53 protein-coding genes (1 of these 53 running past the window's edge) are annotated in these 57,671 nt (G+C 56.2%); 29 read left to right on the plus strand and 24 right to left on the minus strand.

The features are described 5' to 3' along the window. The first annotated feature begins 46 nt into the window (after positions 1–46). Positions 47–1,636 (plus strand): TerC family protein, encoded by a 1,590-nt coding sequence (locus EV681_RS18565; protein WP_128394657.1) that lies wholly within the window; start codon positions 47–49, stop codon positions 1,634–1,636. Between the two features lie 279 nt (positions 1,637–1,915). On the opposite strand, the gene EV681_RS18570 is transcribed toward EV681_RS18565, so the two are convergent. Further along, on the minus strand, positions 1,916–2,113 hold the full coding sequence (locus EV681_RS18570) for a hypothetical protein (protein WP_128394656.1): 198 nt from the start codon (positions 2,111–2,113) through the stop codon (positions 1,916–1,918). A gap of 288 nt (positions 2,114–2,401) precedes the next feature. Here EV681_RS18570 and EV681_RS18575 point away from each other — a divergent pair, with 288 nt between their 5' ends. The 8 genes from EV681_RS18575 to ftsB all read left to right on the plus strand — a co-directional run bounded on the left by EV681_RS18575 (position 2,402) and on the right by ftsB (position 10,817). Beyond that, positions 2,402–2,800 carry a hypothetical protein gene (locus EV681_RS18575; protein WP_128394655.1) on the plus strand — a complete coding sequence of 133 codons (399 nt, stop codon included), beginning with the start codon at positions 2,402–2,404 and terminating at the stop codon, positions 2,798–2,800. Positions 2,801–2,857: 57 nt separating this feature from the next. Further along, positions 2,858–3,247 (plus strand): cupin domain-containing protein, encoded by a 390-nt coding sequence (locus EV681_RS18580; RefSeq protein WP_014751249.1) that lies wholly within the window; start codon positions 2,858–2,860, stop codon positions 3,245–3,247. A 9-nt stretch (positions 3,248–3,256) separates the two neighbouring features. After that, a complete protein-coding gene (locus EV681_RS18585) occupies positions 3,257–4,129 on the plus strand; it encodes an NAD-dependent protein deacetylase (RefSeq protein WP_130304826.1) in 873 nt (290 codons plus the stop codon). A gap of 333 nt (positions 4,130–4,462) precedes the next feature. Beyond that, positions 4,463–6,115, plus strand: a complete 1,653-nt coding sequence (locus EV681_RS18590) for a CTP synthase (RefSeq protein ID WP_128394653.1) — start codon at positions 4,463–4,465, stop codon at positions 6,113–6,115. Positions 6,116–6,125: 10 nt separating this feature from the next. Next, the gene (gene kdsA, locus EV681_RS18595) at positions 6,126–6,983 is read left to right on the plus strand and encodes a 3-deoxy-8-phosphooctulonate synthase (protein WP_128394652.1); all 858 of its coding nucleotides are present in this window, start codon (positions 6,126–6,128) and stop codon (positions 6,981–6,983) included. A 127-nt stretch (positions 6,984–7,110) separates the two neighbouring features. Further along, on the plus strand, positions 7,111–8,760 hold the full coding sequence (locus tag EV681_RS18600) for an MDR family MFS transporter (protein WP_130304827.1): 1,650 nt from the start codon (positions 7,111–7,113) through the stop codon (positions 8,758–8,760). Positions 8,761–9,038: 278 nt separating this feature from the next. Beyond that, entirely contained in the window at positions 9,039–10,325 is a 1,287-nt protein-coding gene (gene eno, locus EV681_RS18605) for a phosphopyruvate hydratase (protein ID WP_014751242.1), read from the plus strand. 30 nt (positions 10,326–10,355) lie between these two features. Then, the gene (gene ftsB / locus EV681_RS18610) at positions 10,356–10,817 is read left to right on the plus strand and encodes a cell division protein FtsB (RefSeq protein WP_128394649.1); all 462 of its coding nucleotides are present in this window, start codon (positions 10,356–10,358) and stop codon (positions 10,815–10,817) included. Between the two features lie 204 nt (positions 10,818–11,021). Here the strand turns inward: ftsB and EV681_RS18615 are convergent, their stop codons facing one another. The 13 genes from EV681_RS18615 to EV681_RS18675 form a co-directional block, all read right to left on the minus strand. After that, positions 11,022–11,975, minus strand: a complete 954-nt coding sequence (locus EV681_RS18615) for a TadE/TadG family type IV pilus assembly protein (RefSeq protein ID WP_130304828.1) — start codon at positions 11,973–11,975, stop codon at positions 11,022–11,024. Positions 11,976–12,320: 345 nt separating this feature from the next. Continuing rightward, a complete protein-coding gene (gene hslO, locus EV681_RS18620; protein ID WP_128394647.1) occupies positions 12,321–13,244 on the minus strand; it encodes an Hsp33 family molecular chaperone HslO in 924 nt (307 codons plus the stop codon). A gap of 23 nt (positions 13,245–13,267) precedes the next feature. Beyond that, positions 13,268–13,789 (minus strand): gamma carbonic anhydrase family protein, encoded by a 522-nt coding sequence (locus tag EV681_RS18625; protein ID WP_130304829.1) that lies wholly within the window; start codon positions 13,787–13,789, stop codon positions 13,268–13,270. A 20-nt stretch (positions 13,790–13,809) separates the two neighbouring features. Beyond that, positions 13,810–15,261, minus strand: a complete 1,452-nt coding sequence (locus EV681_RS18630) for an AMP-binding protein (protein ID WP_207227104.1) — start codon at positions 15,259–15,261, stop codon at positions 13,810–13,812. Then, positions 15,258–15,791, minus strand: a complete 534-nt coding sequence (locus tag EV681_RS18635) for an RDD family protein (RefSeq protein ID WP_128394645.1) — start codon at positions 15,789–15,791, stop codon at positions 15,258–15,260. The genes EV681_RS18630 and EV681_RS18635 overlap by 4 nt, the downstream gene beginning before the upstream one ends. 11 nt (positions 15,792–15,802) lie before the next feature. Further along, positions 15,803–17,374, minus strand: coding sequence for a THUMP domain-containing class I SAM-dependent RNA methyltransferase (locus EV681_RS18640; RefSeq protein WP_130304830.1), 1,572 nt, complete (start codon positions 17,372–17,374; stop codon positions 15,803–15,805). An 11-nt stretch (positions 17,375–17,385) separates the two neighbouring features. Further along, positions 17,386–17,805: a CopD family protein gene (locus EV681_RS18645; protein WP_014751234.1), complete on the minus strand. Its 420-nt coding sequence runs from the start codon at positions 17,803–17,805 to the stop codon at positions 17,386–17,388. A 7-nt stretch (positions 17,806–17,812) separates the two neighbouring features. Further along, positions 17,813–19,093, minus strand: coding sequence for a glutamate-5-semialdehyde dehydrogenase (locus tag EV681_RS18650; RefSeq protein ID WP_130304831.1), 1,281 nt, complete (start codon positions 19,091–19,093; stop codon positions 17,813–17,815). Positions 19,094–19,100: 7 nt separating this feature from the next. Then, positions 19,101–20,162: a DNA polymerase III subunit delta gene (gene holA / locus EV681_RS18655; RefSeq protein WP_128394641.1), complete on the minus strand. Its 1,062-nt coding sequence runs from the start codon at positions 20,160–20,162 to the stop codon at positions 19,101–19,103. Between the two features lie 5 nt (positions 20,163–20,167). Continuing rightward, on the minus strand, positions 20,168–20,737 hold the full coding sequence (locus EV681_RS18660; RefSeq protein ID WP_128394640.1) for an LPS-assembly lipoprotein LptE: 570 nt from the start codon (positions 20,735–20,737) through the stop codon (positions 20,168–20,170). Between the two features lie 18 nt (positions 20,738–20,755). Continuing rightward, positions 20,756–23,413 carry a leucine--tRNA ligase gene (leuS, locus tag EV681_RS18665; RefSeq protein ID WP_130304869.1) on the minus strand — a complete coding sequence of 886 codons (2,658 nt, stop codon included), beginning with the start codon at positions 23,411–23,413 and terminating at the stop codon, positions 20,756–20,758. A gap of 149 nt (positions 23,414–23,562) precedes the next feature. Continuing rightward, positions 23,563–24,264: a helix-turn-helix transcriptional regulator gene (locus tag EV681_RS18670; protein WP_128394639.1), complete on the minus strand. Its 702-nt coding sequence runs from the start codon at positions 24,262–24,264 to the stop codon at positions 23,563–23,565. 291 nt (positions 24,265–24,555) lie between these two features. Further along, positions 24,556–24,909, minus strand: a complete 354-nt coding sequence (locus EV681_RS18675; RefSeq protein ID WP_165393119.1) for a hypothetical protein — start codon at positions 24,907–24,909, stop codon at positions 24,556–24,558. 239 nt (positions 24,910–25,148) lie between these two features. Here EV681_RS18675 and EV681_RS18680 point away from each other — a divergent pair, with 239 nt between their 5' ends. Continuing rightward, positions 25,149–25,406, plus strand: a complete 258-nt coding sequence (locus EV681_RS18680) for a hypothetical protein (RefSeq protein WP_128394637.1) — start codon at positions 25,149–25,151, stop codon at positions 25,404–25,406. A gap of 45 nt (positions 25,407–25,451) precedes the next feature. On the opposite strand, the gene EV681_RS18685 is transcribed toward EV681_RS18680, so the two are convergent. Next, positions 25,452–26,120 (minus strand): LOG family protein, encoded by a 669-nt coding sequence (locus EV681_RS18685; RefSeq protein ID WP_014751228.1) that lies wholly within the window; start codon positions 26,118–26,120, stop codon positions 25,452–25,454. Between EV681_RS18685 and polA the strand changes: the two genes are divergently transcribed. Next, on the plus strand, positions 26,119–28,836 hold the full coding sequence (gene polA, locus EV681_RS18690; RefSeq protein ID WP_130304832.1) for a DNA polymerase I: 2,718 nt from the start codon (positions 26,119–26,121) through the stop codon (positions 28,834–28,836). The two genes, EV681_RS18685 and polA, sit on opposite strands and share 2 nt — an antisense overlap. 284 nt (positions 28,837–29,120) lie before the next feature. Beyond that, positions 29,121–29,759: a LysE family translocator gene (locus EV681_RS18695; RefSeq protein WP_130304833.1), complete on the plus strand. Its 639-nt coding sequence runs from the start codon at positions 29,121–29,123 to the stop codon at positions 29,757–29,759. Between the two features lie 128 nt (positions 29,760–29,887). On the opposite strand, the gene htpX is transcribed toward EV681_RS18695, so the two are convergent. After that, entirely contained in the window at positions 29,888–30,772 is an 885-nt protein-coding gene (gene htpX / locus EV681_RS18700; RefSeq protein ID WP_128394634.1) for a protease HtpX, read from the minus strand. 184 nt (positions 30,773–30,956) lie between these two features. Between htpX and EV681_RS18705 the strand changes: the two genes are divergently transcribed. Then, positions 30,957–31,841: a DMT family transporter gene (locus tag EV681_RS18705; RefSeq protein WP_165393120.1), complete on the plus strand. Its 885-nt coding sequence runs from the start codon at positions 30,957–30,959 to the stop codon at positions 31,839–31,841. 249 nt (positions 31,842–32,090) lie between these two features. On the opposite strand, the gene EV681_RS18710 is transcribed toward EV681_RS18705, so the two are convergent. Next, on the minus strand, positions 32,091–33,230 hold the full coding sequence (locus EV681_RS18710; protein WP_128394632.1) for an aromatic ring-hydroxylating oxygenase subunit alpha: 1,140 nt from the start codon (positions 33,228–33,230) through the stop codon (positions 32,091–32,093). A gap of 261 nt (positions 33,231–33,491) precedes the next feature. Between EV681_RS18710 and xseB the strand changes: the two genes are divergently transcribed. From xseB to dnaB, 9 genes are all read left to right on the plus strand, one after another. Next, entirely contained in the window at positions 33,492–33,746 is a 255-nt protein-coding gene (gene xseB / locus EV681_RS18715; RefSeq protein ID WP_128394631.1) for an exodeoxyribonuclease VII small subunit, read from the plus strand. Beyond that, on the plus strand, positions 33,743–34,657 hold the full coding sequence (locus tag EV681_RS18720; RefSeq protein WP_130304834.1) for a polyprenyl synthetase family protein: 915 nt from the start codon (positions 33,743–33,745) through the stop codon (positions 34,655–34,657). Before xseB ends, EV681_RS18720 begins: the two co-directional genes overlap by 4 nt. Positions 34,658–34,735: 78 nt before the next feature. Then, complete coding sequence (gene dxs, locus EV681_RS18725) at positions 34,736–36,604, plus strand: 1-deoxy-D-xylulose-5-phosphate synthase (RefSeq protein WP_130304835.1); 1,869 nt, start codon at positions 34,736–34,738, stop codon at positions 36,602–36,604. Between the two features lie 15 nt (positions 36,605–36,619). After that, complete coding sequence (gene folE2 / locus EV681_RS18730) at positions 36,620–37,417, plus strand: GTP cyclohydrolase FolE2 (RefSeq protein WP_128394628.1); 798 nt, start codon at positions 36,620–36,622, stop codon at positions 37,415–37,417. 394 nt (positions 37,418–37,811) lie between these two features. After that, positions 37,812–38,192 carry a 30S ribosomal protein S6 gene (rpsF, locus tag EV681_RS18735; protein ID WP_128394627.1) on the plus strand — a complete coding sequence of 127 codons (381 nt, stop codon included), beginning with the start codon at positions 37,812–37,814 and terminating at the stop codon, positions 38,190–38,192. A gap of 24 nt (positions 38,193–38,216) precedes the next feature. Beyond that, positions 38,217–38,555 (plus strand): primosomal replication protein N, encoded by a 339-nt coding sequence (gene priB, locus EV681_RS18740; RefSeq protein WP_128394626.1) that lies wholly within the window; start codon positions 38,217–38,219, stop codon positions 38,553–38,555. A gap of 69 nt (positions 38,556–38,624) precedes the next feature. Next, complete coding sequence (rpsR, locus tag EV681_RS18745) at positions 38,625–38,900, plus strand: 30S ribosomal protein S18 (RefSeq protein ID WP_128394625.1); 276 nt, start codon at positions 38,625–38,627, stop codon at positions 38,898–38,900. A gap of 14 nt (positions 38,901–38,914) precedes the next feature. Continuing rightward, a complete protein-coding gene (rplI, locus tag EV681_RS18750; protein ID WP_128394624.1) occupies positions 38,915–39,370 on the plus strand; it encodes a 50S ribosomal protein L9 in 456 nt (151 codons plus the stop codon). Between the two features lie 196 nt (positions 39,371–39,566). Then, positions 39,567–40,949: a replicative DNA helicase gene (dnaB, locus tag EV681_RS18755; RefSeq protein ID WP_128394623.1), complete on the plus strand. Its 1,383-nt coding sequence runs from the start codon at positions 39,567–39,569 to the stop codon at positions 40,947–40,949. Between the two features lie 98 nt (positions 40,950–41,047). Here dnaB and EV681_RS18760 read toward each other — a convergent pair whose 3' ends face one another. The 4 genes from EV681_RS18760 to EV681_RS18775 form a co-directional block, all read right to left on the minus strand. After that, positions 41,048–42,079 carry a bile acid:sodium symporter family protein gene (locus tag EV681_RS18760; protein WP_130304836.1) on the minus strand — a complete coding sequence of 344 codons (1,032 nt, stop codon included), beginning with the start codon at positions 42,077–42,079 and terminating at the stop codon, positions 41,048–41,050. 369 nt (positions 42,080–42,448) lie between these two features. Beyond that, the gene (locus tag EV681_RS18765) at positions 42,449–44,272 is read right to left on the minus strand and encodes a PhoH family protein (protein ID WP_207227105.1); all 1,824 of its coding nucleotides are present in this window, start codon (positions 44,270–44,272) and stop codon (positions 42,449–42,451) included. Between the two features lie 77 nt (positions 44,273–44,349). Continuing rightward, entirely contained in the window at positions 44,350–44,835 is a 486-nt protein-coding gene (locus EV681_RS18770) for a peroxiredoxin (protein ID WP_128394621.1), read from the minus strand. A 1-nt stretch (position 44,836) separates the two neighbouring features. After that, positions 44,837–45,280, minus strand: a complete 444-nt coding sequence (locus EV681_RS18775) for an Mth938-like domain-containing protein (protein ID WP_128394620.1) — start codon at positions 45,278–45,280, stop codon at positions 44,837–44,839. A gap of 297 nt (positions 45,281–45,577) precedes the next feature. On the opposite strand from EV681_RS18775, the gene alaC reads away from it, so the two are divergent. From alaC to EV681_RS18795, 4 genes are all read left to right on the plus strand, one after another. Next, positions 45,578–46,768, plus strand: a complete 1,191-nt coding sequence (gene alaC, locus EV681_RS18780; RefSeq protein ID WP_128394619.1) for an alanine transaminase — start codon at positions 45,578–45,580, stop codon at positions 46,766–46,768. Further along, positions 46,765–48,069 carry a homoserine dehydrogenase gene (locus tag EV681_RS18785; RefSeq protein ID WP_130304837.1) on the plus strand — a complete coding sequence of 435 codons (1,305 nt, stop codon included), beginning with the start codon at positions 46,765–46,767 and terminating at the stop codon, positions 48,067–48,069. The genes alaC and EV681_RS18785 overlap by 4 nt, the downstream gene beginning before the upstream one ends. A gap of 78 nt (positions 48,070–48,147) precedes the next feature. Next, positions 48,148–49,581: a threonine synthase gene (thrC, locus tag EV681_RS18790; RefSeq protein ID WP_130304838.1), complete on the plus strand. Its 1,434-nt coding sequence runs from the start codon at positions 48,148–48,150 to the stop codon at positions 49,579–49,581. Positions 49,582–49,990: 409 nt separating this feature from the next. Next, a complete protein-coding gene (locus EV681_RS18795) occupies positions 49,991–51,220 on the plus strand; it encodes an NnrS family protein (RefSeq protein WP_130304839.1) in 1,230 nt (409 codons plus the stop codon). Between the two features lie 126 nt (positions 51,221–51,346). Here the strand turns inward: EV681_RS18795 and EV681_RS18800 are convergent, their stop codons facing one another. Genes EV681_RS18800 through hpnC form a run of 3 tightly spaced genes read right to left on the minus strand, consistent with a single transcriptional unit; the run spans position 51,347 to position 54,645 of the window. Then, complete coding sequence (locus tag EV681_RS18800; RefSeq protein WP_130304840.1) at positions 51,347–52,945, minus strand: hydroxysqualene dehydroxylase; 1,599 nt, start codon at positions 52,943–52,945, stop codon at positions 51,347–51,349. Continuing rightward, a complete protein-coding gene (hpnD, locus tag EV681_RS18805; RefSeq protein WP_128394614.1) occupies positions 52,929–53,810 on the minus strand; it encodes a presqualene diphosphate synthase HpnD in 882 nt (293 codons plus the stop codon). Before hpnD ends, EV681_RS18800 begins: the two co-directional genes overlap by 17 nt. Then, a complete protein-coding gene (hpnC, locus tag EV681_RS18810) occupies positions 53,800–54,645 on the minus strand; it encodes a squalene synthase HpnC (RefSeq protein WP_128394613.1) in 846 nt (281 codons plus the stop codon). The genes hpnD and hpnC overlap by 11 nt, the downstream gene beginning before the upstream one ends. 84 nt (positions 54,646–54,729) lie before the next feature. On the opposite strand from hpnC, the gene alr reads away from it, so the two are divergent. From alr to radA, 3 genes are all read left to right on the plus strand, one after another. Continuing rightward, complete coding sequence (gene alr / locus EV681_RS18815; RefSeq protein ID WP_130304841.1) at positions 54,730–55,905, plus strand: alanine racemase; 1,176 nt, start codon at positions 54,730–54,732, stop codon at positions 55,903–55,905. After that, positions 55,895–56,602, plus strand: a complete 708-nt coding sequence (locus EV681_RS18820) for an SDR family oxidoreductase (protein ID WP_130304842.1) — start codon at positions 55,895–55,897, stop codon at positions 56,600–56,602. Before alr ends, EV681_RS18820 begins: the two co-directional genes overlap by 11 nt. Before the next feature lie 277 nt (positions 56,603–56,879). Next, positions 56,880–57,671: the 5' portion of a DNA repair protein RadA gene (gene radA, locus EV681_RS18825; RefSeq protein WP_130304843.1), read on the plus strand. Its footprint extends 570 nt past the window's final position; the window shows 792 of its 1,362 coding nt (coding positions 1–792); the start codon lies at positions 56,880–56,882; its stop codon lies off the right edge, out of view.

Below are 57,671 nucleotides of genomic sequence, written 5' to 3' on the forward strand. Positions count from 1 at the left end.
TGCGGCGCGTTCGCGTTTCTCTTTCTTTTGCTCGTAGGAATCTAAAATGATTTTTGATTGGATGGCTGACCCAACTGCCTGGCTCGGCCTTGCCACGTTGATTGTGCTCGAAATTGTATTGGGCATCGACAACTTGGTATTTATCGCCATATTGGCCGACAAGCTGCCACCACATCAACGGAATAAGGCGCGATTGATAGGCTTGGCTTTGGCCATGCTGATGCGTCTGGGTCTTTTGGCCAGCATTGCCTGGGTTGTAACTTTGACGGCGCCATTATTTACAGTGTTTGGGTCTGAAATTTCAGGGCGCGATTTGATTTTAATACTCGGTGGTATGTTTCTACTTTTCAAAGGCACCATGGAATTACATGAGCGCGTTGAAGGCAGTGCGCATGCAGAGACATCGGGGAAGGTTCAGCATGCTATCTTTTGGCAGGTCATCTTGCAGATCGTGGTACTTGATGCGGTTTTTTCACTGGATTCAGTCATAACCGCGGTCGGCATGGTGCAGGATCTGAGCATTATGATGATTGCAGTCGTCATCGCGATGGCCGTTATGATGATGGCTAGCCGAACGCTAATGGCTTTTGTAAGTCGTCATCCCACTGTCGTGATTCTGTGTCTGGGCCTGCTGCTCATGATTGGCTTCAGTCTGGTTGCCGAAGGTCTGGGTTTTCATGTTCCCAAAGGCTACTTATATGCCGCGATCGGGTTTTCAATATTGATTGAATTTTTCAACCAACTGTCGCGTCGTAATCGGGTCAGAGGCTCCCATGCATTGGGTCGACGCGAACGCACAGCTCAAACTGTACTTCAGTTGCTGCGTGCTGGAAAGAATCCCAAAGGTGTTGAGAACCACACTGAAGACAATGTCGCTTTTATTGACGGTATGGATAATGAATCGGTATTCGCACCGGAAGAAAGCAATATGATTGAGCGAGTCCTGGCGATTGGTGCGCGTGATGTACGCTCAATCATGATTCCTCGTGGAAAAATGGTTTGGCTGGATATCAGGGATACGACTCGGGAGGTAACTGAAAAATTTGCCTCAGGACACGCACGGCTGCCTTTGTGTGATGGAGACGCTGGCAATGTTATTGGCATAATACATTTTAAAGATTTATTGACCCAATTCTCGGTTCCTGGCGGATTGGATTTAGTGGCGTTAGCTCGAAAACCTCACTATGTGATTGAAACGATGCCTGCGTTGAAAGTGCTGGAGGTGCTTCGAGATTCACGCGAACATTTGTTAATCGTAGTGGATGAGCGAGGCGTATGCGAAGGCCTGCTTACACCGTTAGATTTACTGACGGCAATCGGCGGGGAACTTCCCGAGCACGCGGATACTGCGTCAAAGGCAATCGAGCTGCCTGATGGTTCGTGGCTGCTCGATCCAAGTATGCGAATCGAAGATGCTAGTCGCACACTTGGAGAGCCAAGTTTGACGTTTGATCGCACAGACGCCACGTTGACTGGATGCCTGCTTCGAATAGCTGGTCGCATTCCCGATGTTGGGGAAATCATTGAATGGCAGGAATGGCGTTTTGAGATAATACGTAGAGACGGTCACCGTTTGGGGCAAGTCCTTGCATCTAGAAAGCCAGAGCTAAGCGTCGAACCGGACCTGTTTGAGTAATGAGTGAATAGGTGCTGTGGGACATGCCGCTAAGTGTGGTTGATGTAATCGCGTCAATACTCTGTCTGTTGATCTCGGATAATCATTGAAGATTTTGTGTTACAGCAAATAACTCCGTGTTTGAAGCGGTAGATCGGGCCAGTTGGGCGCGATTCATGGTGTACGCTTTTCATGCTTTGTCTGATTTCTGTGGGAGAGTAGGGTTTCCAAATCAAGAAAGGGCGATGTCAGGCCGAATAGGTTGCGGCCTGACATCGCCCCGGTATCGTGGCCAACCCGCTAGCGGCGATTGCTTTTGCCGTCATGGATTTGGCTTTCTATCTGATCCAGCCATTTTTCATGAGCGAACCCGTCTGCTCGATACCATTGCCTGTATCCTTTGTCCGTTACGTTCGACTTTAACCAATGGTCAAACTCCGGCCCCTCTTTTTTTGACAGATCTACACTGCGTTTACGTCTGCGAAGTGGCATGTTCATACGTGCTCCTTATTCGAGTTGTTAACGAAGTAGCACTGAAAATGTAACACGTTCTGCATGATTGGGTGTTACGAAATACATCATAGCGGTTGCCGGCCTTGACAGGCCAGAGGCATTTGACGACATAAAAAGCTGCGGCTACGGTCTTTGAGCCAAAGCAAAAAATTGTGGGATAATCTGCTTATTAAACTGGGTATGAGCGGGATGCAAAATGCAGCACGGTATGGCAGAAATTGTCTGCGGTGTATTATATTTGCGATCGTTCCGCCCCCTGTTCAGGAGTGAATAATGAAGAGAATGCGATGGCTGTTGCTGGGATGCCTGATCAGTGCAGGGCTGGTGGCGTGCAGCGTCCCCACTAAAACCGACCTGATGGGAAATGCCGATTATTTTGATCCGGTTTTTCTCAATAAAAGCCTGATCAAGGACAAAACCACGGTGACCCAGGCCATCCAGGTTTTTGGCGAACCCGATCGCATGACCCGCAATTCCAATAACGAGACCACCCTGAAGTATGCGCGCAAGTCATCCGGCAGCATGGCCGGCAATATGGTTGGCGCTGTGCCGGTTGTCGGGCCCATGGTGGATTCGGCCGGCAGGCTGCTTAGCCCCGGCAGAGCTGATGTGGGCAAGCAGGTGTTGGAAATTAAATTTGTCAATGATGTGTTTCAATCCTGGGAAATGTAAATCCCGGGCCGATAGGCGTCCGTCTTGCGGACCCGTTCACTTTATGGAGTAAGTCGTATGAAAGGTTTTGTCGATGATATCGAAGAATTGACCGTGAACAATGATCTTTATCGCAAGGTGCTTTACACCGGGAAAAACCTGCAACTGGTCCTGATGACGCTGCAGCCCGGTGAAGAAATTGGGGAAGAGGTTCATGAGGGCCATGATCAGTTCTTTCGCATCGAAGAAGGCAAGGGCAAGGTCGTGATTGACGGACAGACACATGCCATCGAAGATGACGACGCGGTAATTGTTCCTGCCGGTGCCCGTCACAATGTGATCAACAGCGGCGATCAGCCCCTGCGTCTGTACACGATTTACGGCCCGCCTGAGCATCGTGATGGGGTAGTGCATGCCACCAAGCAGGATGAGCAGGAAGAGCATTTTGATGGCAAGACCACGGAGTAGGCCGGTTCTATGACAGCGCCGGTTATCGCCGATCTGCAGGCCTTTGTGCAGCAGCACGCGGGCTTGTTGGTAATTACCGGCGCCGGTTGCAGCACCGATTCAGGCATTCCGGCCTATCGTGATACCGAAGGTGCATGGATGCGCCCGCCGCCCATGACGTTTCAGCAATTCATGGGCACACAGGCGGCGCGCCAGCGCTATTGGGCGCGCAGTATGGTGGGTTGGTCAATGTTTTCCGGCGGCAAGCCGAATGCGGCGCATCAGGCCTTGCAATCGCTTGAGTCCAAAGGCTATACAGGTCTGCTGGTGACGCAGAATGTCGACGGCCTGCATCGGCAGGCTGGTCAGTCCCGGCTGCTGGAGTTGCATGGATCCCTGGCAAACGTGGTCTGTATGGATTGCAACAGCAAGCTTGACCGCGTAGATTATCAGCAGCAACTGCTCATTGAGAACCCCGCCTGGGCGGATATGACGGCTGTCATGGCGCCGGATGGCGATGTGGATCTAGAGGCAGATTTTTCTTGCTTCCGCATCCCGGCTTGTGGCCGCTGCGGCGGCATTCTGAAGCCGGATGTGGTGTTCTTCGGCGAAGCAGTCCCGCGCCTGCGCGTCGATGCGGTCTATCAGGCCCTGGAGCAGGCCAGCGCCGTCCTGGTTGTGGGCTCCTCGCTGATGGTGTATTCGGGCTATCGTTTTGTGCGCGACGCCGTCAGACAGGGCAAGCCGGTGGCGGCCGTCACGCTGGGAAAAACACGCGCCGATGCCGTACTTGCGCTGAAACTGAATACCGCTTGCGGTCCGCTGCTGACTGCGCTTGATGCTGTTCTGACACCGGCGGCGCAGAACGGGGGCGGTTGCCGGGATCGACTGGCGGCGGTATAAGGAAATCAGTACGAGGAAGCAGCAAGGAGCAAATCCGTATTGGCGCGCTTGCTTGTAAAAGGATTCGGATTAAACGGATTGCGCGCAGCTGCTACATGTAAAGGGTGGTTGCCCACAGTGACAGTAGACCAATGGTCACAAAAAAGGCAATGACGTAGCAAAGCAGCATAAGCAGGGTTTTTCGTTTACGGTCCATGATCTTTTCTTGATATTTACATCTGTCATTATACGACCTGTTTTGAACCGAAGGCCTCCGGCGCCTTACAAAAGCAGCATGCTCAAGCTATAATTCAAATTTCCTGCTACGGCCCTTTTCGCGGGGCCCTTACTCCAATGACAAAGTATGTATTCGTTACCGGCGGCGTGGTCTCTTCGTTAGGCAAGGGAATCGCCGCCGCGTCGTTAGCGGCTATCCTTGAATCGCGTGGCCTGAAGGTGACCATGCTCAAGCTGGACCCGTATATCAACGTGGATCCGGGTACGATGAGCCCCTTGCAGCACGGTGAGGTATTCGTCACCGAAGATGGCGCCGAAACTGATCTTGACCTCGGCCATTACGAGCGATTCATTTCGGCTCGCATGCATAAATCCAATAACTTTACCACTGGCCAGATTTACGAATCCGTGCTGCGCAAAGAGCGCCGGGGCGACTATCTGGGCAAGACCGTGCAGGTTATTCCCCATATTACAAATGAAATTCAAGATTTCATCATCCGCGGTGCAAGGCAGGCCTGGGATGGCCAGACCGACGTGGCCATTGTGGAAATCGGCGGCACGGTCGGGGATATTGAATCCCTGCCATTTCTTGAGGCGGTACGGCAAATGAGCCTGCGTCTGGGGCGCAATGGCGCGGCTTTCGTGCATTTGACACTGGTGCCGTTTATCGCCTCTGCAGGCGAGCTCAAAACCAAGCCAACGCAGCACTCTGTGCAGAAGTTGCGCGAAATCGGTATCTACCCGAACGCGTTGCTGTGCCGTGCCGACCGCGAAGTGCCAGAAGACGAGCGGGCCAAGATTTCTCTGTTTTCCAATGTACCGCTGGATGCCGTCATTTCCGTATGGGATGCCGATTCCATCTACAAAATTCCGTCCATGTTGCATAACCAGAAACTGGATGAACTGGTTTGCGATGCGCTGGCGATTTCTCCGCCCCCGGCCGATCTGTCCATGTGGGACGGCCTGATCGATGCGCTGGAGCATCCGCAACATGAAGTGCACATTGGTATGGTCGGCAAGTATGTCGATCTGACCGAGTCGTACAAATCGCTGATCGAAGCCTTGCAGCACGCCGGTATTCATACTCGTTCCAAAGTCGTTATTGACTATATCGACTCCGAGGATCTGGAAGGGGGCGCGGTTGAAAAGCTGGCTGCACTGGATGCTATTTTGGTGCCGGGCGGCTTTGGCAAGCGCGGAACCGAAGGCAAGATTCGCGCGATTCAGTATGCACGTGAAAACAAGGTGCCTTATCTGGGGATCTGCCTTGGCATGCAATTGGCCGTCATAGAGTTTGCCCGGCATGTGGCGCAGCTTGGCGGCGCCAACAGTACCGAATTTGATCCGGCAGCCCCGCATCCGGTCGTCGCACTCATTACCGAGTGGATGGATCGCGAAGGCAAAGTGGAAAAGCGCACAGCGTCCTCCGATCTGGGCGGCACGATGCGCAAGGGCGCCCAGCGTTGCCCGGTCAAGGAAGGCACGCGCGCCTATGATATATATGGTCCGGAAGTCAACGAGCGCCATCGCCACCGGTATGAGGTCAACAATGTCTATGTACCGCGCCTTGAAGAAGCCGGCATGGTCATCAGTGCCCGTACACCGACCGAGAATCTGCCTGAAATGATGGAAATTCCGACCCACCCATGGTTCATGGGCGTCCAGTTCCATCCTGAATTTACCTCTACGCCGCGTAACGGCCATCCGCTGTTCTCCAGCTTTATCCGGGCAGCATTGGAAAACCAGAAACAGCGGCAGAACCAGGGATAAGGATATCACCATGAATCTTTGCGGCTTCGACGTTGGTCTGACCAAACCCTTTTTTCTGATTGCGGGCCCATGCGTGATTGAATCGCGCCAGATGGCGTTCGACACCGCGCGCTCGTTGCAGGATATTACCGGGCGCCTTGGCATTCCATTTATCTACAAGAGTTCTTTTGACAAGGCGAACCGCAGCTCGGGCGCCTCTTATCGCGGACCGGGAATGGACGAAGGCCTGCAGATTCTGGCCGATATCCGTGAACAGCTGAATGTACCTGTCTTAACCGATGTTCACGACATTACCCAGGTAGAGCGCGTCGCAGCTGTCGTTGATGTGTTGCAGACTCCGGCTTTCCTGTGCCGCCAGACCGATTTCATTTCGGCTTGTGCTGCCACCGGCAAGCCGGTCAATATAAAGAAAGGGCAGTTTCTGGCGCCGGCCGATATGCTGCAGGTCGTGGCCAAGGCCAAAGCCGCTGCCATTGCGGCCGGTGGCGATGGCGCCAACATCATGGTTTGCGAACGCGGGGCCTCTTTCGGCTATAACAATCTGGTCTCGGACATGCGTTCGCTTGCCATCATGCGCGCAACAGAATGTCCGGTCGTTTTTGATGCGACGCATTCGGTGCAGTTGCCTGGCGGTCAGGGCACGTCCTCTGGCGGCCAGCGTGAATTTGTACCCGTGCTGGCGCGGGCGGCCGTTGCGGTGGGGGTGTCCGGTCTGTTCATGGAAACGCATCCGGATCCTGCCGTGGCGCTGTCCGACGGTCCGAATGCTGTACCCCTGGCACATATGGAAGCCTTGTTGCGCTCGCTCACTGACATTGATCGTATCGTCAAGGGCCAGGGCTTTATCGAAGACCAGTTCACCGCCTGATTGCGTCGTTGACAGGTGGCAGGAATATTCGCTGACATGGAGATTGTCAGGTCGGCAGATGTTGTCAGGCGGTCGGCACACATAGCCCGGTGATCGTTGATGCCGGCGTTTACTTTGAACGGGAAGTATGGTTACCAGAACAATCGAAGTGAATGAGGAAAAATCGGCATCGGGGCGATTGCTGCCATTTCGGCAGTCTTTGATGGCTGTGCTGGGCATCTGTTTTGTCGGTATGCTGGTGGGCCTGGATCAAACCATTGTCGGCACCGCCTTGCCTACCATCGTGGCCGAGCTCAATGGTTTTGAGCTATACGCGTGGGTTGGCACTTCCTATCTGCTGGCCTCGGTCATTACTGTTCCTATCTGTGGTCGCCTGAGTGACTATTACGGACGCAAGCCATTCGTGGTTGCGTCCGTTATTATTTTCACCATTGCTTCGATGCTTTGCGGGATGGCCGGCAGCATGACACAACTGGTGCTGGCCAGGGCCTTGCAGGGCATTGGTGGCGGGATGCTGGTCGGCACCGCCTTCGCCTGTGTGCCGGACTTGTTCCCGGACGCCAAAGTGCGTCTGCGCTGGCAGATTCTGCTCAGTTCATCTTTTGGCATTGCCTCGGCTGTCGGCCCCTCCCTGGGCGGGTTTCTGACCGAATATTACGGCTGGCGCTCGGTGTTCTATGTCAATCTGCCGGTCGGCCTGATTAGCCTGTTCTTTATCTGGCAATATTTGCCACTGATTCGTTACAAGCGCGAACAGACAATTCGTCTGGACTGGCAGGGCGCGGTGCTGATTGCGCTGTTCCTGGGCTGTCTGCAACTGGCGGTGGAACTGTTTGCTACGCATGGCGTTTCCTGGCAGGTCGGCTTGTTTTCCGTCGTGTCCGTCGCAGCGTTTATTGTCCTTATACGCTGGGAGCGACGTTGCGCTTTTCCGCTGCTGCCGCTGGAAGTCTTCCGGGATCGCAGCCTGGGCACCATGTTCACCTTGTCGTTATTGACCGGGTTTGTGATGTTCGGCATGCTGTTCTATATCCCGCTGCTGCTGCAGGGCGGCTTCGGCTATTCTCCCAACGACGCCGGCATGCTGGTTACGCCGCTGGTGGTATGCATTACGGTGGGCAGTATCCTGAGCGGTCGCATCGTTATTCGCCTGGCCCGACCCAACTGGATTCTGTATATCGGTTTTGTGTTGACGGCGATCGCCGTGGGCGGCGTGGTCTTTTATGATCGTGGTATGCCACAGTTGGTCTTTTTGCTGTACATGACGCTCGGTGGCGTCGGGCTGGGTTTCATTATGCCCAACCTGACCATTTTCAGCCAGGAGCTGTCCGGCCGCAATAATCTGGGCATCGTGACGGCGCTGGTGCAGTCCATTCGCATGATTGGCGGTATGCTGGGAACGGCTATTATCGGCACCATGGTCAATTACTATTATGTCGCTGGCATTCAGGCCGATGCTAAAAAAATCGACTCGCCGGAGCTGGTTCTGGCGCTGTCTGATCCACAACTGCTGGTCAGGACAGATAGTCAGGCGGGGCTGATAACTGAAATGGCCAGCCTGGGGCAGAATGCCCTTCCTTGGTTGCAGGTGGCGCGCGATCATATGGTCGGTGCGATCGAGTCAGGCCTGATTGTGGTATTTGCGGTGAATGTGATTGCCCTATTGTGGCTCTACAGGCTGCCGCTGATCCGCTTTGCCAGCGTGGGCAATACGATGGCCGAGCCAGCCGTCCCCCCCCGGCGCCGGCGTCGACTGCGGGGCAAGGACAAGGGCTAGCCGGAAAAAATACGGCTGGCATCGTAAACCGCCGCAGGCGCGAGGCGGGACGGCAGGTAACAGGTAGCGCGGGCAACGGTGGCCGGCGCGCTGCAGCACGGTCTGGTTACGCAATTTGCCGTTTTCTTTGCCGGCCATTGCCCAGGCTAAAATGTAAAAAAAGAGATACAAGTTCATTTGCCAGCGGATGCAAAATTACAAGATTGGCTGAGTAAGGTACAATCTACGCAATAAAACCCCATCAAAATCACTGTTTATCAGGCAGGAAAGTCATTACCATGAGTGCAATTGTTGATATTATCGGTCGCGAAATCCTGGATTCCCGTGGGAATCCAACCGTAGAGTGTGATGTATTGCTCGAATCCGGCGTTATGGGGCGGGCTGCTGTACCGTCTGGCGCCTCTACTGGTACGCGCGAAGCTGTTGAATTGCGTGACGGTGACAAATCCCGTTACCTGGGCAAGGGTGTGCTCAAGGCAGTGGAAAATGTCAATACCGAAATTTCCGAAGCGCTCATGGGTCTGGATGCGCAGGAACAAACTTTTATTGACCACACCCTGATCGATCTGGATGGGACCGAGAACAAGGAGCGCCTGGGGGCCAACGCACTGCTGGCAGTGAGTATGGCCGTTGCCCGTGCCGCAGCCGATGAGTCCGGTCTTTCCCTGTATCGCTATTTTGGCGGCAGCGGCCCCATGAGCATGCCTGTGCCCATGATGAATGTCATCAACGGCGGCGCCCATGCCAACAATACGCTCGATATGCAGGAATTCATGATCCTGCCGGTTGGCGCGACCAGTTTCCGTGAGTCGCTGCGCATGGGCGCAGAGGTTTTCCATGCCCTGAAAAAGCTGATCCATGGCCATGGCATGTCTACCGCGGTGGGCGATGAAGGCGGCTTTGCACCCAATGTGGCTAACCACGAGTCGGCCATTCACCTGATTCTGAATGCGATTACTGAAGCCGGCTACGAGCCAGGCACCCAAATCGCGCTGGGCCTCGATTGCGCCAGCTCCGAGTTTTACCGTGACGGTAAATATCATTTGGCCGGCGAGGGTAATATTTCCCTGACTTCGGCCGAGTTTGCCAATTTGCTGGCCTCCTGGTGCGACAAATACCCAATCATCAGCATCGAAGACGGTATGGCCGAAAACGATTGGGATGGCTGGAAAATCCTTACAGACCAGTTGGGTAAAAAAGTGCAGCTGGTGGGCGACGATCTATTCGTTACCAATACGAAAATCCTGAAAGAGGGCATCCAGAAAGGCGTTGCCAACTCCATTCTTATCAAGATCAACCAAATTGGTACACTGACAGAAACCTTTGCGGCCATTGAAATGGCCAAACGCGCCGGTTATACAGCGGTCATTTCACACCGTTCCGGTGAAACAGAAGACTCCACGATTGCCGATATTGCCGTTGCTACCAATGCAATGCAGATCAAGACCGGCTCGCTGTCTCGTTCGGACCGTATGGCCAAGTACAACCAGTTGCTGCGTATCGAGGAAGAACTGGCAGAAGTGGCCCGCTTCCCGGGTCTGGATGCGTTTTACAACATCCGTTAAGCGCTGCGGCGCGAGTATTGAGCATTTGTCATGCGCTTACTATACCTTGCCCTGATGGTTGCCTGCGTAGCCATACAATATCCGCTGTGGTGGGGGGAAGAGGGGTGGGCGCGCGTGACAGTGCTCAAGCAGCAACTGGAAGCCCAGGAAGAGAAGAACAAGGCGTTGCTGGCGCGCAATAATGCAATGGATGCCGAAGTACATGATCTGAAAACGGGCACCGATGCGCTTGAAGATCGCGCCCGTATTGAAATGCGCATGATCAAAAAAGACGAAACATATGTGCAGATCCTGACGCCGAATGAGCCGCAACCCGACGTGCCGGTCAGCTACGAGGTGCCTGGTGCATCCAAGGCCAAGACAGCGCCTGCTGCGGCAGCCAAGCCCCACGCCTCGGGCAAGGCCCAGGCAAAAGCAACAACTGGCGGCAATACCCGGGCAAAGTCCGATAGTGGCAAGCCGGCAAAATCATCAAAACCGGTACAGCAATAGCCGTTAGGAATACGCTTTTGCTGCAAGTATCGCTTGTGCAGACCAGGTAGATTCAAAACTGAGCCAATTCAGGATCTGCTCGGATCAGCACCAGGCCGAATTTGAATGAGCTCGAATCAGAGCTCGGCCAAATCAGTTCCCCAGTCAATATAATTTCCGATGCCACGTTTTGTGCCGGTCGTCGTGCGCATTTATCAATAGCGCTTATGGCACGCAGGCCGAATCGGCTGGCAGCGCACTTTCAGGAGACTCATTGTTAGCGAGCGTTACGCTTGGCTGGTGCTGGCTGCTCGCCGCAACGGCATCAGTGCGCGCCTGCGAGGCAGCCGCATCGCCGGCATGTGTTGCGTTGGGCGTTGCTGGCTGGGAGGCCTTGCTGCTGATTGTGTCGCCGTTGCCACTATTGAAATCACCGGTACCGGCTTTGGCGTTCGATTTGCGTAGCGGTCCCGGTGAGCTGGCAAAAGCATGACGCTGTTTGTAGCGAACATGGGGTGTTTGTTCGGACAGCCAGAGCACCGGATGCGATTGCATTTCAATCGTGATTGCTGCGCTGATTGGCAACACGCCGTGAGTGGCCAGGGGCGATCCGGACGCGTCGATGGCACCGAACACGGTACGCAACAACGTGCGCATGCCCGGTACCACCGGCACATATAAATAGCGCGCCTGCAGTTGCAGCGTGTTGGCATCGTAGATTGTGCTGCCCGATGCAGGGCCACGTGGATATTGTTGATGTTGACGGTGCTGATAATTGTTATTGATGGCCGGGTTGCCGGTTTTCACGGCAATGGGAAGATCTTTTTGCATGAAGTCGGCAAATTCGGCAACATCGGGATGAGTAATGACAATATCCCATGCAAGCTGGCCATGGTCTTGCTCGAATCGTTTCTGTTGGTGGAGCATCCGTTCGTGCGGGCTGAAAAAAGCGCCTGCCGGCGCATACAGTGGGGCCAGGGCATCTAGGAATGCGGCTTCGATGGCCTGCGGCCTGGTGTGGTTCACACTGCCTGCGCGGCCGGCTTCAAGCAGCGCAAGACTGACGGCTTGTCGCGTCATATACCAACGCGAGGCTTCGTAGCTGGCCATGGTTGCAAACATCAGGGGAAGGGCGACAACGAGAAATTCCACCATCGCAAAGCCGTGCTGGCGTCTCAATGAGAAGCCAGCTATTTTTGATGGCTCGCCGCCAGGCTGGCGTGGCTGGGCAAGAGAGCAGGAGCGGGGGCTGAACAAAAATAGCATGTGAAAAAAAGAGTATTGCATTGCCGCAGTGTGCGCAAAACGAAGGCAAATGTATAGTGTGGATTTCTACGCTGGGCAAGTTTGCGTTGCGGTTATTGGGCGTGCCGCAGACGGTGGCAGCAGGAACCATGGTTATCACAACCGTGTTTGCCAACATGTTGGGTAAATGACGCGAGGGAAGGTAGCCGCCAGGGCGACAGCACATTGTGTGTATTGCAGACGGCGCAACAGGCAGGACGCTGCCCGTTGCGTGCGCGCTTAATGCGCGATAGGCTTGGGCGGATCCTCGGGCGATTGGCCATCGATAAACAGACGGGCGCAATCGATCGCATCGAAGGTGTACGGCTTGCCGCAGAAATTGCAGGCGATGTCGATTTGTTCCTGTTCGCTTAGAATGCTTTCGATTTCGGCCTGGCCGAGCATCTTGAGCATATTGCCGACGCGTTCCCGTGTGCACGGGCAGAACCAGCGGACTGGTTGCGGCTCGAAAGTGAGTAACGGCTCCTCCCAGAACAGGCGGTGAATCAGCGTTTCCGGAGACTCACTGAGCATTTCTTCCTGGGTCAGCGTTCGGGCCAGAATGTGGGTGCGCTGCCACGATTCCTCGTGCGCCTCGGCATCATCGGCCGAGCCACCATGGTCAGGCAGTCGCTGCAGCAGCAGACCGGTAGCGCGTTGCGCGTTGGCGGCCAGCCAGATGTGCGTATCGAGCTGTTCCGACTGTTTCATATAATGCTCCAGGACCTTGGCGACCGAATCGCCTTCCATGGGCACCACACCCTGATAGGGTTGCTGGCCTTCCTGCCGGTCTGTCGGATCCAGAATGACAATAAACCGACCGTTGCCGTTGCTGTTGAGCAGCGACTGGAATGTGGCATTGTCGGGAACCACAAATTCCTGACGCAACTGTACAGTGGCGCGCAGGCTCAGGTCTGATTGGCATTCGACCACGATCAGGGCCAGTGCCCCGTCGCCCTGCAGTTGCAGCACGAGCGAGCCATCGAATTTAATATTAGAGGCAAGCAGCACCGAGGCTGCACACAGCTGCCCGAGCAGGTCGCGAACGACCGGCGGATAGCTCTGATGCGCCAGGCCGGTGTGCCAGGTCTCGGTCAGATCGACGGTCTGGATGCGGGTGCTGCGGTCGTCAAGCAGGTATTTTTGTAATTGGTCAGTCGTCATGGCAGGGTGGCACAGGGCCAAAATTACGTCAGGCGTTTAAGGCCGCTGCGATAGCGCTGCCCCTGCCATACGTAATGAGCAGTATTTTTGTGAATATTGGCGATTTCGTCTTCGCTCAGCGTGCGCGCAATTTTGCCGATACCGATAACGAGCGAGCCGTCTGGGATGACTTTGCCTTCGGTCACGATGGCGCCTGCGCCGATGATACAGTTTTTGCCAATACGTGCGTTATTCAAGACAATGGCCTGCATGCCGATCAGAGAGCCTTCCCCAACGGTGCAGCCGTGCAGCATGGCCTGGTGGCCAACAGTAACGTTCTTTTCAATGGTCAGGGGAACGCCTTCGTCCACGTGCAGCACACTGCCTTCCTGGACGTTGCTGCCTTCCTGGATCAGGATGGGCGCGTTATCGCCGCGAATGGCCACATTGGCCCAGACGCTGACATTTTTTTCCAGGGTGACGTTGCCAATGACCGTCGCGCTATCAAAGACAAAAGCGGTGGTGTCGATGTTTGGCGCCAGCTCATCAATCTGATACACAGCCATGATGAATATTTCTCCTTTGCCTAGCTGGTTACGCTGTCGGTACCGGTATCGGAATCGGTATTGGCATCGCGCCAAACGTAGCCATCTTTGTCAATGTGGCCGCGAATGGCTGTTGGAATCCACTCCTGTGGTTCGGCCTGCAACGGATGGATCTGGGCGCCGGACCAATAGTGCAAGGCAACTGCCGGATCGGGATAATCGTTCTGATCTGTCCTGTTGACTGCGATAAAACCCTTCTGGCCAGTTTTCAGTGGCTTGCCGTCCTGGTCGATAACAGTGATTCGATGGCCAGGATACACGCGGCCCATACTGCCCTGGCGAGGCGCCCATTTTTCCTGGCTTTCGCCAATGATATAGCCAAAGCCCAGCGGGGCGGCAACCACATTGATATCAACGTCAAAGCGCTGCTTGGCCCATTGGCCCAGCGACGGATCGTAATCGGTGTCCAGGCAACTGATGCTGCGGATGGCCAGCTCGAATTCCTCCAGCGTATCGGGGTATTCGCGGATGCGGCGCAAATCCTGGCCGGACGCATGAATATTGGTAATTTGGTAGTGTTCGAGCAGCGTAAACAGTCGTGGAATGGTGCGTCCAGCCGGGCAGCCGACGATGGACTTGCCGAAATACAGCGTGGGCAACAACGCGTTGAGCAGGCCGTTAGGGCTGTTCCAGTCGTAGGACGTCCAGAATATATCGTTCGTTTTCGGAAACCAGTTCTGTGACGCGACAAAGCCCGGCAGGGTGCCGATCAGAGAGCTGTGATCCAGAAGCACGCCGCGCAACGGTTCGTTTTCGGCCGTGGCAGGGTACACCAGAATGGCCGGCGTGGAGGCGCTGACCACATGGGGTGTGAATGTGGATGGTTGACGCGCCAGCAGGGTACGCCAGGAAATGATCCTGTCGTCATCCGTGTGGATGCCGATGATCTGTTTGACTGGCGAATGATTGTCAACCGCGGAAATAAGCGCAGTAATGGAGTGCTTGTCTACCACCGCTACCCGTGCCTGCGAATCATGCAGTCTTTCGGCGTATTCGGCACTGCTCAGGGACGAGGTCAGGGGCACCACAATCGCGCCCACGGTAAGGACCGCCAACTGGGTGATTGCGCTTTCCGCCGAGTGCTGCAGCGCGACCGCTACGCGGTCCTGCGGCTGCACACCCATGCGGATAAAGCCATTGGCCAGTTTATTGACCTTCTCGGACAGCTGCCCGTAAGTCAATAGTGTGAGCTGCCCTACCTGATCTTCGAAATAAATGGCGACCTGGCGTGCTTCGTGCGGGCTGGAGGCCCACCGGTGACAGCAGGCATCCGCTATATTGAATACCGAGGGAACCAGCCATTCAAATGATTTATAGAGTGACGAATAATGATCGGTCATAAGGTGGCGTAAAGAATCGGGGGCGCTAAAGAAATAGGGCAGTGCGTGCAAAAAAGATCCTGCCTGCTGCCCGTGGACTTCTGATTCTATCATTGAATTGCCGCCGGCGATAGGTCGACCAGACGGGTGCCGGCCAGCCTGTCATGCAACATCAGTCCGTCTCGGTCAAACCAGCTATAGATAAAGTTGAGAAAGGGCGTAAATACAATGAACAAGGTGATAGATGGCCAGCCCAGTGAATTGGAGGCGGTGTACACCAGATAGGCTCCCAGCAGCGGGATTGGCCAGCACAGGACATAGCGCAGCACGAGTTTGCCCAGGGAAGGACGACTGCCTTGCCGGCTGACGAGCCGGATATTCCAGGTTTTCATTGGTAGTGTCTGTCCGTGTTTGCGCCAGCACAGCACAAAATACAGGCCTATGGCGACAAACAGCACGGCCTGGCGTGTGCCCAGAAGGGTCAGGCCGCTGCGGCTTTGCGTGAGCGTGTCGAAAATGTAATCGGCAAAGAAGACGACGCCGAACAGGAGCACGGCCTCGTACATCATGCAGGCAAACAGGCGCAAGCGGGAAGGGGAACGGCGCGACAACAGCGCCGCGTCAGCAGGGGCAGAAGGTTTCATGCAGTAGGCTATCAGGGTTTACGGTAGCTTTCGGCGACCATTTCAAATGAAAACAGGCGGCAGTCAAGCGCCCCATTGTACAGTGGCGTGCGGCGACGCGCTTTCAGGCGCAGTTTTCCGGGCAGTTCCAGGTCGCTGGAAATCACATGCACCTGCCATCCGGCAAATTGCTGTTTCAGGCAGGCGGACCAGTCGCGCCAGAAACCGTCGTCCTGTTCGTCCATTCGTTCCCCATAAGGGGGGTTGGTGACCAGCCAGCCGGCGTTGGTTGGCGGCTGCAGGTCCAGTGCATTGGCCCGGGCAAACTGAATGGAGTCTGGCGCCAGATTGGCGCGCTGCATGTTTTCGCGTGCCGCCTCCAGTGCATGAGGGTTCAGATCGCAGCCGTATAACGGAGTCTCCAGCTCCGGCGCGATGCGGCTCAAGGCATCCTCTTTCAAGGCTGTCCATTGGCGGGCATCGGCATTGCGCAGCCGCTCGAAACCAAAGGGACGGGAGATGCCCGGCGGCACGCCTTGCGCGATCCAGGCGGCTTCGATCAGAATTGTTCCGCTGCCACAAAAGGGATCCAGCAGGGGCAGGGACGGATCCCAGCCCGAGAGCGCCAGAATGCCGGCAGCCAGGTTCTCGCGCAGCGGCGCTTCGCCTTTGTCCAGACGCCAGCCGCGCTTGAACAGGGATTCTCCGGAGGTATCAAGGTACAGCGTGCCCGAATCCCGGGTCAGAAAAAGATGCACCCGGGCGTCGGGCCGGACCGTATCGATGCTTGGACGCTCGCCTTCGCGATCGCGCAGGCGGTCACAGATGCCGTCCTTTGCCTTCAGGTTACAGAACATCAGGCTTTTCATGGGGCTCTGGATGGCCGAGGTATCGACCCGCAAGGAGTGTTCAGCGCCGAACCAGCGCTCCCATGGGGCGTCGTAAGCCAGTTCGTAGATGTCGTCTTCCTTGAGCACCAGGCCATGCGCTACTTGCACCAGAATCCGGGTTGCCAGGCGGGAGTACAGGTTGGCCCGCAAAATGCCTGCCCAGTCGGTTTCAAAGGCGCAGCCGGCCCGTCCTTTTTCTACGTGCTCAAAGCCCAGCGCCTGCATCTCTTCGCAAAGCACTTCCTCCAGGCCCTGCGGGCACGGAGCGAATACTCTGAATGTCTCGGTTAGTCGGGAGGAGGGGCGTGGCCGCGCTTGTTCGGATTCGTGCTGCGCACGGGTGGCGCGATCGTCTGTTCTGGCCTGGGGTCTTTTCCTGGTCAGGGGGGCGCCAGGGTTGAAGTCGCGGTTGCCGGCTGCCGGCCTGGGGCGTTCCGTGCGCATCGGACGATCGGTGTGATCAGAAGCCGTGCGGCGCGGTTCGTGCGTTTGAGCAGTCCTGTCGCTGTGCACAGCGGCGCGATCCGTGGGCAAGGGGCGTCCGGATTTGGCAGGGGTTGTTTTTCCCTGGCCGGAACGCAACTGGCTCTGCGCCACGGCGCGCGCCCGCGCGCCAGAGCGCACCTTTGGTTTTTCGTCACGCTCGTCGGCTTTGCGCGGCGCGCCACTAAGACTCAGTTTCTTGCGGCTTTGGGGTGTATTGTCATCGGTCATGGCTAAGCCTGTCAGAAAGGTTTGGTGACCACAAGAATGACCACCGCCAGCAGTAGCAATACCGGTATTTCATTGAACCAGCGATAAAAAACATGGTCGCGCTGGTTGCGACCCTGTACAAATTTTTTGTAGATGCGAAAACAGGCGTGATGGTAGCCGATAATCAGCAGTACAAAAAGCAATTTCGCATGCAGCCAGCCATTGGCAAGGCCGATTCGGTAATACAGCATGAGCACCAGGCCGAAAGCGACGGCCGGCACCGCCAGCATCGTGGTAAAGCGCAGCAGCCGCCTGGCCATGCCCAGCAGGACCGGATAGACCGGGCCATCCTGGGGCTGCTGGGCCAGGTTGACAAAAATGCGCGGCAGATAGAACAGCCCGGCGAACCAGGCGGTGACAAATACAATATGAAGTGATTTGATCCAGAGCATTTTATTTTTACCCGCGCAATTGGCCGTTGCCTTCGAGCACCCATTTATAGGTTGTCAGCCCTTCCAGGCCGACAGGGCCGCGCGCGTGCAGGCGATTGGTCGAAATCCCGATCTCTGCACCCAGCCCGTACTCGAAGCCGTCGGCAAAGACAGTCGGCAGGTTCACATAAACGGAACTGGAGTCTACTTCCCGCTGGAACCGGTTGGCGGCGGACACGCTGTCGGTGACAATGGCTTCCGTATGGCCCGAACTCCAGGTTGCGATATGTGTCATGGCCTCATCGATGGAGTCGACAATACGAATGGCCAGAATGGGCGCCAGGTATTCCGTGGCCCAGTCTTCATCGGTGGCGGCAGTGGCCTGCGGCACCAGTTGCCGGGTACGGGGACAGCCGCGAAGCGCCACGCCTTTTTCCACATAGGCAGCGGCAAGCCGGGGCAGAACCTGTTCTGCAATGTCCTGATGCACCAGCAGCGTTTCCATTGAACCGCACACGCCGTAGCGATAGGTCTTGGCCTGAAAGGCGATGTCGTGGGCCATGTCAAGGTTGGCTGCGCGATCGATATAGACATGGCAGTTGCCGTCAAGATGGCGGATCATGGGCACTGTGGCCTCTGCTTCCAGGCGCCGGATCAGGCCTTTGCCACCCCGGGGAATAATCACGTCAACGTAATCGGTCAGGGTAATGAGCTGGCCGACAGCGGCGCGATCTGTGGTGTTGATGGTTTGCACCGCGTGGGCAGGCAAGCCGGCGTAAGCCAACCCTTGCTGAATGATCTTGCCCAAAGCCTGATTGGAGCGAAAGGCCTCGCTGCCGCCGCGCAAAATGGCGGCATTGCCCGATTTCAGACACAGCGCGGCTGCATCGATGGTGACATTGGGCCGGGATTCATAAATGATGCCAATGACCCCCAGCGGTATGCGCATTTTCGACACTTGCATGCCGTTGGGTCGGATTCGGGTTTCACTGCGACTGCCTACCGGATCTTCCAGCGCCGCGATCTGGCGCAGGCCGGTTGCCATCAGGCCCAGCGCTTTATCCGACAGCGTCAGGCGATCGAGCATGGCCGGCTCCAGGCCATTGTCGCGGGCTTGTTGCAGATCCAGCGCGTTTTCGGCCTGCAACTGGGTTGCCTGGGTTTCCAGCGTATGGGCAATATGCAGCAGGGCGGCCGACTTCTGTTTATCGTCGGCGCGCATTAGCAGGCGGGAGGCGGCTTTGGCCTGCTGGCCATAGGTCAGCATTTGCGTATCAAGATCGAGATTTTTACTGGTTTCGGTTTTCATGATTGAATCAATGAGAGGATGCGGTCACGTCTGCCATACGCAGAACGAGTCGGGCCATTTCCTGCCAGGCGTCGGTCAGTCTTCCGTCTGCAGGAAAGCCCTTGAACAGGCGATCAATGTCATGGGCGTGCTGGATCAACCCCATGATCTGGGAAAAGGGCAGCCGGTCCAGCGTATTGAGGATCAGCTGATCCTTGGGCGGAAACAGACCGAGCTTGCGCGTCAGGTTCCTGGGATTGTGTCCGTTCTGCCTTGCCTGAGCAAGTGTATAAAGATTACGAATGTCATAAGTAAGCAGGCCCAGCACCATGGGCAACGCCTCGCCTTCGGCCTGCAACCCATGCAGCACCTTGAGCGCGCGCTGACCATCGCCGCGCAAAATGGCATGACTCATGTCAAAGACATTATAGCGGCTCACGTCCAGAACGGCACTTTCCACTTCTTCCAGCGTCAATTCGCCCTCGGGATACTGCAAGCCCAGCTTGAGGATTTCCTGATGCGCTGCCAGCAGATTGCCTTCGACCTTATCGGTAATCCAGGCCAGGGTTGCCGCATCGGCGTGCTGTTTCTGGCGCTTGAGTCTGCTCTGAACCCAGGCGGGCAACTGTTCGCGGCTAATGACCGGCGTATTGACCAGCACGGCCTGCTGCGTCACGGCGGTATACCATTTTGCCGAGGATATGGTCCTGTCTGCCCGCGGCAGAATCAGGGCAACGGAAATATCGGTCAGTTCCTGCCGCGCCGCGCGGTTGGCCAGCGCGACCAGCGCATCGCCGCCGGTTTTGCCGGGCTTGCCGGTGGGCACTTCAATTTCCATCAGCTTGCGATCGCCGAACAGGGAAATGGACTGGGTGTTTTCTTCTATGGCATTCCAGGGGCCGGTGGCGGTCAGGCTGAGCGAGACCCTTTCGGTATAGCCCTGAAGCCGGCAGGCTGCACGCAATGCGTCCAGGGCTTCGTTGCGCAACAGTAATTCGTCACCGCTGATCACATAAAGCGGATGCAACTGCGCATCCGGTTTACCCAGATCGGCAATGAAGCGTTCGTAGTTGGGGGTTTGTCCTGCCATCGCGCTTATCGGGCGAACTGCGCATCACCTGGCGTACCCGCACCCTGCTGATAGCCCTGGATCACGTCATCAGAACTGATGCGTCGTACCAGTTGCCCCACCATTTGCGCTTCCATGTCCTGATAGAGCGTGACCATTTCCTGGGCCTTGGCCTGGGAATTGGCTTCGTCATAGGGCAGCGTGCGTGTCGAGGTAAGGGTGGAAGGAGGAATCAGCAATTGACCGCTATTGGAGACCAGTTGGAAGGTCAGGCGCAGCGTCAGCTCGTACTCTTCAACCTGTCCCTGGGAGTTGAGCGAGACTTCACGCTGGGACTGGACGCGTTCCAGTTGCGAGAGCACCACCTGTGCCGCTGACGCATTGTCGACAAATTGCAGCGTTGGTGAACTGGCCTTCAGGGACCGACGCAAGTAGGAACCAAAGCGTGAGTTACTTTCAATATTGGTGTACATCGTAGTAAACGGCAACGGCTTTTCACCACGCAGCTTGAAGCCGCAACCGGCCAGCACCAGGCTGAGCAAGAGGGCTGCCAGCAGGGCCTGATGCCAGCGCGAGAAAGAGAAAGAGTACACCATGGTTTTCACCTGCTGAAATTAACCAACAATATTGACAAGTTTTCCGGGAACCACAATAACACGTTTCGGCGGGCGTCCTTCCAGGAATTTTTCCAGCGAAGGATGACTTCTGGCGACCGCTTCGATATGTTCGCGATCGGCGCCATTCGGTATCTGGATGGAGCCGCGCAATTTGCCATTGATTTGCAGCATGAGCTCAATTTCATCTGCAATCAGCGCGGCTTCGTCCACGCTGGGCCAGGGGGCGTCAAGAAGATCGCCGTACTGCTGCACGTAACCGAGCTCGTTCCACAAGTGCCAGGTGATATGCGGCACAATCGGATACAGCATGCGAATGAGGATCCCGGTCACTTCGCGCAGGGCGGCATTTTCAAGCTCGCCCTCGGGCAGTGCTGCATCGTCAATGGCATTGAGCAATTTCATGTTGGCCGACACTACCGTATTGTACTGAATACGTTCGTAGTCATAGTTGGCCTGGCGCAGCAGCGAATAAGCCTGCAGACGCAGATCCTTGACGGCTTTGCTGGCCTGGGAGAAATCGCTCGCCTGGGCCGGTGCGGCCAGGATGCGCGCTTTGAGGCCGTTTGCAATAGACCACACGCGTCGCAGGAAGCGATGCGAGCCGTCCACACCTGAGTCAGACCATTCCAGTGTCTGTTCGGGCGGGCTGGCAAACATGACAAACAGCCGCGCCGTGTCGGCGCCCATCGTATCGATCAGCGCTTGCGGGTCTACGCCATTGTTCTTGGATTTGGACATGGTGCCCACGCCGCCGTACTGGATGGCCGAGCCGTCGCGGTTGAGGGTGGCGCCCGTAATGGCGCCTTTATCGTCATAGGTATTGGTTACTTCTTCAGGCCAGAAGTATTCGACCGCGCCTTGCGGCGTGCGGCGCGAATAAATATGGTTCAGCACCATGCCCTGGCAGAGCAGTTTCGTAAACGGTTCATCGAACTTGAGCAATCCCAGGTCGCGCATAACCTTGGTCCAGAATCGCGCATATAACAGATGCAATACTGCGTGTTCGATGCCGCCAATGTACTGATCCATGGGCATCCAGTAATCATTGCGCTGGTCTACCATTGCACTGTCGTTGCCGGCAGAGGTATAGCGCATGAAATACCAGGAGGAATCGACGAAGGTGTCCATGGTGTCAGTTTCGCGCCTTGCCGGTTTGCCGCAGGAGGGGCAGGAGCACGACAGGAAGCTTTCGTCTTTTGCCAGCGGATTGCCGCTGCCATCAGGGATCAGATGCTCGGGCAGGCGCACGGGCAGGTCGGCTTCGGGCACCGGAACCGGTCCGCAGTTTTCGCAGTGGATGATTGGAATGGGGGTGCCCCAGTAGCGCTGGCGGGAAATACCCCAGTCGCGCAGTCGCCATGTGGTCTGTTTTTCACCCAGGCCTTTTTCGGCCAGGGCATTAGCCACGGCATCGACCGCCTGGCGATAGTCCAGGCCATCGAACTGGCCGGAATTGACCACGCGACCCTGTTGCTTGTCGGCGTACCAATCCTGCCATTGGGTATTGTCAAACGGTTTGTCGGCCACCTGCACAACCTGTCTGATCGGCAGCTCATATTTGAGCGCAAAGGCAAAATCACGTTCGTCATGGGCCGGCACGCCCATGACTGCACCGTCGCCATAGCTCATCAGGACATAGTTGCCCACCCAGACTTCAATGGCATCGCCAGTCAGGGGGTGAATAACGGTCAGGCCGGTTGGCATACCTTCTTTTTCACGGGTAGCCATTTCGGCTTCGGTCGTGCCGCCGAGCTTGCATTTTTCGATGAATGCGGCCAGTTCCGGATTGCTGGCAGCGGCATGGGTTGCCAGCGGGTGTTCGGGCGCGACTGCGCAGAACGTGACGCCCATGATGGTGTCCGGCCGGGTCGTAAATACAAACATGCGACCGTCCTGGATCAACTGGTTCTGGTCGTCATGGATATCGTGCGTAAACGCAAAGCGTACGCCTTCGCTTTTGCCCAGCCAGTTTTCCTGCATGAGGCGCACCCGCTCGGGCCAGCCCGGCAGATTGTGCGTTACCTGATCCAGCAGCTCTTCTGTGTAGTCTGTTATACGCAGATAGTAGCCCGGAATTTCGCGTTTTTCGACCAGTGCGCCAGAGCGCCAGCCCCGGCCGTCGATGACCTGTTCGTTGGCCAGCACGGTTTGATCCACCGGATCCCAGTTCACCACCTGTGTTTTGCGGTAGGCAATGCCTTTTTCCAGCATTTTTAGAAAAAGCCATTGGTTCCATTTGTAGTACTGTGGATCGCAGGCACACATTTCCCGTGACCAGTCGATGGCCAGCCCCATCGCCTTCATCTGCTTTTTCATGTAGGCGATGTTGTCATAGGTCCATTTGGCGGGTGGCACCTTTGATTTGATAGCGGCATTTTCTGCAGGCATACCGAAGGCGTCCCAACCCATGGGCATGAGCACGTTGAAACCGCGCATGCGCAACTGGCGAGCCATCATGTCGTTGATCGTGTAGTTCCGGACATGACCCATATGCAGCTTTCCGCTAGGGTAGGGCAGCATGGAGCAGGCGTAGAATTTGGGCTTCTCGTTGCCATTTGCATCTTTAGCGTGTTCTGTCACAAGATAGGCGTCACGCTCCTGCCAGTTTTGCTGGGCGGATTGTTCAAGGGCGGTGGGGTGGTAGTGATCCTGCATCATAAGTTCGCACATAAGGGGACGCAACCTGCTGCGGGCCGGCAAACGGAAGTAGCGGCACGGTCCGGCGTCCGGAAACAATGGGGTTAACCCGTTATTATAGATGTTAGCCGACCGAACCGTGGGCGATGCACCCCGAATATGAAATTCTATGACGGAATGATGCCGGCAATAAACGCACTCATAGCCGCACCATGCCGGTTCTGTGTATGGGTTTTATCCAGAATCTGTTTCGTGTGGTAATTGACTGTATGGGAAGAGATGCCCAGAATATGGGCAATATCGTCATTGCTCTTGCCGTCAGCGATCCATTTGAGAATATCGGTTTGCCGTGGCGTCAGGTCGATGCCCAGTTGGTGGCGATGGCGCCTGGCCAGGATCAACTGGCACAGGTGCTGCAAAGCATAAATCACCACCTGGTATCGGGCGAGCTCATTGGTTAGCTCCTGCGGCTTGATCGGACGGTTCAGCCTGATCAATGTCAGCACGGCGCCGGTGTGGCCCAGCAGATTGGTGCCCGGGGCGAACAGACCGTAGAAGTTCGGATGTTCTCTTGTGGCCAGCTCGGGATGGATGGTATAAAAATCTTTCAATTCCCAGGTCAGACCGGTTTGCCGTTGCATGACGGCGGGAATGATGGTGTCGTGAATCAGATGCCGATCGTCCAGCCGGATCAGTGCGTCGGGGATGGTGCCAAGATGGTGATACCGCGGCGTGGTAAAGGGCGTGGGATGCCTCTGGATATAGTCAAAGCAGTCGAAATCCAGCATGGCAAGTGCCCGATTGATAAGTGCGAACTGTGTGGCTTCGTCCTGAGCGAGCGTGAATGTACTGTTGTCAACGGCGGACATGCGACCCCCTTTATTCAAATACGGAGTCCTGATCCTATCGGAAAGTGCGGAAATTCAATGGTCTATATGTGCAAGACTGGATAGAGTTGTCTGCTCAGAGGCACGTATTCATTGCCGTCGGGAGCAACAGGCCAGATGTTGGCGGACAGGCGTGGTTTGCGCAAGCGCCCTGCAGGCGAGCCTCAACAACGAGCGTCAAAACAGGGATGCACGCAAAGGGCTTAGATAAGGGGTTTACAGCAGGGGCTTGCAGGCAGCCAGTTCGCTGGCCGCAGGAGAAAGGGTCTGCGCTCAGTTTCCACCGTACAAATCGGCTTTTTCCCGTGGCGCTGCCTCGGCGGGCGCCTGTGGATCGTAGATCACGGTGCTGGTGCCAATGCCGGTGCCGACGCCCGCGCTGGCGCCTGAACCGATGCTGGTGCCCACGCCAACGCCCACACCGGCGCCGGCTGAAACCCGTCCACCGTGACCGACGCCGACGCCGGCGCCGACGGGTCCGATGCCCGTGCCAAGGCTGATGCCGCCGCTGCCAATACCCAGTGACAGGCCGCTGACCAGCGGTACGCTGACGCCGAAACCGGTGGAGCAGCCACCCAGCAGCAAGGCGCCAACAATGATAAAGGTCGTTTTAAGCGTGTTTGACATGTAGCGCCTTAGGTAATGCCGTATGAGCATGGAAAAACGAAAAAAGAGATAAAAATCTAGCACACAACGCTGCGTTAGCTGTTAAAACAAGTGCAATTTTTTGCAAACAGTGTAATAAATGCGGCAGTGCGCTTGCGTTGGCCGTTCACGCCTGCAGCGACCGGGTTATGATGCGGCAATCGCCCATCATTTGACCCGGGAGTGCTCATATAATACCCGGATGATACCAAGGAGAGTTGATGATTCGCCATTTCGTGATACCGGCTGTTGCTGCCATTGTGTTGTCCGGTTGTGCATCAAAAGCGATTTATGACCAGAATGATCTGCACTTTATCCTGCCGTGCAAAACGGATACGGCAGCATGTATGAAAAAAATGGAGCAATCCTGCGCCCAGGTCAAGGGACAGGTCATGTCACGCAATATCGTTCAGGAGGAAATGCCTGTGGTTCAGATCATTTGCCGGCCCCCGGCAAAAAAGAAACCACAGGCTGAATAAAGCGGCCGCCCCTGGTTGCTGCCGGCAGGTTAATATACGGCGTGCTTAACACAGTCCGACACAGCTGGCATCCAGAACGTACTGCTGGTGTTTGGTCTGAATGTGCTCCACCACTTTTTGCGGGTCGTCTTCGACTATGAACAGATCCAGATCGTGTTCCGAAATCAGTTTGTTGACAACCAACTGGTTGCGGATCCAGTCCATCAAGCCTTGCCAGAACTCGGTGCCGACAAACACGACCGGCGCTTTGCTGGCCTTGCCGGTCTGGATCAGCGTGAGGGCTTCGAACATTTCGTCCAGTGTGCCGAACCCGCCTGGCATGATGATATAGCCGGCGCTGTTCATGAAAAAGGTGGTTTTGCGCGATACAAAATATTTGAAATACAGGCTGTCGGTCTGGTAGCGATTGTCTTTCTGTTCGTGAGGCAATTCGATGTTCAGTCCGATACTGGTCCCGCCTGCTTCATGGCAGCCTTTGTTGGCTGCTTCCATGATGCCCGGACCGCCGCCGGAAATAACATTGAAGCCCGCCTTGGCAAGAAGGCCGCTAATCTCCTGCGTTTTGGTATAGTAGGGCGAATCTGACCGGATCCGTGCACTTCCAAAAATGCTCACCGCTGCGGTCAAATCCTTGAGATGATCGGCCGCTGTAAGCAGCTCGCTGGTTATCTCGTTTATCTGACCCTGAATCGTTGTTGCTTTTGTTACTGACATGAAAAAAACCTTGTTACTTGTTGACGGATCAAGCTATTTGTACCGCGCTTTCTATGCAATGCCCGATCTGCGTAATGCGCGTGGAGAGCCCACAGGCGCCCTGTATGGCGTGATAAACATGATGCGAAAATGCATTGATGATTATAAGGCGGATTACGCCGCATGTATTTTCGATGCCAAGGGGAAAACCTTCAGGGATGATTTGTATCCCGAATACAAGGGGGACAGACCGCCCATGCCCGATGACCTTGCTTTGCAGACCGGCCCTATTCATGAGGCCATCCGCGCCATGGGCTGGCCCGTTATTGCTGCGCCGGGCGTGGAGGCGGATGACGTGATTGCCACGTTGGCCGATATGGCTGCCCGCTCCGATATTCACACCATTATATCAACAGGCGACAAGGATTTGGCTCAACTGGTCAATTCCCATATTTCGCTGGTAAACACCATGACAGGTGAAAACCTGGATGAAGCGGGCGTGCTGGCCAAATTTGGGGTCAGGCCCGAACGCATTGTGGATTATCTGATGCTTATCGGCGATAACGTGGATAATGTGCCCGGTGTGGCCAAGGTGGGCCCCAAGACGGCGGTCAAATGGCTCAATGAGTATGACAGTATTGATAATCTGGCCGCCAATGCGGACAAAATCAAGGGCGTTGCGGGTCAGAACCTGCGCGATGCGATCCCGCAATTTGAGCTGACCCGTAACCTGATCACCGTCAGGCGCGACTGTGAGCTGACCGAGTTCATGCAGGGCGTGCAGGATCTGCTGCCCAAGCCGCCTGATGTACCAACGCTGACTGCGATTTACGATCGCTACGGCTTTCGCACCTGGCTGCGCGAGCTGACCGGCGAGGCTGACCGTGTACCCGAACAGGATGCACGGGTGGCGCAGAATTTGCCCGATGCGCCGGTGCAGGTTAACTACCAGACGGTGGATACCACTGAAAAATTCGATGCATGTCTCAATGCAATCAAACAGGCTGAACGGGTTGCCATCGACACCGAAACAACCTCCCTGGATCCCATGAGGGCCAGTCTGGTGGGTATTTCACTTGCTATTGAGCCCGGTTCTGCCTGGTACATTCCATTGGGTCATCGCGGGACCGGCGCCGGCACGCAACTGGACAAGGCTCAGACGCTTGCGACGCTGCGCGACTGGCTGCAGGATGAGCGCGCGGCCAAGATTCTGCATAACGCCAAATATGACAGTCATGTTTTTCTGAATGAAGGCATTACGCTGGCCGGTATCCAGGACGATACGATGCTCATGGCCTATGTGCTGGAGTCGCATCGTAACGTGGGCATGCAGGAACTGGCGCAGCGTTATCTGGGGCGCACCGGTACTACCTACGAAGAAATCTGCGGCAAAGGCGCCCGGCAAATCTGTTTTGACGAAGTGGATATTGAAACGGCAACGCATTATGCCGCCGAAGATGCCGACTTTACATTGCAGCTGTTTCATGCGCTAAGCCCCATGCTGCGGGACCAGGAAGGGCTGCAGCGTATTTATCAGCTGGAAGTGCAGGTATCCCGGGTATTGACGCTGATCGAACGCAATGGTGTTCGTATCGACGAGGCGATGTTGCGCCTGCAGAGCGCGCAGATCGGCACGAAATTGGTCGAGCTGGAAAACAAAGCCTATGAACTGGCCGGCCAGCCCTTTAATCTGAATTCCCCCAAACAGCTGGGCGAGATTCTGTTTGGCAAAATGAATTTGCCTGTGCTGCGCAAGACGCCCAAGGGCGCCCCGTCTACCGACGAAGATGTGCTGTCCAAACTGGCGGCAGATTATCCGCTGCCGCGCGCGCTGCTGGACTATCGAGGTCTGGCCAAGCTCAAGTCCACCTATACCGACAAGCTGCCGAAAATGATTAACGCGTCCACCGGACGGGTGCATACCGATTATGCGCAGGCGGCGGTTATTACCGGCAGGCTTGCTTCATCGGATCCCAATCTGCAGAATATTCCGGTACGAACCGAAGAAGGTCGCCGGATTCGCATGGCGTTTATCCCTTCGGATGGGGGGGTGATTGTTTCTGCCGATTATTCCCAGATCGAATTGCGGGTGATGGCGCATTTGTCGGGTGATGTCAATTTGCAGAAGTCGTTCCAGCAGGGCGAGGATATCCACCGCGCCACGGCAGGTGAAGTGTTTGGCGTGGCACCCGAGGCGGTCAATGCCGAGCAGCGCCGCGCAGCCAAGGCCATCAATTTCGGACTGATTTACGGCATGAGCGCGTTCGGACTGGCGGCCAACCTGGGTATCACTCGCGATGCAGCGCAAACGTACATTGATCGCTATTTTGCGCGTTATCCTGGTGTGGCCGATTACATGTCGCGCATCAAGAAAGAGGCCTCTGCCAAGGGCTATGTAGAAACGGTTTTTGGCCGTCGCTTGTGGCTGCCCGAGATCAACGCCAAGGGGCCGCGTCGTGCCGGGGCCGAGCGGGCCGCTATTAATGCGCCCATGCAGGGCACGTCGGCCGATCTGATCAAAATGGCCATGGTGGCGGTACAGGCCTGGCTCGAAAAGGAAAAACTGGCCTCGCGTCTGGTCATGCAGGTACATGATGAACTGGTGCTCGATGTACCCAGCAGCGAGCAGGCGCTGGTCAGTCAGGCACTACCGGGGCTGATGTGCGATGTAGCCACGCTGGCTGTGCCGCTTGTGGCTGAAACCGGGATCGGCAACAACTGGGAAGAAGCCCACTAAGGGCAGGGCAATTGCGCTGAGCGCCAGGCTCAATTGCGCAGTTGCATATCCCCACCCGCTGCAGCGGACTGCGCCTGCATAATATAAAGCTGGCGCAGACTTGGGTCGCTGCCTGGAACGGTGTGGCGCTGACCTCAAGCAGCAGTTTGGGTGGGGGCGTTTGTCGTTGCTGGTGTTGGATGAGCCAGTTGTATAGCCGGCTGGCAATGGCATGGCGCGGTGTCATGCGAAATGATATGCTTTAAATTCCTACTTTCCGAAATCACGTCTCCCGGTCGACTCCCATGCTTGATATTGTCCACTTTCCGCTATTTGCGGCTTCCGCATTTGCGCTTTCGATTACGCCAGGGCCGGATCTGGCATACGTGGTCGGGCAAAGCCTTGGCAACGGTCGGCGCGCCGGGGTCATTTCTGCTGCGGGAGTTGCCATTGGCAGCTGCACGCATACGGTTGCCAGCGCCGTGGGTCTGACCGCGCTACTGGCGGCATCGCCATTGCTGTTTACCATCGTCAAGTTTCTGGGCGCCGCCTATCTGATCTGGCTCGGCTTGAAAATGTTGCTGGGCAGCCTGCAGCGCAGCAAGGCATCGCAGGCCCCGATCGCGTTGCCAGTAGCCAATACACACTCGCTGTTGCTGCGCGGCTTTCTGACAACCATTACCAATCCTAAAGTGCTGCTGTTTTTTATCGCATTCTTTCCCCAGTTTGTCACTGTGGGCGGAGACAACCAGGCGGTCTCCTTCTTGTTGCTGGGGTTGGCCTATGCGGTGATCGGCTTTGTCTGCGACGCCACGTTTGCATGGCTGGCGGCAAGTGCGGCAGGGGCGGTCTCGCGGAATCAAACCGTCAAAGTCTGGATCGACCGCGTGGTTGGTCTGGCATTTATTGCACTTGGCTTGCGTATCTGGCTGACAAAGCGTTGAGTTTGAATTGGAGGGCAGCAGCGTCCGTGACGCAGGAGATAGAGAAATGGCGGGCGCTGGCAGAAAAGATCAATTAATACCGCCGGCGGTTTATGCCGGCCTTTTAGTTTCTGCCAGAGCCCGGTAGATCAGGACTGGACGATGCGCGCGCGCAGTGCGTTGATGCGGTGCTCGATAGGTGGGTGGGTGGAAAACAGCGCGGCTATACCTGCCCCGCCGCTGATGCCGGAGGACTCGAACTGCTTGGGCAATTCGCCGGGGGGCAGGCCGCCCAGTCTGGCCAGCGCATTGATCATGGGCGAGGCGGAACCGAGCATTTGTGCTGAACCTGCGTCAGCGCGATATTCGCGCTGACGTGAGAACCACGCCACGATAATGGACGCCAGCACCCCGAACACGATCTCACAGACCAGTACGGTAATGTAGTAACCGGGGCCGACGCCGCGTTCATTTCGGAAAACCGTGCGGTCAATGAAATACCCGACCACGCGGGCCAGGAAAACGACAAAGGTATTGACCACGCCCTGGATCAGGGTCAGGGTGACCATATCCCCATTGGCAATGTGCGCCACTTCGTGACCAAGGACCGCGGTTACTTCTTCTTCGGTCATGCCATCGAGCAGGCCGGTAGATACCGCCACCAGCGAGTCGTTCTTGAAGGCGCCCGTGGCAAACGCATTGGGCTCGCCCTCATAGATAGCCACTTCAGGGTGACCAATGCCGGCGCGATCAGCCAGCTGATGAACGGTATCGACCAGCCACAGTTCTCTCTGGTTGCCGGGCGCGGCCGGATCAATCATCTTCAGCCCCATGGTCCATTTGGCCATCGGTTTGCTCATTAGCAGGGAAATGAAGGCGCCAACGAAGCCGACCACGGCAGAAAATACCAGTAGCTGACCCATATTGATGCCGTTTGCGTCCATATAGCGGTTCACGCCCAGCAGGTTCAGCGTAATGCCCAACACTACCATGACAGCCAGGTTGGTCATAAGAAAAAGAATAATGCGTTTCATGCAGCAGGTCCTTGTAGGAAGGGATCAACCCGGATGACATATTTCGAGTCCGAATAAGTTTGCCATCTGGAGCTTAAAAATAACTGAATCAGGTCAGATCAATTATATAAGGGCAATGTCGTCCTTTTACAGTGTTGTTCGCAGTAGAATGTTATTTTATTTTCAAGTCATTTCCGGATTTAGCATGCAGGCACTGTGGATGTTAGTGGCTTCTCTCATGTTTGCCATCATGGGAGCATCAGTCAAACTGGCATCCGAACATGCCGCGTCGTTGTCACTGGTGATTCTGTTCCGAGGGTTGCCTTCGGTCGTGTTGCTGGTCATCTGGGCCGTCTCCACCCACAAATCCCTTAAACCCAAAAGTATACGCCTGCACCTGATACGCAACGTGTTTGGCGTGGGCGCCATGTGGATGGCATTTTATGGGTACACCATGTTGCCATTGGCCACCAGCACCAGTCTGAATTACACCTCGCCCCTGTTCATTGCGGGCTTCTTACTGTTGTCGGGCAGGGCGAGCAATGATATTGTGCGTACGCTTGCCGTGGGCATTGGGTTTGCCGGCGTGCTGCTGATTTTGCGTCCCAGCATCACCGAAGATCAGTGGTTTGCCTGCGCGCTTGGCTTGCTGGCCGGCGCTTGCGGCGCCGTGGCCATGATGCAGGTGCGCCAGCTGGGTTCCATTGGTGAGCCCATCTGGCTGACCGTCTTGTATTTTTCGATTTTTGTTACCAGCACCAGTTTAATAGGTATCAAGGCCCATGGCATTGGTCAGCCTGATCTGGTGGCCTGGGTTGCCTTGCTGGTGGTCGGCTTATCCGGCTTGTTCGGCCAGCTGGCGCTCACGCGGGCCTTCGGTTCGGGCTCGCCGCTGCTCTCGGCGGCGCTGCAATACACTACCATTATCTTTTCGGCGGGCATTGGCATCCTGGTATGGAGCAATGCGCCGGACGTACTGGCCTGGCTGGGTATGGGCATGGTGATCCTTGCGGGCCTGCTCTCGGCTTGGCGCACGCTGGCGCTGGCCGACAGACAAAAGAAATCCCAGGTGGTCAAAACGACCTCCTGATATGGCCAAAGGGTAATGCGTGAGAGCATGGGCGGACAATCACAGGCCCCATGAAATCTGCACTCGTGAAACCGGCAACCGTGAAAGTGGCATTCACAAATTGGGCGCTAATAAAGAAAGAGGCCGAAAGAAGGGGCCTAAAGAAAGAGCGTCTAAAGAAAGGGCACCCATATAGGTGCCCATAAAACCGGGTGCCTGGTGCGCACATCCTTATCAGAGGAGGCGCGCAGCCAGGCGGGATGACGCCGATCAGGCCATCAGCTTGTTATACCACTCGTGAAAATGTTGCATGCCGTCTTCCATGGGGGATTGATATGGGCCGGTTTCAGACGTGCCGCGTTTGTACAGCGCCTGGCGGCCGGCGTCCATGCGTTCGGCAATTTCATCGTCTTCGATCGCCGTTTCCATATAGGCGGCTTGCTGAGCCTGTATGAAGTCGCGCTCGAACATGGCAATTTCCTCGGGATAGTAAAACTCAACCAGATTGACGGTTTTTTGCGGGCTGACCGGATAGAGCGTGGACAACACCAATACGTGCGGGTAGAGCTCAATCATATGAGTTGGGAAATAGGTCACCCACATGGCGCCGAAGTCGGGCGTTTCGCCCTGGCGGAACTTGAGCAACTCATCGTGCCACTTCCTGTAGACCTCGGAGCCTGGATTGGCCAGCGCCTGGTGCACGCCGACACGCTGCAGGCTGAAAGTTTCCGCAAAATCCCAGGTGAGGTCGTCACACGTGACAAAGCTGCCCAGGCCGGGATGGAAGGGGGCCACATGATAATCTTCGAGATAGACTTCGATAAATGTTTTCCAGTTGTAGTTGCACTCGTGCACGATGGCGCGGTCAAATACATAGTCGGAAAAATCAAATTCGGGGCGCGCAAACAGCGGCGCCATGTCAGCAGCCGGATTGCGCGGGCCTTCGAACAGCAGGCCGTTGCAGTTCTGTATTGGAAACTGCTGCAGGTTCTTGCAGGGATTGCTGTCAAATTGCGGCGCGCCAAGCAGGGTGCCTTGATTGTCGTAGGTCCAGCGATGTAGCGGACAGACAATATTGCCGCCGGAGTTGCGCAGGTTGCCATGGTTATTGGTTGCGCTGGTCACGTCGCCCGCCTGGCCACCCAGCATGATGGCCTGTCTGTGGCGACAGACATTTGACATCAGACTGATATTGTCGCCGTTGCGCACCAGCACGCGCCCTGCTTGCTCATGCGCCAGTGTGCGCCAGTCTCCGGATTCGGGCACCAGTTTTTCATGTCCGACATACAGCGCCGAGGCATCGAAGATGCGGGCCTGCTCCTTTTTAAAGATATCGTCGTTAAAGTAGACGTCGACTGGCAATTGCGTCGTCGCCGGTGATACATGTGCCAGTTTGGCAATATCAGACATGAGATGCCCCCCGATGAAAACAAATGCCGCCTCACCAAGGGTCATGAGCCGGCATAAAGTGTCAAAAAAATTAAAAGGAGGGTAATTGTAAAGAAAATCAATACCTTAGTCAAGACTGTCAGGCCTGGGTAATGGGGCCGGAATCGGGCTCTGGGGCGGGGTGGATTGACTTTGCGGCAAAAGAGGCAAATCTGCAACCGAAGCACCCGCCGATTTCGTACAATGAGCAAATTGCACAACTGAAAGCATTGGAGATTGGTTTTGACTGAGAATGCAAAAACCGACACTGTGGCATTGCCCGATCAGTTCGAAGCGGCGCTGGGCGAGCTCGAATCGATTGTGACGCAAATGGAAGATAACAGCATGTCGCTGGAGGCTTCCATTGCTGCCTACGAACGGGGTGTTCGGCTGGCGCGCGTGTGTCAGGACAAGCTGGATGCTGCTGAACAGCAGATCAGTGTGCTGCGCAATAATATGCTGGTTCCCATGGGTGAGACAGGATCGTCCGAATCATGAACGCCATGGTTGTATCGTTCCAGGACTGGTTGCCGGCCTGCATTGAAAAGATTGAAGGATCGCTGGACAAAGCGCTGCCCCCAGCCGATGAAATACCGGCAAAGCTGCACCAGGCCATGCGGTATGCTGCGCTTGGCGCAGGCAAACGCCTGCGCGCGGCGCTGGTGTATGCGGCCGGGCAGGCAAGCGCGCAGCAAAGCGCATTACCATCTGCGCTGGAGCACACGCTGTCGCGCGCCGCAGTTGCCGTTGAACTGATCCACGCCTATTCGCTGATCCACGACGATCTTCCCTGTATGGATGATGATGTCCTGCGACGCGGCAAGCCTACCGTGCATGTTCAGTTTGACGAGGCAACCGCCATGCTGGCCGGCGACGCGCTGCAGCCGCTGGCCTTTGCGCAACTGGCGCAAATGTCGGTAGCGCCCGCGCTTGTGGTTCAGGCGGTCAATGTGCTGGCGCAGGCTGCCGGCAGCCAGGGCATGGTGGGGGGGCAGGCTATTGATCTGGCCAGCGTCAACACGCGTCTTGATCCCGAGCAGCTGCAATTTATGCACCGGCTTAAAACCGGGGCATTAATCGAAGCCAGCGTACAACTGGGGGCGATTGTGACCGCTGCCAATTCGGATATTCGTATGGCGCTGGAAAATTATGGTTCGGCCATCGGCCTGGCGTTCCAGGTTGTGGACGACATTCTTGATGTGACTGCCGATGCCCAGGCGCTGGGTAAAACGCCGGGCAAGGATGCGGCGGATAACAAACCCACGTATGTCTCGGTGATGGGGCTGGCGCAATCCAGAGACTTTGCGCAGCAGTTGCATGAAGCTGCCCTGGATGCCATCAAGCCGCTCGGTGAGCCGGCCTGCCGACTGCGGGAACTGGCAGACCTGATTATTCATCGAAAATCCTGACAGTCTTTTGATGTCAATCCGTGATTCATTCTGCCTGGCTGTTGCGCATCTGCAGCGCCGGGCACCCAAGACGATTTCATGACAAAGTTACTAGATACACTTGATTCACCCGCCGATGTACGAAAACTCAGCCAGCATCAACTGAAGATGGCGGCCACAGAGCTGCGTGCCTTCATCCTGGAGTCGGTATCGCGCACGGGCGGCCATTTGTCATCCAATCTGGGCACTGTAGAGCTTACGCTGGCCATTCATCATGTTTTCAATACGCCGCATGATCGCGTTGTCTGGGATGTCGGTCATCAATCCTATCCGCACAAAATCCTGACCGGCAGGCGCGGGGATATGCCGGGGCTGCGCCAGCATGGCGGGATCTCTGGCTTTCCGCGACGCAGCGAGTCAGAATATGACGCGTTCGGCACCGCCCATTCGTCAACGTCGATATCGGCAGTGCTGGGTATGGCTGTGGCGTCCAGGAACCAGAATATCGACCGGCAGCATATCGCGGTGATCGGCGACGGCTCCATGACGGCCGGCATGGCTTTCGAGGCGCTGAACAATGCGGGCGTTACGCCAGGCGTGAATGTGCTGGTGATCCTGAACGACAACGATATGTCTATTTCGCCGCCGGTCGGCGCGCTTAACCGCTATCTGGCGCGACTGTTGTCCGGCGGGCTGTATCGCGACGCCAAGAATGTCGGACGTGCCGTGCTTGAGCATATGCCCGCACCCATGCTGGACATCGCTCGGCGCGTCAAAGGGCATGCCAAGGGCATGATCAGCCCGGCTACGCTGTTTGAGGAGCTGGGATTCAATTATGTGGGCCCCATCGATGGTCATGATATGGACTCGCTGGTTCCAACCCTTCAGAACTTAAGGGAATTGGGTGGCTTGCAGTTTCTGCATGTTATAACCAAAAAAGGTCAGGGCTATAAGCTGGCTGAAGCCGATCCTGTGCTATATCACGGACCCGGCAAGTTTGATCCCGAGCTGGGTATTCAGAAACCGGCCAAGCCGGGCAAGCAGACGTTTACCCAGGTCTTTGGCACCTGGCTTTGCGATATGGCGCAGCAGGATTCGCGCCTGATCGGGATCACTCCCGCGATGCGCGAGGGCAGCGGGCTGGTCCAGTTTGAAAAGCAATTTCCACAACGGTATTTTGATGTCGGCATTGCCGAGCAGCATTCAGTCACGTTCGCCGCAGGCATTGCCTGTGAAGGACTCAAGCCGGTGCTGGCGATTTATTCGACATTCCTGCAGCGTGGCTATGACCAGTTCATTCACGACGTGGCCCTGCAGAATCTGGATGTTACCTTTGCGCTGGACCGCGCGGGGCTGGTGGGCGCTGACGGGGCGACACACGCCGGCAATTACGATATTGCATTTTTGCGATGTGTACCCAATATGGTTATTGCCACGCCTTCTGATGAGAACGAAACCCGCTTGCTGCTGTCTACCTGTTATGAGCATCCTGGTCCGGCCTCTGTCAGGTATCCGCGAGGCAGCGGGGCCGGTGCACAAGTGACCAGCGCTTTGGATGTGGTTGAGCTGGGCAAGGCCGTGGTGCGACGCAAGGGCGAAAAGCTGGCGATTTTGGCTTTTGGTACGTTATTGCACGCTGCTATGCCTGTTGCGGAAAAACTCAATGCAACGCTGGTGGATATGCGGTTTGTCAAACCACTGGATGAAACATTGCTGCTGGCGTTGATGCAGTCTCACCAGCAACTGGTTACCGTGGAAGAGGGCGCCATCATGGGTGGCGCCGGCAGTGCGGTGGCTGAGCTGATGCATGCCAACGGCCTGTGTTGCGACCTGCTGCAGTTGGGGTTGCCGGATGTTTTTATCGATCATGGCGACCAGGCGGGTCTTCTGGCCGGTGTCGGACTGGATGCAGCAGGAATAGAGCAGGCGATTGCCCGGCGTTTCGGGCAGCCGCCGGCTGATAAATAAATATAGAGCGAATAAATGAATTCACAAATTGAACCGTCGGTGCTGATGCCCGATGTGCAAAGTACGCTGGATGAACGTCATATCACCATACAGCGCGTGGGTATCCGGCAGGTCAAGCAGCCTATGCTGCTGCAACTGGCCGACGGCTCGGTACAGGCTACCATTGCTGAATGGACGTTTACGGTGATGCTGCCGGCGCACGAAAAGGGCACGCATATGTCCCGTTTCATGGCGCTGCTCAACACCTGGCGCAATCGGCCCATGACGGCCGAAACATTCCGTGCCATGGCGCTTGAAATGTTGCCGCTGCTGCATGCCGAAAAGGGCGATATTACGGCAACCTTTCCTTATTTCATCAATAAGAAGGCGCCGGTGTCTGGCGTGGAAAGCCTGATGGACTATCAGGTAACCTGGGTAGCCAGGGCGCAAGGGCAGCAGGCTGTGGTCGAGCAGACCGTGCTGGTGCCGGTCATGAGCCTATGTCCCTGCTCCAAGGCGATTTCCGAATACGGTGCGCATAACCAGCGCTCTCATGTCACCGTCAGCCTGATCGCCGAGCAGCACTATGAGCTGGACGATCTGATCCGGCGTATCGAGGCGCAGGGTTCCTGCGAGCTGTGGGGGTTGCTCAAGCGGACCGACGAGAAATATGTGACTGAAAGGTCCTATGACAATCCGAAGTTCGTCGAAGACCTGGTGCGCGATGTCGCTGCGGTATTCCAGAAGCTGCCCGGCGTTGTCAGTTACCGGGTTGAGGCCGAGAATTTCGAGTCTATCCATAACCACAGTGCTTACGCGGTGGTAGAAGGTTAGGGCGCGCGGTCTCCCCTGTGCTTGCGTCATTTGCGACATCCTGCCCGGTAGCTGGCCGGGCGCAAACGCCGCTTTGCTAAAAAACAGTGGTAAATCAGCATCTTGGCTCGTAAAAAAGACCGCCGTTGGTGGTCTTTTTGATTTTTTCGTGTTATAGTCTACGGTTTCTTGCTCGCCCCGGTACGGGGTTGCAGGCATGTTTGTGGTCATTTGGTCGTTGATTTGGTTGGTTTACCCATTAAAACAATGACAGTGCCGCCAGTATGCCAATTGCGCAACCAGTAGTGCCGGCGGGCTGCCCCCCGCAATCTGCTGTTCTGTCTTGCGCTGCCTGTCATGTACAGCTGGCTGTCAATTCAAAGGCCTATTGCGGACATTCCACAAGGAGTTATCTATGCGTCACTACGAAGTAGTGTTTATTGTTCACCCGGATCAGAGCGAGCAGGTGCCCGCGATGATCGAACGTTACCAGGCAACGGTAACAACTGACGGTGGTACCGTACACCGTCTTGAAGACTGGGGCCGCCGCCAATTGGCTTACCCTATTCAGAAACTGGTCAAAGCTCACTATGTCTGCATGAATATCGAATGCTCACAAGCTGCATTGGATGAGCTTGAGCATGCGTTCCGTTACAACGACGCCGTACTGCGCCACCTGGTTATCAAGGCCAGCAAGCCTCATACCGACGCGTCAGTGATGATGAAATCTGTAGAGCGTGAAGAAGCCCGCAAGGCGACCACCGAGCAGACATCAGAACAGGAAAACGCAGGTTAATGGCGCATTGCGCCAGGTATCAATATGAACCAGCTTAGCCTGCAGGCCCGCATACTTGAAATGGGCGCCCTCAGGCATACACCGGCAGGATTGCCGGTGCTGGATCTGATCCTGACGCATGAGTCCGAAGTGATTGAAGCCGGTCTGCCGCGGCTCGTCCAGATGACGATTCCGGCCAAGGCCATCGGCCAATGGGGACAGAAGCTGGCCTCATTGCCATTGGGAGCCGAAATGCGCGTACGCGGATTTCTGGCGCCGACAAGGAAAAATTCAAGCAGGCTGGTGTTGCATATCCAGCAGGCTCAATTTCCCGGCGGAGCAAACACAACGGACCCATCGCCGTTACCAGGCATCCTGGCATAACGGACTGAGCGGTACGCTCACTATTGAAATTCAGAGGGTCAGGCCCTCGCATACATAAAAGGCAATATCATGGCTTTCATGAAAAAAAACAAGGATAAACGCAGTAAGTTTCCTCAGCAAAATCCATTGTTCAAACGCCGCAAGTTCTGCCGCTTCACGGCAGCCGGCGTCGAAGAGATCGACTACAAAGATATCGATACCCTGCGTGATTTCATCACGGAAACAGGCAAAATCATTCCTGCACGTCTGACCGGCACCAAAGCGCACTATCAGCGCCAACTGGACACCGCAATCAAGCGCGCGCGCTTTCTGGCTCTGTTGCCGTACACAGATAACCACAACTAATCAGGAAAACCATCATGCAAGTTATTCTTCTCGAGAAAATTGTCAATGTCGGCAACCTGGGTGAAGTGGTTCGTGTAAAGGACGGCTATGCTCGCAACTTTCTGATTCCACAGAAAAAAGCCCGTCGTGCAACACAAGCGGCAATCGCCGAGTTCGAAGCCCGTCGCGCAGAGCTGGAAAAAGCCCAGGCTGAAAAACTGGCTGCCGCTCAGGCCCAGGCTGAAAAACTCAATGGTTACACATTGCAAATCGGCCAGAAGGCCGGTGTAGACGGTCGTCTGTTCGGTTCTGTAACCAATATGGACATCGCGGCTGGCCTGGTAGCAGCCGGCTTCGAAGGCGTTGAAAAAAGCCAGGTTCGCCTGACTGACGGCGCCCTCAAAGCGGTTGGCGAATATCCCGTACAGGTCTATTTGCACGCTGACGTGGTATCTGACATCACTGTCAATGTTGTAGGCGAAATGGTTTAATCCATTTGTTTTTATCGCTGTAGCAGTACACCAAAGAGCCGGTTAATCCGGCTCTTTGTTTTTACAGACTCCCTCTCACGCCAGGGCGGCTAACTGCGTATAATGACATCTTTATCTGTGTCGTTTTGATCCTGTTTTGCTGTCACTTCTGTCAGCCACAGATCATCACGTTATCAATTTCCCGGTTCACCCTGCCATGAATGCTCCTGATCCTCAACTGGATTCCCTGCGCCTGCCACCTCATTCGGTTGAGGCCGAACAATCCGTGCTTGGCGGCTTGCTCATCGATAATGCGCAACTGGAGAATATTAGCGGTCTGCTCAATGAAGATGATTTCTATCGTCATGATCACCGCCTGTTATTCCAGCATATCTGCAAGTTGATCAATCTGGACCGTCCGGCCGACGTCATTACCGTGCACGAATCGCTGGTGCTCGAGAGCAAGTCGGACGAGATCGGCGGATTGGCTTATCTGGATGCGCTGACGCGCAACACACCGTCAGCGGCCAACATTATTCGCTATGCCGAGATTGTTCGCGAACGGGCGATTCTGCGCAAGCTGGTGACGTTTGCCGACGAAATTGCGTCCGAAGCGCTTAACCCCAGGGGCAAGGAAGCACGCCAGCTGCTTGACGAGGCTGAGACGCGTATCCTGAAGGTGTCCGAGGGTTCGTCTTCGGGCAGTGAATTTAAGGAAGTGGGCGATCTGCTGGTCGATGTCCTGAAGCGGATCGAAGAGCTGGGTGATGGCAATCACGGCGATGTCTCAGGCATTCCCACCGGCTTTGTCGACCTTGATCGCAAAACCACCGGTTTGCATCCGGGCCAGCTGATTATTGTGGCCGGCCGGCCGGCCATGGGTAAAACGTCGTTTTCCATGAACATTGCCGAACACGTAGCGATCGACGAAGGCTTGCCTGTCGCAGTATTTTCCATGGAGATGGAAGCCACGCAGCTGGCGGCCCGGATGATCGGCTCTATCGGCAAGTTGGACCAGCAGCGCATGCGTACCGGCAGGTTGCTGGATGAGGACTGGCCCAAGCTGACTCACGCCATGCAATTGTTGCAGGAAGCGCAGATCTACATTGACGAGAGCCCGGCGCTAAGCCCGCTGGTGTTGCGCTCGCGCGCGCGCCGGCTAAAGCGCAAGTGCGGCAAGCTGGGCCTGATCGTGGTCGACTACTTGCAGCTTATGTCGGGCAATGCCTTGTCCAAAAATGATAACCGGACTGCCGAGATCTCTGAAATCAGCCGCTCGCTCAAAACCCTGGCCAAGGAGATGGAGTGCCCCGTTATCGCGCTGTCGCAGCTAAATAGGGGCTTGGAGCAACGCACCAACAAGCGGCCCATCATGAGTGACTTGCGTGAATCGGGTGCGATTGAGCAGGACGCCGACCTTATTTTGTTTATTTATCGTGATGAAGTGTATCATCCCGACAGCCAGGACAAAGGCTCTGCCGAAGTCATTATCGGCAAGCAGCGTGCGGGCCCCATTGGTACGGTCCGGCTGACGTTCGCCGGCGAATTTACCAAGTTTATGAATTACGCCGGCCCGGGCGACAGTTTTATCGCAGAATAAAAAGCAAAAGGGGCAGGGCCTGCATGTTGCCGGCACTGCCCCTTTGTTTTTCCATACTCTTTGCGTTATGCGTTATGCGTTATGCGTTATGCGCTTTGTTATGTCGGTTTTTTGAGCAGGGTCTCGTCATCCTGATCAACGGCAATCTCTTCTGGTCGCTTACCCAGCCTGGCTGCAATGACCGCACATACCATCAGCTGGATCTGATGGAATATCATCAGGGGCAGAATAATGGCGCCAACCGCCTGGCCCGCAAATAGCACCTGCGCCATGGGCAGGCCGCTGGCCAGACTCTTTTTCGATCCACAAAATACAAGTGTGATGCGGTCTTCGAGCGAAAAGCCTATTAAGCGACCGATTAGCGCTGTCAGAATAAGCACAATGGCCAGCAGCAGGACGCTGGCAACCACAACGGCAACCAGCGCGCCTATCGGTGTTTCATGCCAGAGGCCTTCATTGACTGCCTCGGAAAACGCAACATAGACCACCAGCAGGATGGAGCCCTGATCCACAAACTTCATGAGGGAAGCATGCCGGCCGATAAACCCCGACGTCCAAGGGCGGCTAAAGTGGCCCAGAGCAAAGGGCACCAGCAACTGCAGAGTGATTTGCCAAATAGCTTCCAGTGCCTGGTGCGAGTCTGCTGTTGCGTTGCTATCGGCAATCAGCAGATTGACCAGCATGGGTGTGATGAAAATGCCCAGTATGCTGGACGAGGATGCGCTGCACACGGCCGCGGGAATATTGCCGCGCGCGATTGAGGTGAAGGCGATAGCCGATTGCACGGTGGCTGGCAACACGCAAAGATAGAGTACACCCTTGTACAGATCCGGTGTCAGCATGGGTTCGAGCACCGGGCGCAGCGCCACGCCCAGCAGGGGAAACAGAATAAAGGTGCAGGAAAAAATCACCAGATGCAGGCGCCAGTGGGTTGCGCCAGCAATGATCGCCTGGCGCGACAGGCGCGAACCGTGCAGGAAAAACAGCAGTGCAATGGCCAGGTTGGTGACCAGCTCGGCGACAGGCATGCCCCTGCCATGCGCAGGCAATACAGATGCAATAATAACCGCGACGATCAACAACAGGGTGAAACGGTCGATTTTCAGGAAGCGAAGCAGGGACTGGGACATTGCGCGTATCTACGTTAAGGATTGAATGGTGCGGCTATTGTACTCAATCCTGCGCTCGATTCTGCCGAGGTCAAGCGCGTGGCCAGTGTAAGTGTGCAGCATATCCCGTGCTCTTGCGCCAGCAAATGGCGTGCGTTGGTATCTGGCAATATACTCGCAGCGCCCGATTTGATTGGCTTGTGGATAGATGTGATGGACCGGCGATGGGTGTCTTGGTCACGTTGGGGCGCAAACAAATGGACATTAGGTAAAATCACCTTGAACCTTAGGTGATGTATTCTTTTTACTAAAAATAAAAAGGCCGGCGACGCCCTCTCAATGAAGGGGAGTCGCCGGCCTTTGCCTTCCGATACGATCAGTCAGCCAAGGCTACAGCGCATCTCCGGCATAGTCTGCCAGGCGTGAACGTTCGCCTTTTTGCAGCGTAATATGCCCGGAATGCGGCCAGCCTTTGAAGCGGTCCACGACGTAGGTCAGGCCCGAACTGCCTTCGGTCAGGTAGGGCGTATCAATCTGCGCGATGTTGCCAAGGCAAATGATCTTGGTGCCCGGGCCCGCCCGGGTAATGAGTGTTTTCATCTGCTTGGGCGTCAGGTTCTGGGCTTCATCGATAATCAGATATTTGTTCAGGAAAGTGCGCCCGCGCATGAAGTTGAGCGACTTTATCTTGATATGCGATTTGACCACTTCCTTGCTGGCGCTGCGATCCCATTCGCCGGACGAGCCGTCATTCTTGGTGCCGGTATTGAGAAACTCCAGATTGTCTTCAAGCGCGCCCATCCATGGTTGCATCTTCTCTTCTTCGGTGCCTGGCAGAAACCCGATATCTTCACCCACCGGCACAGTTACCCGGGTCATGATGATTTCGGTATAGCGCTTGGTTTCAAGCACCTGGGTCAGCCCGCATGCAAGCGCCAGCAGCGTTTTGCCGGTGCCGGCCTGGCCCAGCAGCGAGACAAAGTCAATATCCGGATTCATGAGCAGGTTGAGCGCGAAGTTCTGTTCGCGGTTGCGTGCGGTGACGCCCCACACATTGTTTTTCTTGTGGGTATAGTCTCGCAACGTGGCCAGCACGGCTGTTTTCCCGTTGACTTCACGAACCTGGGCGTACAGCGGCGAGTCGCCTTCAAGATAGACGAACTGGTTGACCACGAAATCGGCGCACAGCGGTCCCTTGATCTTGTAGTAGGTTGTGCCGCCCTGTATCCAGGATTCGACATCCTTGCCATGTTTGGCCCAGAAATTATTCGGCAGCAGCATGGCCCCGTCATACAGCAGGTCGGAGTCTTCCAGCGAATGATCGTTCAGGTAGTCTTCAGCTTCCAGACCCAGCGCCCGCGCCTTCAGGCGCATATTGATGTCTTTGGAGACAAGCACGATCTGGCGTTGCGGCTGTTCGCGATGCAGGGTTTGCACGACGCCCAGAATCATATTGTCGGCCTTGCCGTTGGGCAGGTCTACCGGAAGCCGGCCTTCCATGTTCTGCGTCTGAAACAGCAGGCGGCCGGTCGCATCCTTGTTGCCCAGCGCGTCCAGCGGCATGCCCGTGAGGATATCTTCAGTTTCTGCCACCAGCGCATCCAGCGAGCGGCTGACCTGGCGTGCGTTGCGCGCCACTTCGGTCATGCCTTTCTTGTGATGGTCCAGCTCTTCGAGCGTCATCATGGGCAGGAAAATATCATGCTCTTCGAAGCGGAAGATTGACGTGGGGTCATGCAGCAGTACATTGGTGTCCAGGACAAACAGTTTGGACAAGCCATTGCTGCCGGCCGTGTTCGCCGCCCGTACCGGTGCGCCGCGCGTACTGCCAGATTTGCCGCCGGCCGGTGCTGCGCCGGCGCCTGTGTCGGTGCGACGCGCCGTGGTGGTGCGACGGCCTTTGGAATTGGCCTGTTCGCGTGCCTGCGGTGCAGTCGTTGCCGCCCCCCTGGCCGCGTCACGGTCCTGTGTCGGTTCTGTTATCTCAGCTGGCGCGGCGATGCCGGCCGGCGCTGTATCCACTACATGCTGCTGGGCGTAGTCGGTTGCATTGGCTGCGTCGGCGCTTGCTACCGTACCGGGTTGGTCCTGCTTCTGGCGCTTGCGTCCACGGGGCGCCGCGGTCGCGGTGTCTTCCCTGGAGGCTTTTGGAACCGGCATTCCCGTCATATCCAGGATGTCGGCAGGTTTGGCAGGCAGCTTTGGAAGTGGCATAGATAGTTTCTCACATGGCTGTTGTTCCATGGGCGGTTGCGCCATGGAAAAGGGTACCCCGCAGGGCCCGGGTGGGACTAATCCTGTTGCGCGGCATTCAGGCTGCGCACTGCTTCAAGGACGGCATCAACATGGCCTGGCACTTTCACTTTTCGCCACTCTTGCACAAGCTTGCCCGTGCCATCGATCAGAAATGTGCTGCGTTCAATCCCGCGGACCTGTTTGCCGTACATGTTCTTCATCTTGATAACGTCGAATTGGGTACACAACGTTTCGTCGGGGTCGGACAACAGGGCAAAGGTCACATTTTGCTTGGTGGCAAAATTTTCGTGGCTTTTGAGCGAATCGCGCGAGGCGCCCAGTATCACGGTGTTTTCGTTTTCAAAATCGGTCAGCGCATCCCGAAATCCCTGGGTTTCGGTCGTGCATCCGGGGGTGTTGTCCTTGGGGTAAAAATACAGCACGACGTTTTTGCCTTTCAGGGCGGCCAGGGAGACCGGGCCAAGCTGGCTCTCGGCCTTGAATGCCGGCGCTTTCTTGCCGATGATGGGGGGACTTGTCATTTTATTCTCCTTCGCTGAGCATAAGCGCCACAGCAACATTGCGGCCTTCAGCCATCAGTACATTATAGGTGCGTGCCGCCGCCTTCGAATCCATGGCTTCAATGCCCACACGCGCGGCCAGCAGGGGTGCGGTCACTGCTGCGGGCAGAAAATGCTGGCGCGAGCCGGTACCCACGAGCAGAATTTCAGGTGTGTTCTCAAATTTGGTGGTTGGGGCATCGTCCAGAAAATCGATGGCGTTGCCTTCAACCTTTCTGATGTCCGCAGCCAGTATCAGCTGATCTGTTGTAATGTCGCTGACAGCGGTCACGTTCCACGGGCGCACAGGGCCTTCAGGGCGAAACGCAATGGCATGGGTATATTTGACTTCATTGACTTCGATGAAGTGGTCCCCATAGCGGGTGACCGTATTTAATGCGGTTGGCTGTTCTCTTTTCAGTTCCACAAAGACTCCTTGTGCGTTTATCTTATTCTAACTGTATTTCATATATGTGATAGTGGTCCTGCGATATTTTGCGCTACGTGGGCGCAGCAGGTCGCACGCCAGTGACAGGGGACCAGGGATGCCTGCAGGCGGTTGCCGGTTTGGCACGGTCCTGATCTCATCTTTTTTGTACCGCAATGACACGGCCATTGCAAATTTTTTTTGTGCATAGGCAAAATCGTTTGCCGTCCGGTCTTATATAGGCTAGATTTACTGGTTTCACCCTAAATCTGTTACTTCACTTATTCCAGGTCCGTCATGAGAAACTTCCCACGTATAGAAAGGCTCCCTCCCTATGTGTTCAACATTACCGGCGAGCTGAAAATGGCGGCGCGCCGTCGTGGCGAAGACATCATCGACATGTCCATGGGTAACCCGGATGGGCCGACGCCCAAGCATATCGTGGACAAAATGGTAGAGGCGACAATCCGCCCCGATACCCACGGTTATTCAGTATCCAAGGGCATTCCGCGCCTGCGCAAGGCGATTGCAGATTGGTATTCACGCCGTTATAACGTCATTCTGGACCCGGATCGGGAAGCGATTGTCACGATCGGATCCAAGGAAGGGCTGGCCCACCTGATGCTGGCTACCCTGGACAAGGGCGATACCGTGCTGGTGCCCAATCCCAGCTATCCCATCCATATATACGGTGCGGTCATAGCCGGCGCCAATATCCGCTCCATACCCATGAAAAAAGGGCTGGATTTCTTCGAGGAAATCGAGCGGGCCGTGCGCGAGTCCATTCCCAAGCCGAAAATGATTATTCTGGGTTTTCCCAGCAATCCCACGGCGCAATGCGTTGATCTGCCGTTTTTCGAGCGGGTGATCAAGCTGGCCAAAGAGCACGATATTCTGGTGGTGCACGATCTGGCCTATGCCGACATCACTTTTGACGGCTACCAGCCGCCGTCCATCATGCAGGTGCCTGGCGCCAAGGATGTGGCTGTCGAGTTTTTTACCATGAGTAAAAGCTACAATATGGCTGGCTGGCGCGTTGGCTTCATGGTGGGCAACGCCGAGCTGGTCAATGCGCTGGCCCGCATGAAAAGCTACCACGATTATGGGACGTTCACGCCTATCCAGGTGGCATCCATTGCTGCTCTGGAAGGCCCGCAGGAATGTGTGGCCGAAGTGGTCGCGCACTATAAAAATCGCCGTGATGTGCTGGTCAAGGGGCTGCACGAAGCCGGCTGGATGGTTGAAATTCCCAAGGCAGCCATGTACATCTGGGCCGAAATTCCCGAGCCCTACAAGGCAATGGGATCACTGGAATTTTCCAAAAAACTGCTGGCCGATGCCAAGCTGGCCGTATCGCCGGGTATCGGCTTTGGCGATCTGGGCGACGATCATGTGCGTTTTGCCATGATCGAGAACGAACAGCGTACGCGCCAGGCAATCAGAGGAATTAAAGAAATGTTCAAAAAAGACGGGTTCCTGAAAAAATGAATCCAATGAAGGTAGGTTTATTAGGTTTTGGGGTTGTAGGCAGTGGCACCTACGCGGTGTTGACGCGCAATGCAGAGGAAATATCACGGCGCGCCGGACGCCAGATTGTGGTGTCCAAAGTGGCTACGCGTACGCCTGCCAAAGCGGTGGCCGTGTTCGGTGATAAAGTGCCGGTCAGCAATGATATGGCTGGCCTGGTGGCCGATCCCGAAGTGGATATTGTCGTGGAGCTCATCGGCGGCACCACGCTGGCCCGTGAACTGGTGCTGACCGCGATTGAAAATGGCAAGCACGTGGTCACGGCCAATAAGGCATTGCTCGCCCTGCATGGCAATGAAATATTTGCCCTGGCCAGCAAAAAAGGCGTCATGGTGGCGTTTGAGGCTGCGGTCGCTGGCGGCATCCCGATTATCAAGGCGATTCGCGAAGGCCTGACGGCCAACCGTATCCAGTGGCTGGCCGGTATTATCAACGGGACCACGAATTTCATTCTGTCGCAAATGCGCGAGCACGGCCTGCCTTACGAGACGGCGCTGGCGCAGGCCCAGCAACTGGGCTATGCCGAGGCTGACCCGGCGGGCGATGTCAAGGGGATCGACGCAGCGCATAAACTGACGCTGATGGCCTCCCTGGCGTTTGGTATTCCCATTCAGTTCAGCAAGGCGCATATCGAAGGTATTACTGACCTGGATCAGCAGGATATTGTCTATGCCGAACGGTTGGGTTATCGCATCAAGCTGTTGGGCATCACGCGACGTCGCGATCAAGGTATCGAGTTGCGGGTGCACCCGGCTCTGGTGCCGACCAAACGGCTGATCGCCAATGTAGAAGGCGCCATGAACGCAGTGGTCGTCAATGGTGATGCGGTAGGCGACACGCTGTATTACGGCCCCGGCGCGGGCTCCGAAGCCACGGCCTCGGCAGTAGTGGCTGATCTGGTCGATGTTACCCGCCTGCATACGTCCGATCCCGGTAATCGCGTTCCCCACCTGGCCTTCCAGCCCAGCGCGCTGTCAGATACGCCTATCCTGAATATGGAAGACGTGCGCACTTGCTACTATCTGCGCCTGTCGGTGGAAGACCGTTCCGGCGTACTTGCCGACCTGACCCGGATCCTGGCAGACCATCAGATTTCCATCAACTCCATGATGCAGGAACAGGATGGAGAAAACCGCGCCATCATTATTTTCCTGACACACGAGTCCCGCGAAGGCGACGTCAATACGGCGATCAAGACCATTGAAGCCATGCCTTTCGTGCATTCGTCCATTACGCGTATCCGCCTGGAACATCTGGACTGACTGATCTGACCGGCACGACTGCCAGCAAGGTCGTGTCTTCTTGTTTCCGGCAGGTGATGCCGGAATAACGGAGCAATAATGAAATACATTTCAACCCGTGGCGGCATGAGCCCGGTTTCATTTTCCGAAATCCTTCTCGAAGGACTGGCGCGCGACGGGGGCCTTGCGGTACCCGAGAGCATTCCTTCGGTCAGTGCCAAGCAGCTCGAGCTGTGGCGTTCGCTCTCTTATGCGGAGCTGGCCACGGAAATATTGAGCCTGTACATTGACGATATTTCGCGCACCGACCTGGAACGCATCTGCAAGGCGGCCTATAACGAATCGGTTTTCTCAGGCAGCGAGATTGTGCCGCTTAAACCGCTGGGCAAGTCAATGACGCTGGTAGGCCTGTCCGAAGGACCCACGCTGGCGTTCAAGGACCTGGCCATGCAGTTTCTGGGGCAGGTTTTTGAGTTTGTGCTGGCGCGTGAAGGTCGCAAGCTGAATATTCTGGGCGCCACTTCGGGCGATACCGGTTCGGCGGCCGAATATGCCATGCGCGGCAAGCTGGGTGTTTCTGTCTTCATGCTCTCGCCGCATGGCCGCATGAGCGCCTTCCAGCGTGCCCAGATGTATTCGCTGATGGATGAGAATATTCATAATATCTCGGTCAAAGGCGTATTCGATGACTGCCAGGATATCGTCAAGGCATTGGCCGGCGATGTCTCGTTCAAGACCAGTTACCATTTGGGTGCCGTCAATTCCATCAACTGGGCTCGTATCTGCGCACAGATTGTGTATTACTTCTGGGCATGGCTGCGCAGTACCGACGCGGCGGTCAGTGCCGGCACCGACGTTTCCGGCCACAAGGTATCGTTCACAGTGCCTTCGGGCAACTTCGGGAATATTTTATCCGGCCATTTCGCCCGTCGGATGGGACTTCCCATTCATCGCCTGGTTTTGGCAACCAACGAGAACAATGTGCTGGAAGAGTTCTTCCGTACGGGAGTTTATCGTCCGCGCGTCAGCGCCGAAACCCTTGCCACGTCCAGCCCGTCCATGGATATTTCCAAAGCTTCCAATTTCGAGCGCTTTGTATTTGATCTGCTGGGTAGGGATGCCAAGCGGCTGTCGGCAACCTGGAAAAAACTGGGACAGGAAGGGGCATTTGATCTATCAGCAGAAAAAGCGCGCTTTACCGAAGAGTTTGGTTTTGTCGGCGGCAGCAGCACGCACGCCGATCGCCTGGAGACGATCCGCCGGGTGAAAGAGGACGCAGGCATTCTGATTGATCCGCACACGGCCGACGGCGTAAAAGTGGCCCAGGCATTTGTGGAAGAGGGCATTCCGATGTTGGTTCTGGAGACCGCACTGCCAGCCAAGTTTGGCGAAACCATCCTGGAGGCTACTGGCCAGGAGGCACCTGTTCCAGAACATCTGAAATCGCTGGCCGATTTGCCGCAGAAGGTGGTCATTATGGATAATGATATGGAAGCCATACGCGACTACATCAAGGCGCGGGCACTGATCTGATCAGACATGGCGGGGCTGGTGACAATTGAATTTATAGCGATTGAAATATAGCCATCGAAAGATAGCGATTGAAATGTAGTCATCCTTGTTGCATAACGAAAGGTCGATCCGATGGGTCGACCTTTTTTTTTTATGGACCTTGACAGGCGATGGCCTGTGTACGAAACGATCGATGACCGATGTATGGTGGTGGCAATAATTGCGTGCCGCGCGCCTTGCCTTGTCATTCGCATTCGATGTAAAGGCTGGAGCCGCATACCTGTTCGCGGCCGGCCCACAGCGGCGTTTGGGCGACGTATCTGCATTGCGCACTTGACTTGGAACAAACACATGCGGATGAGCAAATCGGCTTTTTTATAAAATATGTATATAATATGCATATTATTTGCTATGACTGGCAAGGCACATCATGCATGCATCCACACCTGCGCAACTGCGATTTTCTCTTTCCGCATTTCTGTCTCTCGGGTTTCGTCCTTTGTATATATGCGGCGCTGCCTGGGCGCTTATTTCAATTGCCATCTGGGTTTTTACGCCGCATTTGTTGAAGGGACAATTAGGCGGCGTTTGGTGGCATGCGCATGAAATATTGTGGGGCTTTGTCGCCACCATCGCCGTTGGTTTCCTGACCACGGCCAGCGCCACCTGGACGGGTAATAATCCTCTGAAGGGGGCCGCACTGGGCGTGCTGGCGCTATGCTGGCTGGTGGCGCGGCTGGCATTTTTAATGCCGGGGCAGGCTGCATTCGTGCTGGGTACGGTGAGTGATACGCTGTTTTATCTGATTGCAGCCGTGGCGCTCTGGCGGGTGATTTTCAAAGCGAGGAATAAACGCAACTACATCCTGCCATGGGCCGTGCTGGTGCTGGGACTAAGCAACGTGTTGTACCTGCTGGCGGTTGCGCAGGGCAGGGCGATGCTGCTGACCGAGGTTTTGCGCATTGGCATACTTTGCATGGTATTTATTACCTTGCTCATCGCGCGACGGGTCATTCCGTTTTTTGCCACCCGGGCCATTGCCGGTCTGGACCTTCCTGGGCATGAACGCTCTGGCCGGGTGCAGCTTGTTGCCTGCATGGTGGCAATCCTGGCCGTTGTCCTGCAACAAGATTACGTGCTTGCCGGGGGAGCGGCGGTTGCGGGTGCCATTGCCCTATATCAGTTGGTCCAATGGAAGCCGCTAGCCGTGGTTCGCGTGCCATTGTTGTGGGTGCTGTATCTTGCCTGGTTTTTCATGGGCATCGGCCTGCTGCTGGCCGCCTGCTATTTCATTGGATGGCGCCCTCCATTGCTGGCGCGGCAGGCGGCATATGTGCATGTTATTGCCATGGGTGGATTCTCCATCATGATCATCGGCATGATAACGCGCACAGCGCTGGGTCATACGGGTCGCGCCCTGAAGGCAGATCGCCTGATGGTCAGCAGTTATATTCTGGTCTTCATCGCGACCGTAGCGCGCCTGGTCGCCTTGGTGATTCCTGCTGTCGCCCTGCCTATGTTGCATCTGTCGGCAACGGCATGGATTGTTGCGTTCGGGCTGTACCTTTATCGTTTCGTACCTTTGCTTGTCGCACCCAGGCCAGTGACGGGCAATACGATGCCTGCAGGGGTGATTCGGCCGCAGGAAACCAAATCATAAGACGTACGTAGCATTCCGATAGGTTGGTTTATAAGCGGCGCCAGAAGCCAATAGCAACCAATAATAGTAGCCGGGATCTGTCTGCATCTGTGCCATTGGGCGACGGCGCAGGGTGAGCAGCCAGCATCAACGGGTTGCGTTGGTGCTTTTGCTGGCCAATAGTGCCTGTGCTGCCTGTGCTGCAGCCAGCCCACTGATGACTGCACCTTCGAGTACGCCCGGGTAGCCGGTGTCGGTCCAGTCGCCGGCCAGGAACAGGCCAGGCCAGGGTGTCACCCTGTCGGGCCGAGCCAGCCCGGGAGTGGCAGCAAACGTCGCTCTCTTTTCCATGATCAGTTCGAAACCCGTGACGGGCGGCAGCGTAACGCCGGTGGGCAACTGGTCGCGAACCTGGGAGAGTATCGCATTGGCAACACTGTCCCGGTCCGTGCCGATCAGATGGTCTGCATGGCTAATTACAATTGAAATTGCATGGGCAAAGCGGTCATTGGCGTTGTCCGGCGTTGCCGCGCCGGCGGACGCTGTGTCCATCGATCCGATGGCAGCGTCGGGGTGCATGAACTGGCTGCGATTGAACAGCCACTGCCCGTCGTGCCCGGCCTGGCGATTTTCCTTCAGCATATACATACAGCCGGGCAGGGGAAAGGCTTGCGCCAGAAACACGGTCAATGTGGCAATCGCGTGGTATTGGAAGGCATTTAACTGCGCCAGGAGCGCAGCTTTTTCTGCCAACGCTGCCTGGTGCTGATCATCACTGTCGCGTCGGGCGTGCTGCGCATGATCGTCTGTTATCGCTGTGTCGCTCAGGTTGTCGGCCTGGCCGGGCATGAGCCGAGACAGCAGGCGGTGGCTCATGCGCGCCGGTGTGGCCAGGATCACGGCGTCGAAAACGGCCTTGACTTCCTGGCCTTGGTCATGCGCGGTATCACGGTTATCCGGCGTCTGGCGCAGTTGCCTGGGCGACCGGTTGCCCGTGTGCAACTGGTACCCGCCTGGCACGGCACTCAAGCCATGCACCGGTGTGTTGGCATGAATCATCAGCTGTGGCGCCAGTACTTCAGGCCACAGGGCGCTCAGATCGACGCGCGGCAGGATCAGGTCGCTGGCATCAGCACCGGCGGCCAGGCTGTCCCTGAGCACGACGGCAAAGAGCGCCATTGAAGCATTGTCAATCGGCGTGTTGAGCGTGGCAATGCACAAGGGTTCCCAGAATAGGCGGATCAGTGTGCTCGGCTGGCGCTGTTTTTGCAGCCAGGCCAGGACGGTGGCATCGGGTGTCATGCGCCACCCAGTCAATTGCAGTTGCAATAGCGTTCGGAACAGAATGTATTTCTGGCCGATGCTCAGTCCTTTCATGTGAAGCAGCGCCAGGGGCAGTCGCAGCGGTCCCGGGTGTGCCGGATTGACCGCCAGATGCAACGCGCCGTCCAGCGTGCTCAGTTGCAGCGGCAGCCGCAGCAGGGCATGGTTGGCATCGACACCAATGTCTCGCATGAGCTCAAGAATGTGGCGGTAGGCGCCCAGCATCAGGTGCTGGCCATTATCAAGTACCAGACCGCGGCGCGCAATCACCGCCTTGCGGGCGCGCCCGCCAAGTATCGGTGATTGTTCGAATACCTCGGTGTCCCAGCCCGCGCGCTTCAAGGTGAAGGCGGCAGCCAGGCCCGCCCAGCCAGCACCCACGACGGCAACGCGTGGTCGGACGTGGTCAGCCTTGAGCGACATCCAGCTTTCGCATTTTTCGGATGAATCCCTTGCCGCCGCCCACCCAGATTTTCCAGGCGATCATCAACTTGCGCAGCGGCGTCAGGGAAATGCGGCTGGTCAGCACCGGCCAGCCATCTTTTTCAATTTCACACAGCAGGGTGTAATAGATGGCCGCCATCATCAGCCCGGGGCGTTGTGCGCGGCGGTCCTGCTCGTGCAACAGTTCAGCGGCTTCCTGGTACAACTGGCGTGCGCGGGCAGTCTGAAAGGCCATCAGCTTGCGAAAATCGTCGGATTCCTTGTTGTTCAGAATGTCGGCCGCCTTGACGTTATTTTTTTGCAGGTCATCAATCGGCAGATAGATGCGTCCACGCCGGGCATCGTCGCCGACGTCGCGAATGATGTTGGTCATTTGCAATGCCAGACCGAGTTTTTCGGCGTAGGCCAGGGTATCGCTGTTCTGGTAGGTAAAAATCTGCGCCGACAGCTGACCCACGACGCCGGCCACATGCCAGCAATACTTGCGCAGGCCAGGCCAATCCATATAGCGGGTCTGGTCCAGATCCATTTGCATGCCGTCGATAATGGCCTGGAACTGTTCCTCGCGCAGCCCGAAAGGGCTCAGGTGCGGTTGCAGCGCCTGCGCCACCGGGTGTTCGGCCCGGCCCTCGAACAGACTGTTTATTTCCTTGCTCCACCAGGCCAGCTTGATGCGGGCAACTGAGGGATCGGTACATTCATCGACAACATCGTCCACCTCCCGGCAGAATGCATACACGGCCGTAATGGCCCGGCGCTGCTGCGCAGGAAGAAACAGAAAGGCGTAGTAAAAGCTCGAGCCGCTACGCGCCGCTTTCTCTTGGCAATATTGGTCAGGTGTCATAATAATTATTTCGTACGCTGCGCCATACAATCAGGGCCCAGTCTTTTTTGTTCAGTGTTGGTCGGTGATCAAAGACGTCGCCCGCAACGGCGTCAATTTTTTCCAGTATGCGCATGCCACCCTGGACGATCATACGCAACTCCAGGCCTGGCCGGCCATGCAGTCGTGAACACAGCGGCGCACCGGCAAGCAGTATTTTACGTGCAAATGCGGTGTTTTCCTGCATTAACTGCGGCCAGCGCGGATTCAGTTGCCGGTTATCAAGGTCCGCATGGCTCATGCCGTAGGCTGCCAGCCGGTCAGCCGGCAGGTAATAGCGACGGCGTTGGGTATCTATCGCAATATCCTGCCAGAAGTTAATCAGTTGCAGGGCGCTGCAGATATGATCCGATAGCAGCAGCGACGCCTGGTCTGTCACGCGGTACAGATGCAGCATCAACCGGCCTACCGGATTGGCAGAGTAGCGGCAGTAATCGAGCAGATCCGTGTCGTTCTGAAACGGCTGGTGTCGCACGTCCTGGCGAAACGCTACCAGCAGATCACGCAGGGGCGTGACCGGCAACTGGTGCAGGTGCATTTCGCGCTGCAGGGCAAGAAAAAGGGACTGGGGCACGTTTTCGAAATGCGTGGCTGAAAAATGACTGGACTGCATCTGAACCACGGCCTGGTCAAAGGCATCGAGCTGGGTCAGACGGTCCAGGGCGCTGGCCTGGCCTTCGTCGGCAATATCGTCGGCGCGTCGGGCAAAGGCATAAATGGCCGTTACTGCAGATCGCAGGCGCCGGGGCAGCAGTATGGATGCTACCGGGAAGTTCTCATAATGATCGACGGACATGAATACGCGCTAATGTGGTGACGCAATGATTATAATTTACGCTGATCATTCAAGTACGATGAAATCGACTACTGGAGCCACACCATGCCGCGTCCCATCCGGGCAGTGATATCACAGCAGGCCATGTCTCACAATTTGAGCGTGATCCGGCAATACCTTGACAATGCCCGGCAAGCCCCGGCGTCCGCGACGGACGGTATGCAACCGGCGCCAATGGGCGCGACGCATATCTGGGCCGTTATCAAGGCCAATGCCTATGGCCACGGGCTGGAAACGGCCATTGGCGGTTTTGCGCAGGCCGACGGCCTGGCCATGCTGGATCTGCAGGAAACGGTACGTGCCCGCGAGGCCGGCTGGCAGGGGCCGCTGCTGATGCTCGAAGGGTTTTTCGAGACGCGCGATCTGCCGGAACTGCAGAAGAACCGAGTGGTCAGCACTATTCATCATCCCGAGCAGATCCGCATGCTGCAGGCCAGCACCCTGGCCGGTCCACTGGACGTCTTTCTGAAAATCAATACGGGCATGAACCGGCTGGGCTTTGCGCCACAGCAATTTGACCGAGTGCATCAGGAGCTGCTGGCCTTGCAGCAGCAGGGTAAGGTGGGACGCATTGGATTCATGACGCATTTTGCCGATGCCGACGGTGCACAAGGTGCGGTCGATGTGCCGGCAACGGTCTTTCGCGAGACGGTAGGCCAATGCCAGGGCAGCATCAGTCTGTGCAACTCGGCTGCCGTATTGCGGTACCCACAGCTTGCTGTCAGCGCGGCAGACAACTGGGTCCGTCCCGGCATCTGCCTGTATGGCTCTTCGCCTTTTGCCAATACCACTGGCGAAGAGTTTGGGCTGCGTCAGACCATGACGCTGCAGGCGCGTTTGCTGTCCATCCAGCATGTGAAGCAGGGGCAGAGCGTGGGTTACGGGTCAACCTATACCGCTGCGCGCGATATGCGCATTGGCGTGGTGGCCTGCGGCTATGCCGATGGGTATCCGCGCAGCGCGCCGTCAGGTACGCCGGCATGGGTCAATGGCGTTGCCACCCAGCTGGCGGGGCGCGTGTCCATGGACATGCTCACCGTTGATCTGGACCCGATACCCGATGCTGCTGTGGGTGACTGGGTAACCCTCTGGGGCAATGAGGGCCCGCATATCGACGAGGTGGCCGCAGCCGCGGGTACAATTGCCTACGAACTGCTATGCGCACTGGCGCAACGCGTTCCGGTCCATGTTCAATACTCAGGAGAATCCGTTGAAAAATAAGTGTGTCCTTGTAACTGGTGCCACCAAGGGTATTGGCTGGGCCATTACCCGTCGTTTGAGCGATGCCGGTGCCCATGTGGTCGGGATTGCCCGACAGGTCAGTGATATTGATTTCCCTGGTTTTCTGTATCAATGTGATTTGAATGATGCCGGCCATACCGAAGAAATGCTGCGCATGATACGCGAGAAATATCCGATAGATGCCGTGGTCAACAATGCGGGTATCGTGCTGGCGGAAAATCTGGGCGAAATCAATTTGTCTTCTCTGTATCAATCGTATGATGTCAATTTGCGTGCGGCCGTACAGGTGACACAGGCATTTGTCGAGTCAATGAAAGTACGGCGCGAGGGGCGGATTGTCAACATCGCCAGTCGTGCGGCAGGCGGCAAGGCAGGGCGTACCAGCTATTCGGCCTCGAAGGCAGCCTTGATCGGCTGTACCAAAACTTGGGCCCTGGAACTGGCTGAGTATGGAATAACCGTCAATGCCATTTCACCCGGTCCCATTGAAACCGAATTTTTCCGCAAGGGGCAGCCGGCTGGCAGTGAGGAAGAAAAGCAACTGCTCACGCGCGTGCCCATGAAGCGCCTTGGACGTCCGGAAGAAGTCGCGGCCGCCGTGGCCTTTTTGCTCTCCGACGAGGCTGCCTATATTACCGGCCAGAATCTGGGCGTTGACGGCGGCGCATCGCTATAAGGGTCGTCATGCACGTGCATTGTGGCCTTGTCACGGGCGCGTCGGCAACGGCGTCAACCCTCAATGGCTGCGTTGGTGTTTATTTCAAGGATCCTGGCTAAAGACCGCCGTGGGGGCGGTTCGCGACCTGTTCCGACAGCACGATCAAGCGTGCTGCGAGCAGCCGTATTTATCATTCATTTCACCGACGGTAACGTGGCTGCACAAGCAGTTTCTTCAACAAGCAGTTTATTCAATTAATGACAGCCCTTGCAGGGCAGTGGGAATCAGGCGCAGTATGGCAAAAGCAAAAACGGTGTATGTGTGTCAGGAGTGCGGCGGCGTCAGCGCCAAGTGGCAGGGACAATGTCCGCATTGCCAGGCATGGAACACCATGGTGGAAACCATAGAGCGGGGTAGCGCGCCGGCCACGCCCAATCGTTACGCCCATCTGGCCGAAGCGGCGCCAGTCAGGAACCTGGCCGATATCGAAGCGCGCGACACACCCAGGCAGCCGACAGGGTTGTCCGAATTTGACCGGGTGCTCGGTGGCGGGCTGGTGCCCGGTGGTGTGGTGCTGATCGGCGGCGATCCGGGTATCGGCAAGTCAACGCTGTTGCTGCAGGCGCTGGCATCGCTCTCGCTGCGCACGCAGGTGCTGTATATTACCGGCGAAGAATCTGCAGAGCAGGTTGCCCTGCGCGCCAAGCGCCTGGATTTGGCCACCGGCGCCGTGCAACTGGTGGCGGAAATCCAGCTTGAAAGCATTCAGGCTGTGTTGCAACAGTACAAGCCTGCCGTTGCCGTTATCGATTCCATACAAACCTTGTATTCCGCAGAATTGTCATCCGCTCCGGGATCGGTTTCCCAGGTGCGCGAATGCGCCGCGCAATTGACCCGCATTGCCAAGCAGACCGGCGTTGCCATGGTCATGATCGGCCATGTGACCAAGGACGGCACACTGGCCGGCCCGCGTGTTCTGGAGCATATTGTTGATACGGTCCTGTATTTCGAAGGAGAAACAGATTCGTCCTATCGTCTGATTCGCGCCTTCAAAAACCGCTACGGTGCGGTGAACGAACTGGGCGTG

Origin of the sequence: Advenella incenata (assembly GCF_004217095.1) — a bacterium.
Taxonomy (GTDB): Bacteria; Pseudomonadota; Gammaproteobacteria; order Burkholderiales; family Burkholderiaceae_B; genus Advenella; species Advenella incenata.

Bases quoted from the DNA above. Each gene is read 5' to 3' on its own strand.
- EV681_RS18640 (WP_130304830.1), bottom strand. From the start codon at position 17,374: ATGACCGATGACAATACACCCCAAAGCCGCAAGAAACTGAGTCTTAGT.
- folE2 (WP_128394628.1), top strand. From the start codon at position 36,620: ATGAATTCACAAATTGAACCGTCGGTGCTGATGCCCGATGTGCAAAGT.
- EV681_RS18705 (WP_165393120.1), top strand. From the start codon at position 30,957: ATGCAGGCACTGTGGATGTTAGTGGCTTCTCTCATGTTTGCCATCATG.
- EV681_RS18590 (WP_128394653.1), top strand. From the start codon at position 4,463: ATGACAAAGTATGTATTCGTTACCGGCGGCGTGGTCTCTTCGTTAGGC.
- polA (WP_130304832.1), top strand. From the start codon at position 26,119: ATGAAAAAAACCTTGTTACTTGTTGACGGATCAAGCTATTTGTACCGC.
- rplI (WP_128394624.1), top strand. From the start codon at position 38,915: ATGCAAGTTATTCTTCTCGAGAAAATTGTCAATGTCGGCAACCTGGGT.
- dnaB (WP_128394623.1), top strand. From the start codon at position 39,567: ATGAATGCTCCTGATCCTCAACTGGATTCCCTGCGCCTGCCACCTCAT.
- alr (WP_130304841.1), top strand. From the start codon at position 54,730: ATGCCGCGTCCCATCCGGGCAGTGATATCACAGCAGGCCATGTCTCAC.
- EV681_RS18720 (WP_130304834.1), top strand. From the start codon at position 33,743: ATGAACGCCATGGTTGTATCGTTCCAGGACTGGTTGCCGGCCTGCATT.
- EV681_RS18645 (WP_014751234.1), bottom strand. From the start codon at position 17,805: ATGCTCTGGATCAAATCACTTCATATTGTATTTGTCACCGCCTGGTTC.
- leuS (WP_130304869.1), bottom strand. From the start codon at position 23,413: ATGCAGGATCACTACCACCCCACCGCCCTTGAACAATCCGCCCAGCAA.
- EV681_RS18650 (WP_130304831.1), bottom strand. From the start codon at position 19,093: ATGAAAACCGAAACCAGTAAAAATCTCGATCTTGATACGCAAATGCTG.
- rpsF (WP_128394627.1), top strand. From the start codon at position 37,812: ATGCGTCACTACGAAGTAGTGTTTATTGTTCACCCGGATCAGAGCGAG.
- EV681_RS18710 (WP_128394632.1), bottom strand. From the start codon at position 33,230: ATGTCTGATATTGCCAAACTGGCACATGTATCACCGGCGACGACGCAA.
- EV681_RS18600 (WP_130304827.1), top strand. From the start codon at position 7,111: ATGGTTACCAGAACAATCGAAGTGAATGAGGAAAAATCGGCATCGGGG.
- EV681_RS18680 (WP_128394637.1), top strand. From the start codon at position 25,149: ATGATTCGCCATTTCGTGATACCGGCTGTTGCTGCCATTGTGTTGTCC.
- EV681_RS18675 (WP_165393119.1), bottom strand. From the start codon at position 24,909: ATGTCAAACACGCTTAAAACGACCTTTATCATTGTTGGCGCCTTGCTG.
- EV681_RS18565 (WP_128394657.1), top strand. From the start codon at position 47: ATGATTTTTGATTGGATGGCTGACCCAACTGCCTGGCTCGGCCTTGCC.
- hslO (WP_128394647.1), bottom strand. From the start codon at position 13,244: ATGACGACTGACCAATTACAAAAATACCTGCTTGACGACCGCAGCACC.
- EV681_RS18770 (WP_128394621.1), bottom strand. From the start codon at position 44,835: ATGACAAGTCCCCCCATCATCGGCAAGAAAGCGCCGGCATTCAAGGCC.
- alaC (WP_128394619.1), top strand. From the start codon at position 45,578: ATGAGAAACTTCCCACGTATAGAAAGGCTCCCTCCCTATGTGTTCAAC.
- EV681_RS18795 (WP_130304839.1), top strand. From the start codon at position 49,991: ATGCATGCATCCACACCTGCGCAACTGCGATTTTCTCTTTCCGCATTT.
- EV681_RS18660 (WP_128394640.1), bottom strand. From the start codon at position 20,737: ATGGTGTACTCTTTCTCTTTCTCGCGCTGGCATCAGGCCCTGCTGGCA.
- EV681_RS18670 (WP_128394639.1), bottom strand. From the start codon at position 24,264: ATGTCCGCCGTTGACAACAGTACATTCACGCTCGCTCAGGACGAAGCC.
- rpsR (WP_128394625.1), top strand. From the start codon at position 38,625: ATGGCTTTCATGAAAAAAAACAAGGATAAACGCAGTAAGTTTCCTCAG.
- ftsB (WP_128394649.1), top strand. From the start codon at position 10,356: ATGCGCTTACTATACCTTGCCCTGATGGTTGCCTGCGTAGCCATACAA.
- kdsA (WP_128394652.1), top strand. From the start codon at position 6,126: ATGAATCTTTGCGGCTTCGACGTTGGTCTGACCAAACCCTTTTTTCTG.
- hpnC (WP_128394613.1), bottom strand. From the start codon at position 54,645: ATGTCCGTCGATCATTATGAGAACTTCCCGGTAGCATCCATACTGCTG.
- EV681_RS18695 (WP_130304833.1), top strand. From the start codon at position 29,121: ATGCTTGATATTGTCCACTTTCCGCTATTTGCGGCTTCCGCATTTGCG.
- thrC (WP_130304838.1), top strand. From the start codon at position 48,148: ATGAAATACATTTCAACCCGTGGCGGCATGAGCCCGGTTTCATTTTCC.
- EV681_RS18765 (WP_207227105.1), bottom strand. From the start codon at position 44,272: ATGCCACTTCCAAAGCTGCCTGCCAAACCTGCCGACATCCTGGATATG.
- EV681_RS18580 (WP_014751249.1), top strand. From the start codon at position 2,858: ATGAAAGGTTTTGTCGATGATATCGAAGAATTGACCGTGAACAATGAT.
- htpX (WP_128394634.1), bottom strand. From the start codon at position 30,772: ATGAAACGCATTATTCTTTTTCTTATGACCAACCTGGCTGTCATGGTA.
- EV681_RS18635 (WP_128394645.1), bottom strand. From the start codon at position 15,791: ATGAAACCTTCTGCCCCTGCTGACGCGGCGCTGTTGTCGCGCCGTTCC.
- EV681_RS18685 (WP_014751228.1), bottom strand. From the start codon at position 26,120: ATGTCAGTAACAAAAGCAACAACGATTCAGGGTCAGATAAACGAGATA.
- EV681_RS18575 (WP_128394655.1), top strand. From the start codon at position 2,402: ATGAAGAGAATGCGATGGCTGTTGCTGGGATGCCTGATCAGTGCAGGG.
- hpnD (WP_128394614.1), bottom strand. From the start codon at position 53,810: ATGACACCTGACCAATATTGCCAAGAGAAAGCGGCGCGTAGCGGCTCG.
- EV681_RS18760 (WP_130304836.1), bottom strand. From the start codon at position 42,079: ATGTCCCAGTCCCTGCTTCGCTTCCTGAAAATCGACCGTTTCACCCTG.
- priB (WP_128394626.1), top strand. From the start codon at position 38,217: ATGAACCAGCTTAGCCTGCAGGCCCGCATACTTGAAATGGGCGCCCTC.
- EV681_RS18785 (WP_130304837.1), top strand. From the start codon at position 46,765: ATGAATCCAATGAAGGTAGGTTTATTAGGTTTTGGGGTTGTAGGCAGT.
- EV681_RS18630 (WP_207227104.1), bottom strand. From the start codon at position 15,261: ATGATAGAATCAGAAGTCCACGGGCAGCAGGCAGGATCTTTTTTGCAC.
- eno (WP_014751242.1), top strand. From the start codon at position 9,039: ATGAGTGCAATTGTTGATATTATCGGTCGCGAAATCCTGGATTCCCGT.
- dxs (WP_130304835.1), top strand. From the start codon at position 34,736: ATGACAAAGTTACTAGATACACTTGATTCACCCGCCGATGTACGAAAA.
- EV681_RS18570 (WP_128394656.1), bottom strand. From the start codon at position 2,113: ATGAACATGCCACTTCGCAGACGTAAACGCAGTGTAGATCTGTCAAAA.
- holA (WP_128394641.1), bottom strand. From the start codon at position 20,162: ATGGCAGGACAAACCCCCAACTACGAACGCTTCATTGCCGATCTGGGT.
- EV681_RS18625 (WP_130304829.1), bottom strand. From the start codon at position 13,789: ATGGCTGTGTATCAGATTGATGAGCTGGCGCCAAACATCGACACCACC.
- EV681_RS18585 (WP_130304826.1), top strand. From the start codon at position 3,257: ATGACAGCGCCGGTTATCGCCGATCTGCAGGCCTTTGTGCAGCAGCAC.
- EV681_RS18800 (WP_130304840.1), bottom strand. From the start codon at position 52,945: ATGTCGCTCAAGGCTGACCACGTCCGACCACGCGTTGCCGTCGTGGGT.